50 protein-coding genes, 1 rRNA gene and 2 pseudogenes (1 of these 53 cut by a window edge) are annotated in these 56,323 nt (G+C 62.9%); 28 read left to right on the forward strand and 25 right to left on the reverse strand.

Annotation, left to right across the window (positions count from 1 at the left end; translation table 11 throughout):
* The first annotated feature begins 21 nt into the window (after positions 1–21).
* The 8 genes from rrf (at position 22) to ACWPWQ_RS19080 (ending at position 9,916) form a co-directional block, all read left to right on the forward strand.
* Positions 22–136 (forward strand): 5S ribosomal RNA (gene rrf / locus ACWPWQ_RS19045).
* Positions 137–291: 155 nt separating this feature from the next.
* Positions 292–1,257: a transcriptional regulator EbgR gene (gene ebgR / locus ACWPWQ_RS19050; protein WP_161506735.1), complete on the forward strand. Its 966-nt coding sequence runs from the start codon at positions 292–294 to the stop codon at positions 1,255–1,257.
* 310 nt (positions 1,258–1,567) lie between these two features.
* A complete protein-coding gene (gene ebgA / locus ACWPWQ_RS19055; protein ID WP_454010531.1) occupies positions 1,568–4,642 on the forward strand; it encodes a beta-galactosidase subunit alpha in 3,075 nt (1,024 codons plus the stop codon).
* Positions 4,639–5,094 (forward strand): beta-galactosidase subunit beta, encoded by a 456-nt coding sequence (locus tag ACWPWQ_RS19060; RefSeq protein WP_454010532.1) that lies wholly within the window; start codon positions 4,639–4,641, stop codon positions 5,092–5,094. The genes ebgA and ACWPWQ_RS19060 overlap by 4 nt, the downstream gene beginning before the upstream one ends.
* A 103-nt stretch (positions 5,095–5,197) precedes the next feature.
* Positions 5,198–6,643, forward strand: coding sequence for an amino acid permease (locus tag ACWPWQ_RS19065; protein ID WP_454010533.1), 1,446 nt, complete (start codon positions 5,198–5,200; stop codon positions 6,641–6,643).
* Between the two features lie 76 nt (positions 6,644–6,719).
* Complete coding sequence (locus ACWPWQ_RS19070) at positions 6,720–7,058, forward strand: tRNA-binding protein (RefSeq protein WP_454010534.1); 339 nt, start codon at positions 6,720–6,722, stop codon at positions 7,056–7,058.
* Positions 7,059–7,231: 173 nt separating this feature from the next.
* On the forward strand, positions 7,232–8,674 hold the full coding sequence (locus tag ACWPWQ_RS19075) for an amino acid permease (protein ID WP_454010535.1): 1,443 nt from the start codon (positions 7,232–7,234) through the stop codon (positions 8,672–8,674).
* A 270-nt stretch (positions 8,675–8,944) separates the two neighbouring features.
* Positions 8,945–9,916 carry a bile acid:sodium symporter family protein gene (locus tag ACWPWQ_RS19080; RefSeq protein WP_454010536.1) on the forward strand — a complete coding sequence of 324 codons (972 nt, stop codon included), beginning with the start codon at positions 8,945–8,947 and terminating at the stop codon, positions 9,914–9,916.
* A 57-nt stretch (positions 9,917–9,973) separates the two neighbouring features.
* On the opposite strand, the gene ovoA is transcribed toward ACWPWQ_RS19080, so the two are convergent.
* Positions 9,974–12,124 carry a 5-histidylcysteine sulfoxide synthase gene (gene ovoA / locus ACWPWQ_RS19085; protein ID WP_454010537.1) on the reverse strand — a complete coding sequence of 717 codons (2,151 nt, stop codon included), beginning with the start codon at positions 12,122–12,124 and terminating at the stop codon, positions 9,974–9,976.
* A gap of 340 nt (positions 12,125–12,464) precedes the next feature.
* On the opposite strand from ovoA, the gene ACWPWQ_RS19090 reads away from it, so the two are divergent.
* Positions 12,465–13,187, forward strand: a complete 723-nt coding sequence (locus tag ACWPWQ_RS19090; protein WP_404837522.1) for a head GIN domain-containing protein — start codon at positions 12,465–12,467, stop codon at positions 13,185–13,187.
* A gap of 64 nt (positions 13,188–13,251) precedes the next feature.
* On the opposite strand, the gene ACWPWQ_RS19095 is transcribed toward ACWPWQ_RS19090, so the two are convergent.
* The 3 genes from ACWPWQ_RS19095 to ACWPWQ_RS19105 form a co-directional block, all read right to left on the reverse strand.
* Complete coding sequence (locus ACWPWQ_RS19095; RefSeq protein ID WP_404837523.1) at positions 13,252–13,758, reverse strand: DinB family protein; 507 nt, start codon at positions 13,756–13,758, stop codon at positions 13,252–13,254.
* Positions 13,759–13,836: 78 nt separating this feature from the next.
* The gene (gene fghA / locus ACWPWQ_RS19100) at positions 13,837–14,691 is read right to left on the reverse strand and encodes an S-formylglutathione hydrolase (RefSeq protein ID WP_404837524.1); all 855 of its coding nucleotides are present in this window, start codon (positions 14,689–14,691) and stop codon (positions 13,837–13,839) included.
* Positions 14,692–14,742: 51 nt separating this feature from the next.
* Positions 14,743–15,870 (reverse strand): S-(hydroxymethyl)glutathione dehydrogenase/class III alcohol dehydrogenase, encoded by a 1,128-nt coding sequence (locus ACWPWQ_RS19105; protein WP_404837525.1) that lies wholly within the window; start codon positions 15,868–15,870, stop codon positions 14,743–14,745.
* A 120-nt stretch (positions 15,871–15,990) separates the two neighbouring features.
* Here ACWPWQ_RS19105 and ACWPWQ_RS19110 point away from each other — a divergent pair, with 120 nt between their 5' ends.
* Both ACWPWQ_RS19110 and ACWPWQ_RS19115 read left to right on the forward strand, forming a co-directional pair.
* Entirely contained in the window at positions 15,991–16,896 is a 906-nt protein-coding gene (locus ACWPWQ_RS19110; RefSeq protein ID WP_202047908.1) for a LysR substrate-binding domain-containing protein, read from the forward strand.
* 514 nt (positions 16,897–17,410) lie between these two features.
* The gene (locus ACWPWQ_RS19115) at positions 17,411–18,592 is read left to right on the forward strand and encodes a M28 family metallopeptidase (RefSeq protein ID WP_404837526.1); all 1,182 of its coding nucleotides are present in this window, start codon (positions 17,411–17,413) and stop codon (positions 18,590–18,592) included.
* A 77-nt stretch (positions 18,593–18,669) separates the two neighbouring features.
* On the opposite strand, the gene ACWPWQ_RS19120 is transcribed toward ACWPWQ_RS19115, so the two are convergent.
* From ACWPWQ_RS19120 to ACWPWQ_RS19135, 4 genes are all read right to left on the reverse strand, one after another.
* Positions 18,670–19,635, reverse strand: a complete 966-nt coding sequence (locus tag ACWPWQ_RS19120) for an ABC transporter permease (protein ID WP_025325295.1) — start codon at positions 19,633–19,635, stop codon at positions 18,670–18,672.
* A gap of 2 nt (positions 19,636–19,637) precedes the next feature.
* A complete protein-coding gene (locus tag ACWPWQ_RS19125; RefSeq protein ID WP_202047911.1) occupies positions 19,638–20,756 on the reverse strand; it encodes an ABC transporter permease in 1,119 nt (372 codons plus the stop codon).
* Between the two features lie 82 nt (positions 20,757–20,838).
* A complete protein-coding gene (locus tag ACWPWQ_RS19130) occupies positions 20,839–22,416 on the reverse strand; it encodes an ABC transporter ATP-binding protein (protein ID WP_454010538.1) in 1,578 nt (525 codons plus the stop codon).
* A gap of 97 nt (positions 22,417–22,513) precedes the next feature.
* Complete coding sequence (locus tag ACWPWQ_RS19135; RefSeq protein WP_005326140.1) at positions 22,514–23,512, reverse strand: BMP family lipoprotein; 999 nt, start codon at positions 23,510–23,512, stop codon at positions 22,514–22,516.
* A 409-nt stretch (positions 23,513–23,921) separates the two neighbouring features.
* Here ACWPWQ_RS19135 and uvrD point away from each other — a divergent pair, with 409 nt between their 5' ends.
* Both uvrD and ACWPWQ_RS19145 read left to right on the forward strand, forming a co-directional pair.
* Positions 23,922–26,093, forward strand: a complete 2,172-nt coding sequence (gene uvrD, locus ACWPWQ_RS19140; RefSeq protein WP_342059310.1) for a DNA helicase II — start codon at positions 23,922–23,924, stop codon at positions 26,091–26,093.
* A 558-nt stretch (positions 26,094–26,651) separates the two neighbouring features.
* Positions 26,652–26,837 (forward strand): annotated as a pseudogene (locus ACWPWQ_RS19145) (hypothetical protein); the annotation flags it as partial.
* Between the two features lie 112 nt (positions 26,838–26,949).
* Here ACWPWQ_RS19145 and ACWPWQ_RS19150 read toward each other — a convergent pair.
* From ACWPWQ_RS19150 to ACWPWQ_RS19160, 3 genes are all read right to left on the reverse strand, one after another.
* Positions 26,950–27,690, reverse strand: coding sequence for a hypothetical protein (locus tag ACWPWQ_RS19150; RefSeq protein ID WP_454010539.1), 741 nt, complete (start codon positions 27,688–27,690; stop codon positions 26,950–26,952).
* A gap of 204 nt (positions 27,691–27,894) precedes the next feature.
* Complete coding sequence (locus tag ACWPWQ_RS19155; protein ID WP_454010540.1) at positions 27,895–28,788, reverse strand: LysR family transcriptional regulator; 894 nt, start codon at positions 28,786–28,788, stop codon at positions 27,895–27,897.
* A 167-nt stretch (positions 28,789–28,955) separates the two neighbouring features.
* Positions 28,956–29,741 carry a hypothetical protein gene (locus tag ACWPWQ_RS19160; RefSeq protein ID WP_454010541.1) on the reverse strand — a complete coding sequence of 262 codons (786 nt, stop codon included), beginning with the start codon at positions 29,739–29,741 and terminating at the stop codon, positions 28,956–28,958.
* A 95-nt stretch (positions 29,742–29,836) separates the two neighbouring features.
* On the opposite strand from ACWPWQ_RS19160, the gene ACWPWQ_RS19165 reads away from it, so the two are divergent.
* Positions 29,837–30,799: a DUF4397 domain-containing protein gene (locus ACWPWQ_RS19165; protein ID WP_454010542.1), complete on the forward strand. Its 963-nt coding sequence runs from the start codon at positions 29,837–29,839 to the stop codon at positions 30,797–30,799.
* 210 nt (positions 30,800–31,009) lie between these two features.
* The gene (locus ACWPWQ_RS19170; protein ID WP_265435553.1) at positions 31,010–31,351 is read left to right on the forward strand and encodes an SH3 domain-containing protein; all 342 of its coding nucleotides are present in this window, start codon (positions 31,010–31,012) and stop codon (positions 31,349–31,351) included.
* Positions 31,352–31,461: 110 nt separating this feature from the next.
* Here the strand turns inward: ACWPWQ_RS19170 and ydfZ are convergent, their stop codons facing one another.
* The gene (ydfZ, locus tag ACWPWQ_RS19175; protein WP_043132242.1) at positions 31,462–31,659 is read right to left on the reverse strand and encodes a putative selenium delivery protein YdfZ; all 198 of its coding nucleotides are present in this window, start codon (positions 31,657–31,659) and stop codon (positions 31,462–31,464) included.
* Between the two features lie 280 nt (positions 31,660–31,939).
* Here ydfZ and ACWPWQ_RS19180 point away from each other — a divergent pair, with 280 nt between their 5' ends.
* Both ACWPWQ_RS19180 and ACWPWQ_RS19185 read left to right on the forward strand, forming a co-directional pair.
* Positions 31,940–32,440 (forward strand): DUF1993 domain-containing protein, encoded by a 501-nt coding sequence (locus ACWPWQ_RS19180; RefSeq protein ID WP_202047919.1) that lies wholly within the window; start codon positions 31,940–31,942, stop codon positions 32,438–32,440.
* A 201-nt stretch (positions 32,441–32,641) separates the two neighbouring features.
* On the forward strand, positions 32,642–33,307 hold the full coding sequence (locus ACWPWQ_RS19185; protein WP_454010556.1) for a hypothetical protein: 666 nt from the start codon (positions 32,642–32,644) through the stop codon (positions 33,305–33,307).
* Positions 33,308–33,386: 79 nt separating this feature from the next.
* On the opposite strand, the gene ACWPWQ_RS19190 is transcribed toward ACWPWQ_RS19185, so the two are convergent.
* Positions 33,387–33,836 (reverse strand): SRPBCC family protein, encoded by a 450-nt coding sequence (locus ACWPWQ_RS19190; RefSeq protein ID WP_454010543.1) that lies wholly within the window; start codon positions 33,834–33,836, stop codon positions 33,387–33,389.
* Positions 33,837–34,072: 236 nt separating this feature from the next.
* Here ACWPWQ_RS19190 and ACWPWQ_RS19195 point away from each other — a divergent pair, with 236 nt between their 5' ends.
* Entirely contained in the window at positions 34,073–34,732 is a 660-nt protein-coding gene (locus ACWPWQ_RS19195) for a chromophore lyase CpcT/CpeT (RefSeq protein ID WP_193558742.1), read from the forward strand.
* A 92-nt stretch (positions 34,733–34,824) separates the two neighbouring features.
* Here the strand turns inward: ACWPWQ_RS19195 and ACWPWQ_RS19200 are convergent, their stop codons facing one another.
* The 3 genes from ACWPWQ_RS19200 to rarD form a co-directional block, all read right to left on the reverse strand.
* A complete protein-coding gene (locus tag ACWPWQ_RS19200; protein ID WP_454010544.1) occupies positions 34,825–35,469 on the reverse strand; it encodes a LysE family translocator in 645 nt (214 codons plus the stop codon).
* An 82-nt stretch (positions 35,470–35,551) separates the two neighbouring features.
* A complete protein-coding gene (locus ACWPWQ_RS19205) occupies positions 35,552–36,355 on the reverse strand; it encodes an AraC family transcriptional regulator (RefSeq protein ID WP_265435557.1) in 804 nt (267 codons plus the stop codon).
* 56 nt (positions 36,356–36,411) lie between these two features.
* Entirely contained in the window at positions 36,412–37,308 is an 897-nt protein-coding gene (gene rarD, locus ACWPWQ_RS19210) for an EamA family transporter RarD (protein ID WP_247627688.1), read from the reverse strand.
* A 208-nt stretch (positions 37,309–37,516) separates the two neighbouring features.
* Between rarD and ACWPWQ_RS19215 the strand changes: the two genes are divergently transcribed.
* Together ACWPWQ_RS19215 and ACWPWQ_RS19220 are read left to right on the forward strand one after the other, a co-directional pair.
* A complete protein-coding gene (locus ACWPWQ_RS19215) occupies positions 37,517–38,869 on the forward strand; it encodes a type II toxin-antitoxin system HipA family toxin (RefSeq protein ID WP_454010545.1) in 1,353 nt (450 codons plus the stop codon).
* A gap of 2 nt (positions 38,870–38,871) precedes the next feature.
* Positions 38,872–39,192 carry a helix-turn-helix transcriptional regulator gene (locus ACWPWQ_RS19220; protein WP_241672803.1) on the forward strand — a complete coding sequence of 107 codons (321 nt, stop codon included), beginning with the start codon at positions 38,872–38,874 and terminating at the stop codon, positions 39,190–39,192.
* Here the strand turns inward: ACWPWQ_RS19220 and ACWPWQ_RS19225 are convergent, their stop codons facing one another.
* From ACWPWQ_RS19225 to ACWPWQ_RS19235, 3 genes are all read right to left on the reverse strand, one after another.
* Positions 39,193–39,360 carry a hypothetical protein gene (locus tag ACWPWQ_RS19225; RefSeq protein ID WP_454010546.1) on the reverse strand — a complete coding sequence of 56 codons (168 nt, stop codon included), beginning with the start codon at positions 39,358–39,360 and terminating at the stop codon, positions 39,193–39,195. It lies immediately after the preceding gene.
* Between the two features lie 125 nt (positions 39,361–39,485).
* Complete coding sequence (locus ACWPWQ_RS19230) at positions 39,486–40,982, reverse strand: aldehyde dehydrogenase (protein WP_454010547.1); 1,497 nt, start codon at positions 40,980–40,982, stop codon at positions 39,486–39,488.
* A gap of 198 nt (positions 40,983–41,180) precedes the next feature.
* Positions 41,181–41,723: a cupin domain-containing protein gene (locus ACWPWQ_RS19235; protein WP_139437613.1), complete on the reverse strand. Its 543-nt coding sequence runs from the start codon at positions 41,721–41,723 to the stop codon at positions 41,181–41,183.
* Between the two features lie 172 nt (positions 41,724–41,895).
* Here ACWPWQ_RS19235 and ACWPWQ_RS19240 point away from each other — a divergent pair, with 172 nt between their 5' ends.
* From ACWPWQ_RS19240 to ACWPWQ_RS19265, 6 genes and pseudogenes are all read left to right on the forward strand, one after another.
* A complete protein-coding gene (locus tag ACWPWQ_RS19240) occupies positions 41,896–43,227 on the forward strand; it encodes an aminotransferase class III-fold pyridoxal phosphate-dependent enzyme (protein ID WP_454010548.1) in 1,332 nt (443 codons plus the stop codon).
* A gap of 102 nt (positions 43,228–43,329) precedes the next feature.
* Positions 43,330–44,826: a CoA-acylating methylmalonate-semialdehyde dehydrogenase gene (locus ACWPWQ_RS19245; RefSeq protein ID WP_139437618.1), complete on the forward strand. Its 1,497-nt coding sequence runs from the start codon at positions 43,330–43,332 to the stop codon at positions 44,824–44,826.
* Positions 44,827–44,909: 83 nt separating this feature from the next.
* Positions 44,910–45,645 (forward strand): annotated as a pseudogene (locus ACWPWQ_RS19250) (glutamine amidotransferase-related protein).
* Positions 45,646–45,800: 155 nt separating this feature from the next.
* Positions 45,801–46,772: a LysR substrate-binding domain-containing protein gene (locus ACWPWQ_RS19255; protein ID WP_005326177.1), complete on the forward strand. Its 972-nt coding sequence runs from the start codon at positions 45,801–45,803 to the stop codon at positions 46,770–46,772.
* A 65-nt stretch (positions 46,773–46,837) separates the two neighbouring features.
* Positions 46,838–47,677, forward strand: a complete 840-nt coding sequence (locus ACWPWQ_RS19260) for a PfkB family carbohydrate kinase (RefSeq protein WP_139437620.1) — start codon at positions 46,838–46,840, stop codon at positions 47,675–47,677.
* 287 nt (positions 47,678–47,964) lie between these two features.
* Complete coding sequence (locus ACWPWQ_RS19265) at positions 47,965–48,417, forward strand: Rrf2 family transcriptional regulator (protein ID WP_005326180.1); 453 nt, start codon at positions 47,965–47,967, stop codon at positions 48,415–48,417.
* Between the two features lie 92 nt (positions 48,418–48,509).
* On the opposite strand, the gene ACWPWQ_RS19270 is transcribed toward ACWPWQ_RS19265, so the two are convergent.
* Positions 48,510–49,022, reverse strand: a complete 513-nt coding sequence (locus ACWPWQ_RS19270) for a ferredoxin-type protein NapF (protein ID WP_247627693.1) — start codon at positions 49,020–49,022, stop codon at positions 48,510–48,512.
* A gap of 137 nt (positions 49,023–49,159) precedes the next feature.
* On the opposite strand from ACWPWQ_RS19270, the gene ACWPWQ_RS19275 reads away from it, so the two are divergent.
* The gene (locus ACWPWQ_RS19275) at positions 49,160–49,375 is read left to right on the forward strand and encodes a hypothetical protein (RefSeq protein WP_139437624.1); all 216 of its coding nucleotides are present in this window, start codon (positions 49,160–49,162) and stop codon (positions 49,373–49,375) included.
* 55 nt (positions 49,376–49,430) lie between these two features.
* Positions 49,431–50,762 (forward strand): DNA recombination protein RmuC, encoded by a 1,332-nt coding sequence (gene rmuC / locus ACWPWQ_RS19280; RefSeq protein ID WP_454010549.1) that lies wholly within the window; start codon positions 49,431–49,433, stop codon positions 50,760–50,762.
* Between the two features lie 81 nt (positions 50,763–50,843).
* Here rmuC and ACWPWQ_RS19285 read toward each other — a convergent pair whose 3' ends face one another.
* The 5 genes from ACWPWQ_RS19285 to def form a co-directional block, all read right to left on the reverse strand.
* The gene (locus tag ACWPWQ_RS19285) at positions 50,844–52,286 is read right to left on the reverse strand and encodes a TrkH family potassium uptake protein (RefSeq protein WP_139437627.1); all 1,443 of its coding nucleotides are present in this window, start codon (positions 52,284–52,286) and stop codon (positions 50,844–50,846) included.
* A 93-nt stretch (positions 52,287–52,379) separates the two neighbouring features.
* The gene (gene trkA, locus ACWPWQ_RS19290; RefSeq protein WP_139437629.1) at positions 52,380–53,756 is read right to left on the reverse strand and encodes a Trk system potassium transporter TrkA; all 1,377 of its coding nucleotides are present in this window, start codon (positions 53,754–53,756) and stop codon (positions 52,380–52,382) included.
* 80 nt (positions 53,757–53,836) lie between these two features.
* Entirely contained in the window at positions 53,837–55,129 is a 1,293-nt protein-coding gene (gene rsmB, locus ACWPWQ_RS19295) for a 16S rRNA (cytosine(967)-C(5))-methyltransferase RsmB (protein ID WP_139437631.1), read from the reverse strand.
* A 60-nt stretch (positions 55,130–55,189) separates the two neighbouring features.
* Positions 55,190–56,134: a methionyl-tRNA formyltransferase gene (fmt, locus tag ACWPWQ_RS19300; RefSeq protein ID WP_454010550.1), complete on the reverse strand. Its 945-nt coding sequence runs from the start codon at positions 56,132–56,134 to the stop codon at positions 55,190–55,192.
* 12 nt (positions 56,135–56,146) lie between these two features.
* Positions 56,147–56,323: the 3' portion of a peptide deformylase gene (gene def, locus ACWPWQ_RS19305; RefSeq protein WP_025325337.1), read on the reverse strand. The gene runs 336 nt beyond the window's last position; the window shows 177 of its 513 coding nt (coding positions 337–513); its start codon lies off the right edge, out of view; it ends in the stop codon at positions 56,147–56,149.

The following is a 56,323-nucleotide window of genomic DNA, read 5'->3' on the forward strand; positions in this document are numbered from 1 at the left end:
TATTAAGTAATACAGCTTTTGCCTGACGGCAATAGCGCCGTGGAACCACCTGATCCCATGCCGAACTCAGAAGTGAAACGCGGTAGCGCCGATGGTAGTGTGGCATTCGCCATGCGAGAGTAGGACACTGTCAGGCACCTATTTAGAAGAGGCCTCCCATTCGGGAGGCCTTTTTGCTTTGGGATTTTTTCGATGCAGGTCTGCTTCTTTTAGTAAAAATGCTGGGCTGTCAGCGGCTTGCCCGTTACTCTTGGTCAGGTATTGTCGGGAGTCATCGCCAGAGGAGTATGCATGGCCACGTTGAAGGAAATTGCACAGGAGGCGGGGGTGTCCCAAGCCACTGTGTCGCGGGTGCTCAATGAAGATCCGACGCTGAGCGTCAAGGAAGAGACCAGGCAGAAGATCTTCGAGATTGCCGAGCGGCTGGAGTACAAGACCAGCAGCGCCCGCAAGGGGGTGCACAAGAGCAAGCTGCACTTTCTGGCTGTCTATGCCTACCCGCAGAGCACAGAGGTCAATGACCCCTACTATCTCGCCATTCGCTATGGCATAGAGACCCAGTGCGCCCGCTTCAACATAGAGCTGACCCATTTCTACAACGGCGCCGAGGGGCGTGAGCTCTCCGCCGTCGACGGCATCCTGGTCATCGGCCACCTGCCCGAGGAGCGCCTGGCAGCGCTCCACTCTCTCTCTGCCCAGCTGGTGTTCGTGGATTGCCGCTCCCAGGGGGAATTTGACTCCGTGGACGTGGATCTGGCGCTCATCAGCCAGCAGGTGGTGGACTTCTTTATCGCCCAGGGGCATGGCCGCATCGGCTATATAGGGGGTCAGGATGAGGCACCGGATCTCCGTGAACTGGCTTTCCTCGACTACGGTCAGCGGCTGGGGGTGGTGCAGGAGAGCGATCTCTATCGCGGGGACTTCTCCAGCGCTTCCGGCTACCGGCTGGCAAAAGAGATGCTGGCAGGGGACTGGCCCAAGGCGCTGTTCGTCGCTTCAGACTCCATCGCCATCGGCGTGCTGAGAGCCATCCACGAGAAGGGACTGGCCATTCCCCAGCAGATCGAGCTGATTAGCGTCAACGATATTCCGACCGCCAAGTTCACCTTCCCGCCACTCTCCACGGTGCGGATCCACTCCGAGTTGATGGGTTCCCAGGGGGTCAATCTGCTGGTCGAGCGGCTGCGTGACGAGCGCGATATTCCCCTTCGGGTACTGGTGCCGAGCCGCCTGACCCTGCGCGGCACCACGCGCTGATTTTAGTAAAACAAGGCCTGTTTTAGTTGCGCCATCTCGCGGTGGTGCGACTCCTTCCCTTCATAATCCATCTCCTGATAAATTCATAATGCATTGTTTTGCTGTGGTTTTTGCCATTATCTGCCTGCATTTATCAATATCCATGCCATCACTGCCTGCTTCATCCCCTTTTATCCTCCGCTTCTGATCTCGCTCACAAAACCATCCAGCCATTGTGATCAGGTTAAAACTTTACCGATCCAAAACTGATATTTAGTAAATATTTATCTAAAGTTTACCCAGTCAAAGTTGCCTTGTTCCGGGAGGACATGTGAATAACTGGGAAAACGTTCAATTCGTTGGTGAAAACAGGCTGGCCCCGCGCGCCTACTTCTTCTCTTATGCCGACCACTCGCTGGCGGCCACCATGCAGCGCGAGCTGAGCCGCCGCTTTCTCTCCTTGAGCGGCCAGTGGCAGTTCCACTACTTCGAGCACCCCCTGCAGGTGCCGGAGGCCTTCTATCACAGCCCCATGAGCGAGTGGGGCCAGATCACAGTGCCCAACATGTGGCAGATGGAAGGGCATGGCCAGCTGCAGTACACCGACGAGGGTTTTCCCTTCCCCATCGACGTGCCTTTCGTGCCGACCAACAACCCCACCGGCGCCTATCAGCGCAGCTTCACGCTGAGCCCGGCCTGGGACGGCGAGCAGGTGATCATCAAGTTTGATGGGGTGGAGACCTACTTCGAGGTCTATGTGAACAGCCACTACGTTGGCTTCAGCAAGGGCAGTCGCCTTACCGCCGAGTTCGATATCAGTGCCTATGCCAGCATCGGCGAGAACCTGCTGTCGGTGCGGGTGATGCAGTGGGCGGACTCCACCTATATCGAGGATCAGGACATGTGGTGGATGGCGGGGATCTTCCGCGACGTCTATCTGGTGGGCAAGCCGGCCGCCCATGTGCAGGACTTCTTCGTCCGCACGGAGCTGGCGGACGATAACCAGAGCGCGACCCTGAGCTGCGATATCCAGCTCGAGAACCTGGGTGCGCCTGCCCGTGATCATCGTCTGGTCTGGTCGCTGCTGGATCAGGGCTGCGAGATCGCCAGCGGCTCGCTCGATCATCTCGTTATCGACGGCAAGTGTGATTGCCGCTTCACGCTGGATCTGGCCAAGCCCCATCTGTGGAGCGCCGAAGACCCTTACCTCTATCAGCTGCAACTCTCCCTCTACAACGGCCAGGGCGAGCTGCTGGAAGTGATCCCGCAGCGGGTCGGGGTACGTGAAATCACCGTCAAGGATGGCCTCTTCCATGTCAACGGCCACTACCTCAAGCTGCACGGGGTGAACCGCCACGACAACGACCACCTCAAGGGCCGCGCGGTCGGTATGGATCGGGTGGAGCGCGACATCGTGCTGATGAAGCAGCACAACCTCAACTCGGTGCGCACCGCCCACTACCCGAACGACCCGCGCTTCTACGAGCTGTGCGACCAGTACGGTCTGTTCGTGATGGCGGAGACCGACGTGGAGACCCACGGCTTTGCCAACGTCGGCGATCTCAGCCGCATCACTGACGACCCGTTCTGGGAGCCGGTGTTCGTGGATCGCATCGAGCGCCACGTGCACGCCCAGAAGAACCACCCCTCCATCATCATCTGGTCGCTCGGCAACGAGTCCGGCTACGGCTGCAACATCAGAGCCATGTACCAGCGCTGCAAGGGGATCGACCCGACCCGGCTGGTGCACTACGAAGAGGATCGCGATGCCGAGGTGGTGGATGTGGTGAGCACCATGTACTCCCGCGTCTCCCAGATGAACTGCTTCGGCGAGTTCCCGATGGCGAAGCCGCGCATTCTCTGCGAATACGCCCACGCCATGGGCAACGGCCCGGGTGGCCTCAGCGAATACCAGCAGGTGTTCGACCGCCATCCCCACATTCAGGGTCACTACATCTGGGAGTGGTGCGATCACGGTATCCTGGATCAGGACGAGCAGGGTCGCCCCGTTTACAAGTACGGCGGCGACTACGGCGACTACCCCAACAACTACAACTTCTGCATGGATGGCCTCATCTATCCGGATCAGACCCCTGGGCCGGGCCTGCGCGAATACAAGCAGGTGATCTGCCCGGTCAAGGTGCGGGCGCTGGATCTGGCCAGCGGCAAGCTGGCAGTGGAAAACCGTTACTGGTTCTCCACTCTCGACGACATCCGCCTGCTGGTCGAAGTGAAGGCCGAGGGCGAGCTGCTGGCCAGCCAGCAAATCCGGCTGGAAGGGGTGGCTCCCGGTGCCATTACCGAGTTGCAACTCGAGCTGCCCACGCTCGATGGGCGGGAAACCTTCGTCCAGCTGCGGGTCATCAAGGCCACCGCCACCCGCTACAGCGCGGCGGAGCATGAGCTGGGCCAGTACCAGTTCCAGCTGAAGGCATCGACTCGCCAGCTGCAGCCCTTTGCCAACCCCAACGCTATCCCGTTGCAGATTGCTGACGAGCGGCTTGCGTTGACCTTGAGCGGCAGCGGCTTTGCCCTGCGCTTCTCACGCCTCGACGGCAAGCTGGTGAGCTGGCAGCAGGACGGTATCGAGCTCATCGAGCGGGCGCCACGCCTCACCTTCTTCAAGCCGATGATCGACAACCACAAGCAGGAGTACGAGAGCCTGTGGCACCCGAACCACCTGCAGATCATGCAGGAGCACTTCCGCACCTTAAGCTGGCGCCAGCTGGGTGAGGCGGTCGAGGTGACGGTCGAGAGCCTGATCGCACCGCCGGTGTTCGACTTCGGCATGCGCTGCCGCTACGTCTACACCCTGAGCCCGAACGGCCAGCTGCACGTTGCGCTCTCCGGTCAGCCCTACGGCGGCTATGACGACATCATTCCCAAGATCGGCTTCGAGCTGGGTATTCGTCAGGATCTCGACCGGGTGCACTACTTCGGCATGGGACCGGGTGAAAACTATCAGGACAGCCGCCAGAGCAACTGGATCGACAGCTTCAACAGCACAGTCAGCGAGATGTGGGAGCACTACCCCTTCCCGCAGGACAACGGCAACCGCCAGCAGGTGCGCTGGGCGACTCTGACCAACCGCCACGGCGCCGGTCTCTACGTGCGCCCCGATGCCCCCATCAACCTCAGCGTCTGGCCCTACAGCTGGGAGCATATCCACGCGGCGCAGCACATCAACGAGCTGGAGCCCTGCGGTTATCTCACCCTCAATCTGGATCACAAGGTGCTGGGGCTGGGCTCCAACTCCTGGGGCTCCGAGGTACTGGACTCCTGGCGGGTGCGCTTCGAGCCGTTCAGCTTCGGTCTGACCCTGCTGCCCATCGCCCGTGGCAACCTCAATCCGGCTGCGCTGGCCGGGCTCGATCTCACCATCAACGGCGGGAGGAACCTCGCATGATCACCCTGGACAACCTGACCCTGTTCAAAAACATCTACCGGGAGGGCAAGAAGTGGGGCCGCTGCGTGGAGGCCATCAACAACCTGGCCAACCTCAAGCCCGGTATCTGTCACTCCATCGGTGACTCCCTCACCTACCGCTTGCAGGAGGGGGCCAGCCCGGCCACCTCACTGTTCGAGGGGCAACGCCGCTACTTCGACGTTCACTACTACCTGGAAGGGGAAGAGACGGTGGAGTGGGCTGCCAAGGATGATCTGCGGGTCGAGCAGGGCTATGACGACACCACGGATCGCGAGTGGCTGGCCGGTGAGGTGCGTGAGCGCCAGAAAGTCGGCAACGGTCAGGTGGTGATCTTCGAGAACGACGAGGCTTACCGCTTCGTCGGTGACGGGCCGGTGCGCAAGCTGATCATCAAGGTCACCGTCGAAGGCGGCTACTTCAAAAACAAATAACAAGCCGCTGTTTTTGCACTGATAAAAGCCGGAAGGGCGGGGCTCACCCTACAACCCATGCCCCGCCCTTTCGCGGAAATTACTACAGGTCTGGAGATGCACCATGTCTGATTCCAAACGGAATACGATAGGCAAGTTTGGTCTGCTGTCGCTCACCTTCGCGGCGGTATTCAGCTTCAACAACGTCATCAACAACAACATCGAAATCGGTCTGGCCTCGGCCCCGATGTTCTTTCTGGCCACCATTTTTTACTTCATTCCGTTCTGTCTGATCATTGCGGAATTCGTATCACTGAACAAGAACTCCGAAGCGGGGGTGTATGCCTGGGTGAAGAGCTCCCTCGGCGGGCGCTGGGCCTTTATCTCCGCCTACACCTACTGGTTCGTGAACCTCTTCTTCTTCACCTCCTTGCTGCCGCGGGTGATCGCCTACGCCTCCTATGCCTTCCTCGGCTACGAATACATTTTCACCCCGCTGGCGACCACTTTCTTAAGCATGGTGCTGTTTGCCTTTGCCACCTATGTCTCCACCAATGGCGCCAAGCTGCTGGGCCCCATCACCTCGGTGACTTCGTCTCTGATGCTGCTGCTGACCCTCTCCTACATTCTGCTGGCAGGTGTGGCGTTAGTCGGTGGTGTACAACCGGCCGACCCCATCACGGTAGAGGCCATGGTCCCCGATTTCAGCTGGGCTTTCCTCGGTATCACCACCTGGATCTTTATGGCAGCCGGTGGCGCCGAGTCGGTGGCGGTCTACGTCAATGACGTGAAAGGCGGCTCCAAGTCCTTCGTGAAAGTGATCATCGTCGCCGGGCTCTTTATCGGCGTGCTCTACTCCATCGCCTCCCTGCTGATCAACGTGTTTGTCCATAGCGACACCCTGAAATTTACCGGTGGCTCGGTGCAGGTGTTCGAGGGACTGGCGGCCCATTTCGGTCTGCCCACCGTGCTGATGAACCGCTTCGTCGGGCTGGTCTCCTTCACCGCCATGTTCGGCTCCCTGCTGATGTGGACCGCCACTCCGGTGAAGATCTTCTTCTCCGAGATCCCGGCTGGCATCTTCGGCAAGAAGACGGTCGAGCTGAACGAGAACGGCGTGCCTGCCCGGGCAGCCTGGATCCAGTACCTCATAGTGCTGCCGCTGATGGTGATCCCGACGCTCGGCTCCAACACAGCGCAGGATCTGATGAACACCGTCATCAACATGACCGCCGCCGCCTCCATGCTGCCGCCGCTGTTCATCATGCTGGCCTACCTCAATCTGCGCCTGAAGCTGGATCACCTGCCACGGGATTTCAAGATGGGTTCGCGCACCACCGGTATCGCCGTGGTGTCAGTGCTGATCGCCATCTTCTCAGTGGGCTTCCTCGCCTCCACCTTCCCGACCGGCGCCGACATCATGACCATCGTCTTCTACAACGTGGGCGGGATAGTGATCTTCCTCGGCTTCGCCTGGTGGAAATACAACAGATACGAGGCCTCCCTCAGCGCCGAAGCGCGTGCGAAAGAGGCCCAGCCGGCGGCGCAGGTCGCCATGCAGGCGCCATAAGCACTGCATTGACTTCCCATCAAGCCGGGTGGCCGCAGGCCACCCGCAAACCCTTGAACCAGATAAGGAGAAGAGCATGAGCGAGACGATCGAGTTTGCCGAATTCAAACGGATCGAGATGAAGGTGGGCAAGGTGCTGGAGGTGGTGCGCCACCCCGGTGCCGACAAACTCTATATCGTCCAGATCGACGTGGGGGGCGAGCGGCCGCTGCAGACCGTCACCAGTCTGGTGCCCCATTACCGCGAAGAGGAGCTGATGGGCAGCGAGGTGGTGGTGCTGACCAACCTCAAGCCCACCAAAATGCGCGGCGAGCGATCCGAGTGCATGTTGCTCTGCGCCGAGACCCCGGACGAGAGCCAGAGCGTGCTGTTGCAACCCCGGGTGCCCATGGCGCCGGGCACCCCCATCGTCTGAATCACGGATTGAACGCCGGGGCAGCAGGGCTGCGCCGGTGTGTGAAGGGGCGCCATGAGCTACCCCTCTGACCATAACAAGAGAGTAAACGGCGCGGCCAGCTGGCAGGCGCCGAACACATTCAGAGTCATAGCGCCCCAGTGCGAAGGGGCGTGAATCCACCGGAGGACACCATGTCTGAATCCGTACGCGGCACCATAGGCAAGTTTGCCCTGTTGTCGATGACCTTTGCCGCCGTGTTCAACGTGCGCAACATAGTCAACAACAACATAGAGCTGGGGCTCAGCTCCGCCCCCATCTTCCTGCTGGCGACCCTCGTCTACTTCATTCCGTTCGTCTTCATCATCGCCGAGTTCGTCTCGGCCAACAAAAACTCCGAGTCGGGGATGTACGACTGGCTGAAAAAGCCGCTCGGCACCCGGATGGCCTATCTGGGCTCCTTCCTCTACTGGTTCGTGAACCTGTTCTGGTTCGTCTCATTGCTGCCCAACGTCATCGCCTACGCCTCCTACGCCATGCTGGGGTACGAGTACAGCTTCTCGCCGACCGTCACCTCGATCATCTCCATAGCGCTGTTTGCGGCGGCGACCCATATCTCCACCAAGGGGGCGAGCTGGCTCGGCAAGATTGCCGAACTGGTGGCCTACGGCGTCTTCGCCCTGTTCGCCATCTATGTGCTGGGTGCCCTGATGGCCCTCGGCGGTGACCATGTGGCGGCCCAGCCCATCACCCTGGAGGCCATGACCCCCACAGTCAACTGGGCGACGCTGGGCATCATGTGCTGGATCTTCCAGGCGGCGGGCGGTGCCGAGACCGCGGCGGCCTATCTCAACGACGTGAAAGGCGGCCAGAAGTCCTTTATCAAGGTGATCATCATCGCCGGTGTGGTCATCGGCGCCATGTATGCGCTGGGTTCCCTGCTGGTGAACGTCTTCGTACCGAGGGAGAGCCTCACCTATGCTGGCGGCATGGTGGAGATCTTCACCGGCATGGCGCAGTACTTCGGGCTTTCCGAGACGCTGGTAGGCCGCGCGGTCGGGGTGGTGCTCTTCATCGCCATGTTCGGCTCCATGATGATGTGGACCTCGGCGCCGGTGAAGATCCACTTCTCCGAGATCCCCCAGGGTGTCTACGGCGACAAGACCACTCGGCTCAACGAGCATGGCGTGCCGGTGCGCGCCGCCTGGTGGCAGTTTGCCTTCGTGTTCGTGATGCTGGTGGTCAACGGGTTCGGCTCGGAGTCGGTGCAGCAGATGATGAACACCGCCATTAACCTCACCGCAGGGACCGCCATGCTGCCGCCCATCTTCATCATGGTGGCCTACTTCGTGTTCCGCTGGAAACATGACGACACCCCCCGCGAGTTCCGCATGGGGTCGCGCACCTTCGGCATGGCGGTGGTCTCTGTGCTGATCGCCATCTTCGTGGTGAGCATGAGCGCCTCCGCCTTCCCGGCCGGGGTGGATCTGGTGCGCGCCTTCTTCATCAACGTCTTCATGACGGCGGTCTTCTCGGCGCTGGCCTACTGGTGGATCTCCCGCTTCGAGAAGCAGCAGGCCCGCAAGCTGGCCGCCGGGGGCAAGGCGGGGGGCGACGCCCTGGCCCGGCAGAGCTGAGCATCGACTGCGGTGCAGCGCGGGTGGCCTCTGGCCACTCGTTTTTTTGTCTCTGCGGCCCGCCGTGGCCCCCCTGGGTGTTCAGTTTTAAAGCGCTAAAATCCCACTCGTTTAATTTCACTGAATGCTTGGATACGCCGCTCAACTTTGCGCCACCCTGTGTTCAGGGTAAGCTGGGGTTTCGTGTCGAGGGTCGCCGTCTGAGGATGGCCCTCGAGTGCCCTGTCGTCCCCCATCCGGTGCGGGACGCGTTTTCCCTGGAGACTCCCCGTGCGTCTGGATCCCTTTACCTCTGTATTGATTCTGGTGGTGGCCCTGGCCTCCTTCTTCCCCTGCGAGGGCCAGGTGGCCGTCTGGTTCGCGCTGCTGACCAAGCTGGCGGTGGCGCTCTTGTTCTTCATGCATGGCGCCAAGCTGTCGCGCCAGAACCTGCTGGCGGGCCTCGGCCACTGGCGGCTCCACCTGGTGGTGATGGCCAGCACCTTCCTGCTGTTTCCGCTGCTGGGGCTCTTGCTCACGCCGCTGGTGCCCCAGTGGCTGAGCCCGGCCATCTACCTCGGCTTCCTCTATCTGTGCGCCCTGCCCGCGACCGTGCAATCGGCCATCGCCTTCACCTCCATGGCGGGGGGCAATGTGTCGGCGGCGGTGTGCAGCGCCTCGGCCTCCAGCATCCTCGGCATCTTCCTCTCCCCTGTGCTGGTGGGGCTGATGATCCAGGTGCAGGGGGAGGGGGTCGACACCTGGCACTCCATCCAGGCCATCATGGTACAGCTGATGCTGCCCTTCGTGGTGGGCCATCTGTCGCGGCCCCTCATCGGCCGCTGGGTCGACAGCCATCGGCCGCTCATCGGCAAGCTGGATCAGAGCTCCATCCTGCTGGTGGTCTATGTGGCCTTCAGCGAGGCCGTGGTGCAGGGGATTTGGCATCAGGTCGGCTGGTATGACTTGGCCAGCATAGTGTTGCTGAGCTGCGTGCTGCTGGCTCTGGTGCTCTGCTGGAACGTCTGGATCAGCCGCCGCCTCGGGTTTGACAGGGCGGACGAGATCACCATCGTCTTCTGCGGCTCCAAGAAGAGCCTGGCCAATGGGGTGCCCATGGCCAACGTCATGTTCCCCGCCGCCAGCGTCGGCGTCATGGTCTTGCCGCTGATGATCTTCCACCAGATCCAGCTGATGGTGTGCGCCGTGCTGGCCCGCCGCTACCGCGAGCAGGAGGCCCTGCCCCAGGCTCAGGAGGGGTAGGATGCCCGGATAAAAGAGAGGGAGGCCACTGGCCTCCCTCTCTCGTTTGCCGCTCCCTCAGCGTTTGCGCCAGACGGTGAGCTGGGCCACCGTATGCTGGTGCTTGCGGGCGGTCTCGCGGATGACGAAGGGGACGTCTCTCGGCGGGCACAGCTCCTCGAACTCCGCCGCCAGCAGCCGTTGCAGCGCCTGATGGGTGGAGAGGGCCTCGCCGTTCTCCCGGATGCCGCCGAGCCAGTTCGCCTTGGGGGTGTAGTCGGTCAGCCAGGTGTAGGGGCTGGTGAGCACCAGCAGGCCGCCGCTGCGAAGGCGCGGAGCAATGTCCCGCAGGAAGCGGGCGGGCTCCCGCAGCCGGTCGATCAGGTTGGAGGCGAGTACCAGATCGTAGTGCTCGTACCTGGGCTTGAGGTTGCAGGCATCCCCCTGGCTGAAGTGGACCCGATCGCTCTGCTCGCGGCCCAGATCATGGCGGGAGAGGCGCGCCTCGCAATACTCCACCAGATCCCCCTCCAGGGGCAGGGCATAGCGGAAGCTGTCATGGCTGGCGAGCGCCAGCGCCACGTCGATGAAGCGGGCCGAGTAGTCCACCCCGTCCACGTGCTGGAAGTGGCGGGCCAGCTCGAAGCTGGCGCGGCCGGTGGCGCAGCCGATGTCCAGCGCCCGCTCATGGCGGCTGCATAGCTCGCTGGCGAGGCTGGCCAGGGTCTGGGCGTAGTTGGCCACCCCGAAGTGGGTCGGGCCGTACTGGAAGTCGAGGTATTGCGCCACCAGGGCGTCGGTTTCATAAGGATTCACTGTGATGGCTTCCTGATAGCGTGAGACCAGATAGCGGAAGCCCGCATGCTGGAAGAAGTGGCGGCGGAAGGCGTAGCGGGAGGACCTGAGCGCCTCGTTGCCTGTGCTGATCCAGCTGCCGCCCTTGATGAGGCTGTGCTTGCCATCGAAGGTGGGGGTGGAGAAGTCGTCGTAGAGGGGGTGCACCTTGAACCCCTCGAAGCCGTCGATGGCGGTGCTGGTCCACTGCCAGACGTTGCCCACCAGATCGTAGAAGTCGCCCTGGGGGCAGGCATCCACCGGGCAGGAGGAGGCGAAGCGGGCCAGGTTGATGTTGCCGGGGGCCGCCAGCCAGTCCGGCTGATCCCCGGGCACCTGCTCGCGCAGCAGCGCCCACTCTCCCTCGCTTGGCAGCTGGATGGGCAGGCCGGTCTGATCCGCCTTCCAGCGGCAGAAGGCGGCGGCCTCCAGCTGGTTCACCTCCACCGGCCAGTCCCAGGGCAGGGGGACCTGTTCGGTCATCAGCCGCAGTTGCAGTTGCTCGGGTTCGTTGGGGTCGCCAACCCAGAAGCTGGGCATGCGAGCCCTGGCGTACTGGCACCAGCCCCAGCCCTCGTCGTCCCACCAGGCCCGGGTCTCATAGCCGCCCGCCTGCACGAAGGCCAGGTACTCGGCGTTGCTCACCAGCATGCGGCTGGCCTGGAAGGGGGCCAGCGCTATGTGGCGCTCGCCATATTCGTTGTCCCAGCCGTAGGTGGTGTCCTGCTTGCCGAGGCGCACCCGACCGCCGGCCACCGGCAGCAGGCTGTTGGCGGGCACCTGGTCGCGCCTGTGGCGGGCCTGGGTGCAGGCGGGCCAATAGGGCTGCGGCCGCACCCAGGCCAGGGGCAGCTGGCGGATCAGCACGCTGGAGGTCTCCAGGTGGATTCGCTCGTGCTCTATCCCCATCAGGATGACCCAGGCCGGGCTCTGCCAGTCGATGGGCAGGGTGAGCGGCATCCGCTCGATGAAATCACACACCAGGGCGCGCACGCGGCCACGGTATGCGCGCAGTTCGGCTACCGCAGGCCAGTCGTAGTGGGTCTCGTCCAGATCGTCCCAGCTCATCTCGTCCACCCCTATGGCCACCATGGCCTCGATGCGGGGGTCGAGGCGGCTCTCGATGAGGCGCGCCGCCAGCAGCTTGTTGACGAAGAAGGCGGCGGTGTGGCCGTAGTAGAAGATGAGGGGGTGGCGCAGGGGGATCGCCTTGTTGAACCAGGCCCGCTCGTCGGCCAGGCAGTCAAACAGGCTGTCGTAGAGGTCGAAGGTCTGACAGAAGTAGTCGAGCAGCTCGCGGCGCTTGTGCTCGGGATCGTCGCCGCCGAGCAGCGGGGTGCGGGTCGGGGCTGGCAGGCCCTCTGGGCTGGCGAATGGGTGGCTGACTTGGGTCACGCTCTGACTCCTTGTTGGCAGTGACAAATGCACGGTGGAGAGCTCTATACGCACAAGGTATCACTATTGGCTCAACAGACCGGGGCGGCAACCAAAAACTTGCTCCTCCGGCGGCGACTGGCCCTGCCGGCGGGCTGTCTCCCCCCGTTCGGGCATGGTGAGTTTGACCAACTTATGGTCTGAATGGCTCTCCAAGATGAAGGCTGTGGTGAAGATGAAATCTGATTTTCAGTTGAAAATCATAGTCTTGGTTCTATGGCATGTGGCTTGCAATCGCCCCTGCACCAGGCTGTGCGGACCTAGGGGTCGCGTTTGCCAACACACAACGAGGAGAGTGGCGATGAAATGGATGATGGGAGCCGTGCTGGCCCTGGGGCTGGGTGGTTGCAGCTGGCAGGATGACGTCAAGGTAAGCGGGGCCGGGGCCCTGGTGGAACAGCAGCACCCCCTGGGCCGGGAGGTGACCCGGGTGCTGGCCGGGGTGCCCGCCAATATCCATCTGGTGGCGGGGGAGGAGAGGAGCATCTTGATCCGCGGGCAGGGGAACCTGCTGCCCTACCTGGAGCTGACCGAGCAGGAGGACAAGCTGGAGATAGAGGTGAAGGAGGGCTACCGGCTCGATCCCCCCGAGCCCATCGAGATCACCATCACCCTGCCCGAGCTCCATGAGCTGGCGCTGGCGGGCCTGGCTCGCGGCGATCTGAGCGGTTTTTCGGGAGACGAGCTGGTACTGTCGGTGGCCGGCCTGGGGGATATAGTCGCCAGCCAGCTGGCACTGGATCGACTGGAGGGCAATATTGCCGGTGCGGGCAGCCTGGATCTGGGGCTGGGCTCGGCCAGGGAGGTCGAGCTCAACATCGCCGGTGCCGGTGGCGTGTCGGGCGCCCAGTTCAGAGGAGAGGAGGTCGAGGTCAATATTGCCGGCAGTGGCGACGTGGCAGTGAATGCCAGCGAGTTGCTGAAGGTCGGCATCGCCGGCTCCGGCTCGGTCAGCTATCTGGGCAACCCCAGGCTGGAGAGCGAGATCGCAGGGTCCGGCGCCATCTCCCGGGCAGGAAGCTGAGTATCCGGCGCGATGACAGCTAAATAACAGGCCCATGCAGGGCCTGTTTTGTTATCCATGGTTCTCACTCGAGGGGCAGCGCGAGCTCCAGATCCGCATTGAGCCGCATCAGCAGCCACTGCATGCCGGCGAGGTGCTGGTGGTCGTGGCTGACGAGCAGGCGCACCAGACCGTCCAGGGTCACCTCCCCATAGCCGCCATAGCGGGCGCGCCGTTGCCAGGCGCTGGAGGGCAGCGCCCTGAGCCACTCCACCGTCTGCAGGCGGGCGGTGCGAAAGCGGTCGAGCTGCACCGCAGGATCCTGCCGGGGGTAATCATGGTCCAGCGCCAGCTGATAGCCATCGAGGGAGGCGAGCGCCGGCAGGCTCTCTTCCAGGGTACGGCGAAAGCGCACCTGGTAGCCTTGCGTCTCGATGTCCAGCAGGTGGCAGAGGTGTCCCCGGGCGCTGAAGCGCTCTGAGGGGATCCCGGCCCAGTTGGCGGGCTCCCAGTCCAGCTGGTCGGCGGGCACCTGTGCCAGCAGTCGTGCGAACTGGTCCGGCATGGCCAGCAGCGTGGTGAAGATCGTCATCCTTGTCTCCCTGTTCCCTTGTTTATGGCCGCCCGCTGGTGAGGGGCGGGCGACCATGGGGGGCCTGTCCGGTCCTGGTCAGCCCTGGGCCGGCTCGCCGAGGTGGCTGGCGTGAAAGCGCAGGTGCTCCTCGATGAAGCTCGCCACGAAGTAGTAGCTGTGGTCATAGCCGGCATGGCGATGAAGCGCCAGGGGCCACTCCTTGGCGGTCGCGATCTCGGCCAGGGCGTCTATGCCGAGCTGCTCCGCCAGGAAGGGGTCGTCCAGGCCCACGTCCACCCGGGTCGGCAGGGGCTGGCTGTCGTGGTGGCGCAGCAGCTGGCAGGCGTCCCACTCCTGCCACAGCAAGGGGTTGTTGCCGAGGTAGGCGCCGAGGGCCTTCTGGCCCCAGGGGGCGCGGCTCGGGTGGCTGATGGGGCTGAAGGCCGACACCGAGCGGTAGCGACCGGGTTCCCGCAGGGCGGCGATCAGGGCGCCGTGGCCCCCCATGGAGTGGCCGCTGATGGCGCGCCTGGTGGAGACCGGGAAGTGGGTCTCGATGAGCTCGGGCAGCTCCCGGGTGACGTAGTCATACATCTGGTAGTGCGCTCGCCAGGGGTGCTGGGTGGCGTTGACATAGAAGCCGGCCCCCATGCCGAGATCGTAACCGGGGTCGTCCGGGATCCCCTCGCCGCGGGGGCTGGTGTCCGGTGCCACCAGGGCGATGCCGAGCTCGGCGGCGATGCGCTGGGCACCCGCCTTCTGCATGAAGTTCTCGTCGGTGCAGGTGAGGCCGGAGAGCCAGTAGAGCACGGGCACCTTCTGGCCGGTGAGGGCCTGGGGCGGCAGATAGATGGCGAAGCGCATCTCGCAATCGAGCACGGTGGAGGGGTGGCGATACTGCTTGTGCCAACCGCCGAAGCTCTTGTTGCTGCTGATGATGTCCAGATTCATGGAAGGACTCCTTGCCCCGCCCATGCATCGATGGGCGGGGCTCTCATGGGATCAGTAGTGGATGACGGTGCGGATGCTCTTGCCTTCGTGCATCAGATCGAACGCCTCGTTGATCTGCTCGAGGGGCATGGTGTGGGTGATGAAGTCATCGAGGCGGAACTCACCCTGCATGTAGCGCTGCACATAGCTCGGCAGTTCGCTGCGACCGCGCACCCCGCCGAAGGCGCTGCCGCGCCAGACCCGGCCTGTGACCAGCTGGAACGGACGGGTGCTGATCTCCTGGCCCGCGCCGGCCACGCCTATGATGACCGACTCGCCCCAGCCCTTGTGGCAGCATTCGAGCGCCGCGCGCATCACCTTGACGTTGCCGATGCACTCGAAGGAGAAGTCGACGCCGCCGTCGGTCAGCTCGACGATCACCTCTTGGATGGGCTTGTCGAACTTGTTCGGGTTGATGCAGTCGGTGGCGCCCAGCTTGCGGGCCAGCTCGAACTTGCTCTCGTTGATGTCGACGGCGATGATGCGACCGGCCTTGGCCATGCGGGCGCCTATGATGGCGGAGAGGCCTATGCCCCCCAGACCGAAGATGGCGACGCTCTCACCCTCCTTCACCTTGGCGGTGTTCATCACGGCGCCTATGCCGGTGGTGACGCCGCAACCGAGCAGGCAGACCTCTTCCAGGGGGGCGGCCGGGTCCACCTTGGCGATGGAGATCTCGGGCAGTACAGTGTATTCGCTGAAGGTGGAGGTGCCCATGTAGTGATAGATGGGCTGGCCATCCTTGGAGAAGCGGGTGGTGCCGTCCGGCATCAGCCCCTTGCCCTGGGTGGCGCGGATCTTCTGGCACAGGTTGGTCTTGCCGGATTTGCAGAACTTGCACTCGCCGCACTCGGGGGTGTAGAGCGGGATCACGTGATCCCCCACCTTGACGCTGGTGACCCCCTCGCCGACGGACTCGACAATGCCGCCCCCCTCGTGGCCCAGGATGCAGGGGAAGACCCCTTCCGGATCCTCACCAGACAGCGTGAAGGCATCGGTGTGGCAGACGCCGGTGGCGACGATCCGCACCCGCACCTCGCCGGCCTGGGGCGGCATGACCTCCACCTCTTCGATGGAGAGGGGCTGACCCGGTCCCCAGGCGATGGCGGCTTTACACTTGATGCTTTGAACCTGTGCCATGAATGACATCCTTCTTGTTGCGGTAGGTGAACAGAAATGAACTCAGGTATGCAGTGTAGTTTCCCTTCGATTTGGTGATAATAAGGCTAAATATCAAATCACTTTTACACACAGGTAATAATGTTCGGCTGGGAAGGGATCTGTGAATTTGTCAGCGTGGCGGAGCAGGGAGGCTTTACCCCGGCCGCCCGCAAGCTGGGGGTGTCGGTGGCGCAAGTCAGCCGACAGGTGGCGCAGCTGGAGGACAGGCTGCAGGCCAAGCTGCTGCTGCGCACCACCCGTCAGGTGCGGCTCACCGAGCTTGGCGAAATCTATTACCGCCACTGCCGCCAGTTGCTGGACAACCTCTATGAGGCGGAGCTGGCACTGGGACGCCATCAGGCGGTGCCGCAAGGGTCTTTGCGGATCACGGCCCCCGTCTCCTATGGCGAGAGCCGCATCGCGCCCCTGGTGAACGACTTCATGGTGCGTTTCCCCCAGCTGGAGGTGACTCTCAACCTCACCAACCAGCTGCTGGATCTGGTGCATGAAGGCTACGATCTGGCGATCCGCCTCGGCCACCTGAAGGACTCGACCCTGGTGGCCCGCAAGCTGGCCCAGCGGGTGCCCTATGTATGCGCCTCGCCGGATTATACGGGGCGTCACGGCATCCCCAACAGCCTCTCCGAGCTGACCCGCCACCGCTGTCTGGTGGGCAACGGCGACGACTGGTTCTTCACCCTGGATGGCCGCCCCCATAGCGTGCGGGTGCACGGCCTGCTGCAGTGCAACAGCGGCCACGCCCTGCTGGACGCGGCGCTCAAGGGGATAGGCATCATCCAGCTGCCGGACTACTACGTGAGCGAGCATCTGGCCCGGGGAGATCTCATCGAGCTGTTGCCGGAGCTGCGGGCGCCAGAGGAGGGGATCTGGGCCCTCTATCCCCACAACCGCCACCTCTCCCCCAAGGTGCGGCTGCTGGTGGACTACCTCGCCGAGCGGCTCAGCGATCCCGCCCAGCCGGCGCTGGTGCGCCCCATAGGCTGACGCCCGGATGACAACACGCGCCTCATAAAAAAGGTGCTGTCCTCACTGGGTATTGGAAGGCCAGTCCAGAGGCTGGCCACCGCCGTGAGGGGCGCCATCATGGATGACCCAGCCACACTGCCTTGCGCCAGCGCCCTGTTGCTCACATGAACTGGCCGCTCCCCCTTCGATGGCTTCATTGACCACCAAGTTGTCGCGATGTCGTGGCTGCCCCCTCGGCTATCTGCGCCGATATGGCACAGTTTGACTCCCTTTGTCAGCCCCCCAGCCTGGGCTGTCATCGTCCTGTCCGGCGGGCATGCCCTGTGGAACCCCCTCGCCAGCACAAAGCTCCGTCCGCCCCCCTGATACCGGCGCAGTAGACAGCAGATCCTGCAGCGGCCCCCACCGGACGGGGGGACGGCCGCGCCAGACGGGCAAATTCGCCGGTCAGCCTCCTTGGCTAGACTGGACCGGTCGTCTTATGACACCCATTTGGCACTTTTGCCCGCCACTCTATCTGGAAGGATCCGATATGAAACCCTTGTTGACCGCCCTCTTGCTCCCCCTGCTGCCCCTCGCCGCACAGGCCGCCGACCCCGTCTGGATCACGGTCGGTGCCGACAGCGGTGTCGAACTCAAGCAGGTCAAGGCCAGGCTGGCCCCCCTGTTCAGCGCCAGCGGCGCCCCCATCCAGCTGGCCCAGGTCGAGGCGAGCGAGCTCGGCACCCTCTCCCACCTGATGCACGAAGGGCACCAGCGCTGCGGCGGTTACGTGGTGCACAGCACCCTGGCCGACGCCCTGCAGAGCATGGCCCAGCCCATCAGCCAGAACCTGTTCAGCGCCCCGCCGCTGACCCAGGGGGCCAGCGTCAACCGGCTGCTGCCCCATCTGGATCAGGGCAAGATAGTCGGCACCATCAGCCAGCTCTCGAGCTGGCGCAACCGCTACTACACCACCACCACAGGGGTGCAGTCGGCGGACTGGGTGGCCGGCCAGTGGCAGAGTCTGAGCGCGACCCTGCCCTGGGCCAGCGTCAGCCGGGTCAAGCACAGCGGCTATCCGCAGCAATCCGTGGTGCTGACCCTCAAGGGCAGCCGCTACCCGGATGAAGTGGTGGTGCTCGGCGGTCACCTCGACTCCACTGCGGGCGCCGCCCCCAACAGCCGCACCCTGGCACCGGGCGCCGACGACGATGCCTCCGGCATCGCCACCCTGACCGAGGTGCTGCGGGTCATCGCCGAGCAGGGCCGCCAGCCGGAGCGCACCCTGCAGTTCATCGGCTATGCGGCGGAGGAGGTGGGGCTGCGCGGCTCCAAGGACATCGCCACCCGCTACAAGGCAGCCAACACCAAGGTGCTGGCGGCGCTGCAACTGGACATGACCAACTACCAGGGCTCGGCGGAAGAGATCGTCTTCATGACCGACTACACCGACCAGGGGCTGACCGGCTATCTGGCCCAACTGCTCGACGCCTATCTGCCCCAGATCCGCTACGGCTACGACAGCTGCGGTTACGGCTGCTCGGATCACGCCTCCTGGCACAATCAGGGCTACCCGGCCGCCATGCCGTTCGAGTCGCGCTTCAACGACTACAACCCCAAGATCCACACCGCTCAGGACACCTTGCAGAACTCGGATCCCTCGGCCGCCCACGCCCTCAAGTTCGCCCAGCTGGCCACCAGCTTCGCCATCGAGATGGGCAAGATAAACTGAGGCGCCAGGGGAGATGAACCGCGCAAAAAAAGGCCCACATTCGTGGGCCTTCTTGCATTTTTGGTATGGGCGGAGCGCTATTCCCGCTCCTTGACATAGGGGGTACCGAGGGCCTTGGGGGCCACCGCCTTGCCGATGAAGCCGGCCAGCAGGAAGACCGTCAAGATGTAGGGCAGCGCCTCTATGGCCTGCACCGGGATCGGGAAGTCGCCTATGCTGACCCCCTGCAACCGGATGGCGACCGCATCGAGGAAGCCGAACAGCAGGCAGGCCGCCATGGCGTTCCAGGGACGCCACTTGCCGAATACCAGGGCCGCCAGCGCCATGAAGCCCTTGCCCGCGCTCATGTTGGGGATGAACTGGGCGGTCTGGGCCACCGCCAGATAGGTGCCCCCGATCCCCGCCAGCAGGCCGCCGATGATGAGTGCCGTGTAGCGCATCCGCACCACGGAGATACCTGCGGTATCCACCGCCGCCGGGGCTTCGCCCACCGCCCGCAGCCGCAGGCCGAAGCGGGTGCGGAACAGCACCCACCAGGCCAGGGGCACGGCGGCGAACGCCACGTACTCCAGCAGGGAGTGACCGCTCAGCAGCTCGCTGTAGAGCTGGCCGATGACGGGCACGTCATAGAGCTCCTTGGCGAAGGGCAGGTCGATGGGGGCGAAGCGGGCATCGCCGGAGAGCGCCGGGGTCTGGCCGCCCTGATCGAACCAGTAACGGCCCAGGGTGACGGTCAGACCGGCCGCCAGTATGTTGATGGCCATGCCGCTCACCACCTGATCCCCGCGGTGGGTGATGGTGGCGAAGCCGTGCAGCAGGGCGAACAGGATGGAGACACCCACCCCGGCACCCAGCCCAATCCAGGCGGAGCCGGAGACGGCGGCCGCGGCCGCACTGGCGAAGGCCGCCGCCAGCAGCTTGCCCTCCAGGGCGATGTTGACCACCCCGGAGCGCTCGCAAAACATGCCCGCCATGGCCGCCAGAATAAGCGGCGGCGCGGTACGTATGGTCGCGTCCAGCATCAGGATCAGCATTTCGAACATGATCAGACTCCCTTCACTTGTGCGGTTGAGCGGTTGGCAAACGCCAGGTAGGCCTGCTCGATGCGCGGACGCAGCATGTGCTCAAGGGCGCCGCAGAACAGGATCACCAGACCCTGCAGCACCACCACTATGTTGCGATCCACCCCGAACTCGAAGCTGAGCTCGGCGCCACCCTGATAGAGGAAGCCGAACAGCAGGCTGGCGATGATGACGCCGACCGGGTGGTTGCGACCCATCAGGGCCACCGCTATGCCGGTGAAGCCGAAGCCTTCCACGAAGTTGAGCTTGATCTGGTGCAGCTCCCCCTGCAGCACGTTGAGGGCGAAGAAGCCCGCCAGCATGCCGGAGATCACCATGGCCAGGATCACCACCTTGGGGTAGGAGATGCCCGCATAGGCGGAGGCGCTCTGGCTGGCGCCCACCGAGCGGATCTCGTAGCCCCAGCGGGTATGCCAGATGAAGACCCACACCAGGGCCGCGCAGATCAGCGCCCAGAAGAAGCTGATGTTGAGGGGGCTGTTCGGCATCTCCACACCGAAACCGGCCGCCAGCTCGCTCATCTTCGGCAGCCAGCTCGCCACGGCGAACACCTTGCTCTCGGTGGCCATGGATCCTGGCGGCTTGAAGACGTCGACCAGCAGGTAGGCCATCAGGGAGGCGGCGATGAAGTTGAACATGATGGTGGTGATGACGATGTGGCTGCCCCGCTTGGCTTGCAGCCAGGCCGGGATGAAGGCCCAGGCCGCACCGAACAGGCCACCGGCTATGATGGCGAGCGGCAGCAGCAGGGCGAACGGCAGCACGTCCCCGAGCAGCAGACAGACCAGCCCCACACCCAGGCCGCCGATATAGGCCTGCCCCTCACCGCCGATGTTGAACAGGCCGGCGTGGAAGGCCACCGCTACCGCCAGACCGGTGAAGATGAAGCCGGTGGCGTAGTAGAGGGTGAAGCCTATCCCCTCGCCGGTGCCGAAGGCGCCGTACCACATGATCTCGGCAGCATCGATCGGGTTGATGTCGAGGTAGTAGAACAGGATGGCCGACACCAGGAAGGCCAGCAGGATATTGACCGCGGGCAGCACGCCCACGGAGATCCAGGCAGGAATACGTACTTGGCTCATCAGTGGGCCTCCTTGGCAATCTCGTCAGGCACGGGTGTGTTGACCATCATCAGACCCCATGTTTCACGGCAGGATACCTGGTTCATGATGCGGCTCCTTCGGGTTGGCTTGCCGCCACCTCGTCGGGAACTATGTTCGCCATCATCAGACCTATGGTGCGCTCATCCGCCTTGGTGCCGTCCAGCTCGCCGACGATGCGGCCGTCGGCGATGACCAGGATGCGGTCGGACAGGCTCATGATCTCGTCGAGCTCCACCGACACCAGCAGCACCGCCTTGCCCTTGTCGCGCATGGCGATGATCTGCTGGTGGATGTACTCGATGGCGCCGATGTCGACGCCCCGGGTCGGCTGGCCGACCAGCAGCACATCCGGGTCCTGCTCCACTTCCCGGGCGATCACCAGCTTCTGCTGGTTGCCGCCGGAGAAGTTCGCGGTCTTGTGCTCCGGGCTCGGCGGGCGCACGTCCCACTTCTCCATCTTGGCCTGGCAATCCTGACGGATCGCCTCCTTGTCCTGCAGCCAGCCCTTGTTGTACTGGGTGCGGCGGTGATAACCGAGGATGAAGGCCTCTTTCGCCTCGAAGCGATTGATGAGCCCCATCTTGTGGCGGTCTTCCGGAATGTGGCCGAGGCCGAAGTTGCGCACCCGCTCCGGATCGGCCGGATGGCTCAGGCTCACCTCGTGGTTCTGGGCCCCGGCGATGGTGAAGCTGCCCTTGCTGGGCTTGAGGATGCCGCCGAGCAGGCTGAGCAGTTCGGACTGGCCGTTGCCGGAGACCCCGGCGATGCCGACCACTTCCCCGGCGCGCACCGCGAAGCTGACGGACTTGACCCGCTCCACCCCGGCGTCATCGACGTAAGAGAGGCCATCGACCTTGAGCTTGGCTTCGCCGGGCTGGGCGGTGCCCTTGTCGACCTTGAGGCGCACCTTGCGGCCCACCATCAGCTCGGCGAGCTGCTCCTTGTCGGTGTCCTTGGTGGCGACGTGGGCCACCATCTCCCCCCGGCGCATGATGGAGACCTGATCCGTGATGGCCAGGATCTCCCGCAGCTTGTGGGTGATGAGGATGATGGTCGCCCCCTGATCCCGCAGCTTTTTCAGCACCTCGAACAGGTGATCCGCCTCCTGCGGGGTCAGCACCCCGGTGGGTTCGTCGAGGATCAGGATGCGGGCGCCGCGATAGAGCGCCTTGAGGATCTCGACCCGCTGTTGCAGGCCCACCGGCAGATCCTCGACTTTCTCGTGCAGCGGCACCTCGAGACCATAGTCCCGGGCCAGCTCGCCGAGCAGTTTCTCGGCCGCCGCCAGGCTCTTGCCCAGGTGCCAGCCGTTTTCCGCGCCGAGAATGACGTTCTCCAGCACGGTAAAATTGTTCACCAGCATAAAGTGCTGGTGCACCATGCCCACCCCTGCGGCAATCGCATCTTGGGAGCCATGGGGTTTGAAGGGGTTGCCGTCGATCAGCATCTCGCCTTTGTCGGCGTGGTAGAAACCGTAGATGATGCTCATCAGGGTCGACTTGCCGGCGCCATTTTCGCCGACGATGCCGTGAATGCTGCCTTTACGAACCTGAAGGTCGATCTGCTTGTTGGCGTAAACCTCGCCAAAGCGCTTATCGATACCTCTTAATTCGATGGCATAGCGATCTGTCTGGTCCATGATGCAGTCCTTGCGGGTCATGAAGTAGAGACTAAAAACCGGCCCGTGCGGGCCGGTCTGGGTTGAGAGTCGTAGCAGAGACTCGGTACTCGCAGTATCAGTACTTACAGGAGTTGTCGCTCATGTAGTCGTGCACCTTGATCTTGCCGGCGATGATGTCGGCCTTGATGCTCTCGACCTTGGCCTTCATCTCCGGGGTGATCAGCTTGGCGTTGTTTTCGTCCAGCGCCCAGTCAACACCACCTTCCGCCAGACCCAGGGTCTGGATGCCCGGCTTCCAGCTGCCTTTGGCGGCGTCATCCCAGGACTTGTAAGCGGCCAGGCCAACATCCTTGACCATGGAGGTCAGCATGGTGCCAGGTTGCAGGTGGTTCTGGTTGGAATCCACGCCGATGGCCAGCTTGCCTTCGTCCTTGGCAGCCTGATAGACACCGATACCGGTACCGCCGGCGGCGGCATAGACCACGTCGGCGCCCTTGGCGAACTGGGACTTGGCGAGCTCGGCACCCTTGGCCGGGTCAGCGAAGGCCGCCGGGGTGGAGCCGGTCATGTTCTGGTATACGTCGATCTTCGGATTGATGTACTTGGCACCCTGCTCGTAGCCGCACTGGAATTTGCGGATCAGCGGGATGTCCATGCCGCCCACGAAGCCGACCTTGCCGCTCTTGGAGGCGATGGCCGCCAGGGCACCCACCAGGAAGGAGCCTTCATGCTCCTTGAAGATGAGGGACTGTACGTTCGGCTTGTCGACCACCATGTCGATGATGGTGAACTGGGTTTTCGGGAATTCGGTGGCAACCTTCTCTACCGCGGAACCCATGTTGAAGCCGACGGCGACGATGGGGCCGTTGCCACGGCTGGCCAGACGGCGCAGACCCTGCTCACGCTGGGCTTCGTTCTGGGGTTCGAACTCCTTGACCTTGACGCCTTTGTCCTTGTTGTAGACTTCGACGCCGTTGCGGAACACGGCTTCGTTGAAGGACTTGTCGAATTTGCCAGCGGTGTCATAGATGACGGCGGGCTCGGAGGCTGCCTGGGCAGAAAGGGCAGCGAGGGTGAGGGCGGCCACGGTGGCCAGCTTGAGCACTTTAGTCACGATCGTATCCTTGATTGTTATGTGAGGGTCCACAACCTGTCTTGGCAGGTCATAAAGCACGCTGGCTAACTGTAAGTGAGCCAGCCTGTGGGTCAAGGGGATCATAGAGGAAAAACGTTTGCGTTAACGGTTTGAAATATAAGCAAATTGCTTTATAAGTGTTTGTTTTTAGGTTTGTTTGCAGAGTTAAATGCTGCGATTAATAGGCGCCAAATGACATTTGTGTTTCTATTCATGAGGTTATACGCAAGCGTTTTCCTCCGGCGATGAAAAAAGTGGTTTCCATCGGCACCAAATCCGGCGGCCAGAGCGCTTCTGTCGGCAGGGGCACGCAGGCGCCGCACCTCGACTTGGTCTCTGGCCGCTCAGGCCGTATAATCGCCGCCTGTATAAATAAACAGGAGTGGTGATGGACGTTTCAACCCTGCTCGACGGGCTCAACGACAAGCAAAGAGACGCGGTGGCGGCCCCTCGCAGCAATCTGCTGGTGCTGGCGGGCGCCGGCTCGGGCAAGACCCGGGTGCTGGTGCACCGTATCGCCTGGCTGATGCAGGTGGAGCGTTGCTCACCCTTCTCCATCATCGCCGTGACCTTTACCAACAAGGCGGCGGCCGAGATGCGCGGCCGGGTCGAGAAGGTGATAGGCGACGGGGTGCGCGGCATGTGGATAGGCACCTTCCACGGCATCGCCCACCGCCTGCTGCGGGCCCACCATCTGGATGCGGGGCTGCCGCAGGACTTCCAGATCCTCGACTCCGACGACCAGTACCGTCTCATTCGCCGGGTGCTCAAGGCGCTCAACCTCGACGAGAAGCACTGGGCCCCCCGCGCGGTGATGGGCTACATCAACGGCAAGAAGGACGAAGGCCTGCGCCCCGGCGACATCGACCTCTACGGCGACCCCGTCACCCGCACCTATCAGCAGATCTACAAGACCTATCAGGAGACCTGCGATCGCTCCGGGCTGGTGGACTTTGCCGAGCTGTTGCTGCGCGCCCACGAGCTGTGGCTGAACAAGCCCCACATCCTCGAACACTACCGCGACCGCTTCCAGAACATACTGGTGGACGAGTTCCAGGACACCAACGGCATCCAGTACGCCTGGCTGCGGATGCTGGCAGGGGAGTCCGGCAAGGTGATGATAGTCGGCGACGATGACCAGTCCATCTACGGCTGGCGCGGCGCCAAGATAGAGAACATCCAGCGCTTCCTGACCGACTATCAGGGGGCCGAGACCATCCGTCTGGAGCAGAACTACCGCTCCACCGCCAACATCCTCAAAGCCGCCAACAGCGTCATCGCCAACAACGCCGAGCGGCTCGGCAAGGAGCTGTGGACCGAGGGGGCCGAGGGGGATCCCATTTCCCTCTACGCCGCCTTCAACGAGGTGGACGAGGCCCGCTTCGTGGTCGGCCGCCTCAAGGACTGGAAGGAGAAGGGCGGCCTGCTCGCCGACTGCGCCATCCTCTATCGCTCCAACGCCCAGTCACGGGTGCTGGAAGAGGCGCTGATGCAGGACGCCATGCCCTATCGCATCTACGGCGGCCTGCGCTTCTTCGAGCGCCAGGAAATCAAGGACGCCATGGCCTACCTGCGCCTTATCAACAACAGAGGCGACGACGCCAGCTTCGAGCGGGTGGTCAACACCCCGACCCGTGGCATAGGTGATCGCACCCTGGAAATCCTGCGCAACAACGCCCGGGATCAGGGCCAGAACCTGTGGCAGTCCGCCAAGACGCTGCTGAACGACAAGGTGCTGACCGGTCGCGCCGGCAATGCGGTGCGCGGCTTTGTGGATCTCATCGACGCGCTGGAGGAGCAGGTCGGCATGCTGCCCCTGCACCAGCAGGCGGACATCGCCATCCAGAACTCCGGCCTCAAGGCCATGTATCTGGCGGAGAAAGGCGAGAAATCCCAGGCGCGGGTAGAGAACCTGGACGAACTGGTCACCGCCTGCCGCCAGTACCAGCGCCCGGACGAGCTGGAGGAGATGAGCGATCTCTCCGCCTTCCTCGCCCATGCGGCGCTGGAGTCCGGCGAGAATCAGGCGGACGAATATGCCGATGCGGTGCAACTGATGACCCTGCACAGCGCCAAGGGGCTGGAGTTCCCCCTGGTGCTGCTGGTCGGCGTGGAGGAAGGGATGTTCCCCAGCCAGCAATCCACCGAGGAGTCGGGGCGGCTCGAGGAGGAGCGGCGCCTCTGTTACGTGGGCATGACCCGCGCCATGGAGAAGCTCTACATCTGTTATGCGGAGAGCCGCCGCATCTACGGTCGCGAGATGTTCCACAAGCCGAGCCGCTTTATCCGCGAGATGCCCGCCGAGTGCCTGGAAGAGATCCGGCTGCGCACCCAGGTGAGCAGACCCACCCAGTACGGCCGCTTCAGCCAGAACGAGGTGCAGCAGAGCTTCGACGCCAGCGGCATCAAGCTCGGCCAACGGGTGCTCCATCCGAAATTCGGGGAAGGGATAGTGCTCAACTTTGAAGGGGTCGGTCAGCAGAGCCGGGTGCAGATCCAGTTTGACGACGTCGGCGCCAAGTGGCTGGTGACGGCCTATGCCAGATTGGAAGCGCTCTAATCCCCTCACCCTAGCCCTCTCCCAACGGGAGAGGGGATCATCCCCGAGATAGCCCTTGCCTCCTTCTCCCATCGCGGGAGGGGAGCTTGCTCCCGAGATCGTCTTTGAGCCCTTCCCCCCTTGTGAGAGAGGGGCCTGTTCCCGAGATAGTTTTGCCCCCTTCTCCCATGGCGGGAGAGGGGCCTGTTCCCGTGATCGTCTTTGCTCCCTTCTCCCCTTGCGGGAGAAGGGTTGGGGATGAGGGGGTTCGTAAATGGCTTTGTATCTTGGCACGGCTGGCGCCGAGCAGGATGCGAGGGCATGGCCCTCGACGGGGTTTCGCCCGCCCTTCGGGCTGGGGCGAGTGACTTTTCTTTGCGTGGCCAAAGAAAAGTCACCAAAAGAAAGGCCACCCCCGCCAATCCGCTGGCTTCGCCAGTGCCCTCGGTCCAGAGCCAACGTCGGACGGGCCGCCGCAGACGGCACATCCCTGTGCCGACTGCGGCTACGCCATCATCCCTGATGGCGTCCCTGACGTTGCCTCTGACCCTCGGCGGATTGGAGGGGGATTGTTCCTTGTTTGGCCGCTTTAGTCAGAACGATGCGCGTGAGCTGTTTGACTCCAGCGGCATCAAGTTTGGCCAGCGGGTTCTGCATCCAAAATTTAGGAAGGTGTCGTCCAGACAGTTCGATGACGTTGGCGCCAAATGGTTGGTGACGGCGTATACCAGTTTTGGAAGCGCTGTAACGTTCATTGTTTTCTGACTTCACCAACTCGGCTTTATGCCGGGTTGGTCGTTATATTTGATTACGATGGCTTTAAAATGTTGCGCTATTTTTGCCTATTTTTTAGAAGTATATGTAACAGTGTTATACGCTACCACTCAATCCATATAACAGATTGATGGCATTTATCTTCTAATGTAGATGACCAATTTTTCTGTAATTCTTTTTGAAGTTGAATCTTCTGCTTATAATCCCGCCCCGGAGCAGGCGACCTATTACTCGGTGGTGGTGGAACAACAAGACTTAAAGCCTTTATCTCTGATTTTGGTAATGCAGATGTAATCATGCTTTTGTGATCCAAAATAAAGACATAGCTCGATGTTGCGCCAATAATTGAGTTGCACTGTATTGAGTCGTTGCTTGTCTCGATATTATATCTTGCTGAAAAACCATTTTTCACTTCTTCTGCGTCAATTTTAGATGAAAAAGATAAAAGCATGGGTGAACTTAAAAAGCCAAAAAATACAAAAGTTATAATTATTATTGGCAATATCTCACGAGATTTATAGAGTTTTTCGTCTGTGGTAACGTTATTCTTTACAGTGGTTGTCAAGAAACTATAAAGAGAAATCGGAATAGCAGTCAAAGAAAATGATATCAACAATAGTTTTATTATTACTCCTTGGTGTAAAGCCATTTGATATATGTCAGACATTCCGCCGAAAATGAAAAAATCAAAACCAAAATAAGAAGTGTAAAATGTGACCATGAAGTAGCATTCTGCTGTAAAAACAATCACACTGAAAGTCGATATTGCAATGCTGTGGTTTTGATAAAAAAGCATGGTGTTTTTTATTGCTGATGCACATTTTTGTATAAAATTGACAATCATCTTATTCCCCAATAGCTCTCGACTTCATGTCCATATTAAATAGCCAAAGCCAGTTTATCCCAGAGCAATAGGTTCGAATAGGCTGTAGGTTCGATTACGCAATCGTCCGATTACGCTTCGCTAATCGAACCTACATGCCGCATAGAGGTGGGTTATCGGCGTTTCGCCCGAGAGGCACAAACCTCAGGCTCCCGCCTGCCTGGGTCACCGCAACTGAAACGCCTTGACGATAAATTCGATAAAGAGCCTCACCTTGGGGGACTGCTCCTTGTGGAAGGGGTAGACGGCGAACAGGGCGTGGGGGTCGGGTTGCCAGTCGGGGAGCAGCTTCACCAGGGTGCCGTCCGCCAGTTCGCTCGACACGAACTCTTTGGGCACCAGGATCACCCCAAGCCCCTGCACCGCCGCTTGTTTCAGGGCGATGCCGTTGTTGGCGCAGAAGCTGGCGGGCTTCAATTCCACCGCCACGCTCTCCGCCTCCCGGGTGAAGAACCACTTGCGGGGGGAGGAGGAGAGGCTGTAGCGCAGGCAGTTGTGGGTCTTGAGATCCTCAGGCCGGGCGGGCCTGCCCGCCTCCTCGAGGTAGTCGGGGGCGGCGCAGAGCACTCGCCGCACCTCGCACAGGGGCTTGGCGCGCAGGGTGGAGTCATCGAGCGTTGCAGCCCCCCGGATCACCACGTCCAGCCCCTGATCCACCAGATCCATGTAGGCGTCGCTCAGGATCACCTCGATGCTGATCGCCGGATAGCGGCGCTGGAACTCGCAGATCAGCGGGTTGAGCCGGATCAGCCCGTAGGACATGGGCACCCCGACCCTCAGCCTGCCCCTGGGGGTGAAGGAGGCGGCCATGATGGACTGGTCGGCGGCCTCCAGGCTGTCCAGCACACCGCATATCTGGCCGTAGTAGGCCATACCGGATTCGGTGACGCTCAGCCGCCGGGTGGTGCGGTTGATGAGCGCAATGCCGAGAAAGGCTTCCAGCTCGTTGATGTTCTTGCTGACCGCCGCCTGAGAGAGGTGCAGGTCGTCCGCCGCCGCCTTGAAGGTGCCCATCTCCACCACCCGGCGAAAGACGTTCAGCGCCGTGATCTTGTTCATCCTGCCCCCGTTAATTCACCACTGGTAAATGATGATGCCATCATTGCGCACTTTAATCGCGATAGTGCGAATTGCAATGAGGGCCATCGGCAGCCCGCCATCATGGAAACGCGGGGCATGACGAGGCGGCCGGGCTGCTGCCCGACCGCCTGCTCCATGGAGGAGGCTTATTGCGCCTTGCCCGGGGCGGGGGGCAGGGTGATGCCGACATCGGCCCAGGGGTTGGTGCCGAGCAGTTGGGCGTGGGGCACGTCGGCCTGGTAGCGCATGGTGAACGCCTCGGGGCCGTGGGCGAAGGCCACCAGCAGCCCCTGTCTGGCGTCCATCAGCCCGGCGTGCATGCCGAGCCCGTGATAGCTGACTCGCACGGCCTTGTCCTCCAGGCCCACCTTGTCTATCTGGAAGCGGGCAATGCTGCCGTCTTTGAGGGTAAAGCCCCAGCGGAACGGCCCGCCGCTGACCACAGTCATCACCTCGTCGATGTCGGTGCCGTCCTCTGCGGAGTTGACGTGCATGCGGCCATATTTGCCGAGCACGGCGCTGCGGGTGTGCTCGTCCAGCGCCATCAGGTCATAGACCTTGGGGTAGGGGCCGACGCCTGTCTCTTCGGTGGCGACGCCGCCCCCTTGCACCGCGGGCTCGCGCCCTGCGAGCCTGGCCTGCTCCAGCAGCTCGGCCTGACTCAGGTTGAAGGCCGCAATCAGGGCGCCGTGCTCAGCCTTGGTCAGGGCGCGGCGGTGGGAGGCTTCGAGCAGCGGCCTGGCCGCGTCGGGAATGTCGACGGTGACCACGTTGACGCCTATGGGGTTGAGCACCCCGTTGACCGCCTCGACCCCGCTGACGGCGGGGCGGCCATCGCTGAACTGCACCGAGACAAGGTCACCGGCGAAGGTGTTGAAAGAGAGGGCCGAGGCGATGGCGCCGGCCAGCAAAGCGACTTGGGGGAATTTCATATCAGACTCCTCGTTAAGGTTCGAGAAGCAGTCTAGGGCGCTGCAGTGTTCACTGAAATGGCACTCGGTTGATGAAAATTCACTAGAAGTAATGAATGGCAGAGGGGAGGGGGCGGGAGCTGCCGGCATGTGAGCGAGGCGCTCTCTGCCGGCTGGGGGAAGGCCGCCCTGACCAGTCCGACGCTGGCCAGCATTCCGTTCGTGGACGCAGCGACCCCCTCACCCTGCCAGCAGGCGAATACCAGATCAGGCTGACCCTGCCGGGGACAGTGGATGTGGTTTATGACTCAGGCCCACTGCCACTCAATGCCGGGGCTGATCTGCTGATCGCGGCGATCGACAACCTGGGGGCGGGGCCAAGCCCGGTGCAGCTGCTCGCCATAGACGGTGCTGGCGCCACCCCCCTGCTGTCTGCCGATGAGCAGGCTCAGTTGAGGGTGGTCCATGTGGTTGCCGACGCCCCGGCCGTGGACATCCGGGTCAATGGTGTGGCGCCGACCGCAGCCCCGCTGCAGGGGTTGGCGTTCAAGGGGAATACCGGCTATCTGGAGCTGGCCGCCGCCGATTATGACTTTGTGGTCACGCCAACCGGGGCCGCTACGCCGGAAGTCATCAATGCCGGCGACGTGCCGCTCAAGGCGGGGGTGCGCTACTCCCTGTTTGCCGTGGGCCAGTTGCTGGATCCCGCCGGTGAAACCATAGAGCCCTTGCTGCTGACCGACAGCGGTCGCGCGGTGGCGACGGAGGCACAACTTCGCGTGCTCCATGCCGCCCCCACGGCACCGGCGGTGGACGTCTATCTGACGACGGGGTCGGACATCAGCAGCGCCACCCCAGTACTCGAGGCCGTGCCCTTCAAGGGGGGCAGCGGCTATCTTGCGGTTGCCGCCGGGGATTACCAGGTCACCGTCACCGCCTCGGGTGACAAGAGCCCGGTCATCGGCCCCCTGCCAGTCACCCTGGCCAATGGTCAGGTGCTGACAGCCGCGGCTCTGTCTGACAGCGTCGGTGGCGTGGATCCCGAGTTGCTGATCCTGGACGATGTCAGCAGCAAGTGATGCTCCTCTGCGAGTCAGCCGACTCGCAATCTGACCCGGACTGAGCCCTTCAGTCTGGGTCTTTTTATGGCCTGTCGACATCCCGGCGGAGCTGGAACCCTGGCTATCCGGGGTCGCGATCCAAAAGATGCTGCCAGCATCGAGCCGCAAGGCCCGGGTTGTGGTATGACTCGGGGCGTCACCAAACAGAACCTGTCGGAGGAAGAGACAATGCTGGCGTTGATCACCCTGGCTCACCAAACCTGTTATCCCAATCCCATCGCCTTTCGGGCCGGGGAGCGGGTGCGCACCGGCCACGAGGATGACGAATTTCCGGGCTGGGTGCGCACCTTTACCGCAGATGGCAACGAAGGGTGGGCGCCCCTGTCGCTGCTGACCCCGACCGGCGCGGGGGAGGCGCTGGCGCGCCAGGACTATAGCGCCCGGGAGCTGGATGTGGCGGTGGGGGAGCGGGTGAGGGTGGAGCGGGAGCTGGCAGGCTGGCTCTGGGTTCACAACGAAACGGGGGGCTCAGGCTGGATACCGGCAAGCTGCATCGCCTCGCCCTCATAAGGTGGTGGCTAGGGCAAAGAGTGGAGCAAGGAGAGAGGAGGGAGAAACCCGGCCACCGGAGGGTGCGGCGGCCGGGTGAATTGTAAAGAGTAGGGTGACGGAAAGCGGGATCAGCCTAGTCTAATCAACTCGATGGGGGCGTAACGCTCCTGGCTGTTCGCCAGCAGCACGCACTTCTCGTGCTCCGCCTCATAGGGGGTCAGGTTGTCGGTGTGCGCCTCCTTCAGGGTATCGACCGCGCCGGTGGCGGCAATCATCACCCGTTGGCCCAGGGTCAGCACATTGCGGTTTCTGTCGTAGATCTTCATGGCATTCTCCTTGTGGGATGGGCGCCCCGGCCCGTGCCGGGGCAACGGGCCCCAGACTACGCCCCTCGAAAAACGGGATGCCTGTCACAGATCAAGAAAAGGGGAAAGAGGGACTCGAAGCGGCGCTGGCGCGCTGGCAAGGGGGTCGCCAAGGCCGCCACTGCCTGTCGCAGGGCGGGGAGGGCGCCCCCGCTTTTCATCCCCCCGGCTCGAACTGCAAGGGGGATGCGCTATAGTGGAGCCGCTCGTTTTACTGCCTTCAACCAACCGAGAGTGCATTATGAATCGTGAAATTGCCGCCCAGTTCATCAAGATGCTGACCAACCTGGACCAGTGCCTGGCCAAGGCCGAGGCCCATGCCGAGGCGAAGAAATTCAATGTGGAGAACTTCTTCAATGAGCGCCTCATCGTCGACATGCTGCCGCTGAGCAAGCAGGTGCTGATCTGCTGTGACAGCGCCCGCGCCCTGGTGGCCACCGCCAGCCTGAGCGAGCCGCCGGTGCTGGGGGATGATCCCAAGACCATGGCGGATCTGCGCGCCCACGTGGCCAAGACCCTCGCCTATCTGCAGAGCAAGCTGGACGCCGACTTCAGCCAGTATGCGAGCGGCCACTACTACCCCTACTGGGCCGGTGGCAAGGGGATGGACGGCCACAGCTGCGTGCACGAGTACGGCATCCCTAACTTCTACTTCCACCTGACCATGACCTATGCCCTGCTGCGCCAGGCCGGGGTGGATCTGGGCAAGCGGGATTACCTGGGTGGCCTGAACCTGCAATAAGGTCATAACGCCGGGAATAGAGAGAGCCTGCCATCCGGCAGGCTCTTTTATCCGCGAACGGGAGCGCTCGGGTGTCGAGCCAGAGCCCTCTGCCTGACCGCTGGAGACGGCTCAGGGCATAAAGGCGTGGTCTTCGGCCCTCCCGCGGTTACAATCCGGCGTAAAAGTGGAAAGGGTAATAAAAACATGAAGATTCGAGTAATGATGCTGGCAGCCTTGCTGTGCCATGGCGCCGTACAGGCGCAGGAAAGCGTCGCCGCAAGCTGGCCTGACACGCCCGTCACCCGTCTCAAGGCGCAGGCGCTGCTGCAGACCCTCAATGCCACCCTGCTCAGCAACCCGAGCGCCACCGTCACCCTGCAAAACTGGTGCGCCGACCACCGGATGGCTGGTGAGCCGCGCATCCGCGCCCTGCGTGATCAGCGCACCCGCAAACCGGCCGATGCCACCGTTCGTGAGCAGCTCAAGATCGCGGCCGATGAGCCCGTCGGCTATCGCCGGGTACAGCTCGCCTGCGGTGATCATGTCTTCTCCGAAGCGGACAACTGGTACGTGCAAAGCCGCCTCACACCCGAGATGAACCGGCTCCTCGATACCAGCGATACCCCGTTTGGCCTGGCCGTCAAGGCGCTGAACTTCAGCCGCCGGACCCTCTCTTCCACCCTGCTCTGGGCGCCCCTGCCGGCCGGTTGGGAGATGCAGATGCCCACCCTCACCAGCGGTGAGCAGCCGCTGGCGATCCCCGAGCGGGTGCTGCAGCATAGCGCCCTCCTCTCGCGGGGTGATGGTGTGCCGTTCAGCCTGGTGGTCGAGACCTATCGCCGCGATCTCTTCGCCTTCCCGCTGGACAACGCACTCGGCCACTGATCCCGGATGGCGGCTGGGTGCACCGAGGTCGCCATCAATAAAAAGCCTGCCAGATGGCAGGCTTTTTCGTGGGCGCCACTCAGCCCGGCGGGAGCTCCGGCTCCACCAGGGCGGCGAGCTGGGTCAGGGACTCCTGCCAGCCGAGGTAGCACATCTCGACCGGGATGGCCGCCGGGATCCCCGCCTGTTCGATGGCGAGATCGGTGCCGCACAGCACCTGGGTGAGGGTGATGGTGACGTGCATCTCCCCCGGCAGATTGGGGTCGTCGAAGCGGTCCGTGTAGCGGATGCGCTTGCCCGGCTCCAGCTCGAGATACTCGCCGCCGAAGGCATGGCTGTGGCCGGTGGCGAAATTCGAGAACGCCATGCGAAAGCTGCCGCCGACGCTGGCCTCCAGCTGCGCCACCTTGCAGGTGAAGCCATGGGGCGGCAGCCATTTGGCCAGGGCGTCCGCCTCGATAAAGGCTCTGTATACCCGCATCGGCGGGGCCTTGAGTACGCGGTGCAGTGTCACGGTTCCAGTCGTCATGAGGGATGCCTCCTCGGTGGGTCCGCAGCAAGAATAGTCGCCCACGCCGGAGTTGGCCGCTGGCCGGGTGCTGGGCCGGGTGGGCGAGGATGCCTGGCCCCGCCGCTCTCCTGCGTCGTACTTCTTCGCTAACACAGTGATTTTTCAGCGGATTGGCGAGGAGTTGATCAAGGTAGAGGTTATTGCCGCCGTTCGCTCATATAATCGCCGCCATGCAAGCGACTCGGAAGGATTCGATGACAAAGCTGATGGTGGCCCTGCTGGGGTTGTTTTACGGCTGCCTGGTGTGGGCCAACCCCGTTCCCTTCGTGGCCAGTCCGTCACCGGTGCAGGGGAAGATGGAGCCGCTGCTCTCCTGGTTCACCGGCGAGTTCTCCAGCCAGGAGCAGGCCGGTTACGACCCGCGTTTCACCAGCGCCGAGCTGCGCCTGGTGGAGATCTGGCCCGGAGAAGGCCCCTTTCGCTGGGTCTATGCCGAGCAGTTCCTGACCGAGCGGGCGGTGCGCCCGTTCCGTCAGCGCATCTACCGTTTCTCCCCGCTGCCCGATGGCCGCATCCTGATGGCCGAGCTGACCATGCCGAGGGCCACGGATTTCGCCGGGGCCTGGCGTCAGCCCGAGCTGCTCGACTCCCTCACCCCGCAGCAGCTCTCCCTGCGCCAGGGCTGCGAGATCTGGCTGACCCGCCAGGCCAGCGGAGAGTACGCGGGCCACAGCAAGGTCGGCAGCTGCGCCACCGACTTTGGCGGCGCCACTACCCTGGTGCAGTACCTCTGGATAGGTCCCAACAGCGTCAGGCTGCTGGACAGGGCCTATGACAACGGCGCCCGCCAGCGCTGGGGCAGCCCGGGGGAGGGGTATCTCTACCTGCGCAAGGTGAAGCAACGGGGGGAGTGACCCTGGCGGCGCCGCATCACGTTGGCATCTCCCGCTTCTGGCGGTGCTCGCTGAGGTCGGCGCTTCGCAGCCGCTCGCCCGCCCAGTCCCGTTTATGTCGCGAGCCCAGGCCAGTGCGCCTGGAGATCGATGAGGATGGAGAGGCTGACCGCCCCGAACAGCAGCCCTGTGACCAGGTTCAGGGGCCGTTGCACCCGGCCGATCAGCCGCTGGGCCCGGGCGGTGGAGAGACTCCAGGCCAGCAGCCCGAACCAGGCCAGGGAGAGCAGGAAGAGCTCCAGGATCAGCAGGCCCCGGGTCAGGCCATCCACCTGGGGTGTCACCATGGCCGCCAGCAATCCCATGAAGAACAGCAGCGCCTTGGGGTTGAGCAGGTTGGTGGCGATCCCTGCTCTCAGCCCCCGATTCCAGCCCTGCAACTCCCCGCCAGCCCGCAGTGCCTGGGTGGCGGCGCTGCAGCGCGCCGCCTTGATGGCCCCCCAGCCTAGCCAGCCCAGATAGAGGGCGCCCACCACCTTCACCGCCAGGAACAGCCAGGGCTGGCTCGCGATCAGCAGGCTGATGCCGGTGAGGCTGAGGGTGGCGTGTAGCAGGATGGCGATGGCGATGCCAAGCGCGGCCCCGAGCGCCGTGGGCCTGTGCAGGCTGGTGCGCAGGATCAGCGCGAAATCCGGGCCCGGGCTCGCCAGGGCGATCAGGTGGATGAGACCTATGGTCAGAAACAGGCTGGTGAACATGGCATACCTCGCTACAAAGATGAGGCAGCAGCATGGGGGATGGAGGCAGGGGCTGGCTTGTAAAAGATTGCAGCGGGATCGGTCAGCCGGGGAGCATCTGCTGACGGTAGTCCGCCGGGGTCAGCCCGAAGGCCTGGCGGAAGCCGTGGTGGAAGTGGCTCTGATCGAAGAAACCGACCGTCAGCGCCACCTCGCTCACCGGCAGGCCGCGGGCGAGCAGGTGCTTGCCGCGCTCGAGACGCAGCCGCTTGAGCCAGGCGTAGGGGGTCATGCCGGTCTTCTTCTTGAACTGGCGCAGGAAGGCGAAGCGATCCAGCCCGAACAGGGCGGCCAGATCCTCCAGGCTGTGGTGCCCGTCCAGCTGGCCGAGCAGGTAGTCGCGCAGGAACCGGATCTGGGGATCCGCCAGGGCATGGCGCTCCGGTGCCAGGTGCAGCAGCTCGCCGAGCAGGGCCAGGAGCTGGCTCTCCGCCAGCAGGGCGTCGGGCTCGGGCTGATCCAGATACATGTGCAACCGGGCGAAGCCCTGATAGAGGTCGGGGCGACTCTGCAGCCCCTTGTCGAAGAAGGGTTCCGGCTTGTCTGGCAGCCAGCGGGCCAGCTGCTCGGGGGCGATGGCGAACACCCGCACCTCGTACCCTTCCGGCAGCAGGCTGAGGCCGTCGTGCATCTCGTCCGGGTTGACGGTGGAGAGCTGGCCGCGCACCAGGTTGTGGCTGCTGCCCTTGTGGATGAACTTCTGGCCGCCCTGCTGCACCAGACCAATGTGGTAGTCCAGGTGCACGTGGCGGCCATAGCTGAACTCCCTGTGATGGGAGTGGGAGAGTTCAACCCCCGGCAGCAGCCGGGATTGCCAGTAGTGGATGCGGGATTGGGGGGCGTTCATCCCCTATTGATAACCCGAAAGCCGCCCCTTGGCTTGTAGATTATTGCGCCGGCGTCTCAGCCAGCCTCCTGGCGCCGCTTGCCGCTGCGCAACCCGTCCAGGCTGAACAGCACCAGGGCGCTCCAGATGCAGCCGAAGGTGATCATCTTGTCCAGCGCCAGCGCCTCCCCGTAGAGGGTGACCGCCAGGATGAACATCAGGCTGGGGCCTATGTACTGGAAGAAGCCCAGGGTGGAGAGCTTGAGCCGGGTGGCGGCGGCGGTGAAGCAGAGCAGGGGCGCCGTGGTCACGACCCCGGCGGCGATCAGCAGCAGGTTCAGGTGCCAGTCGTTTTGCGTGAGGTGGCTGGTGGGACTGTCGGCGAATCCCCACAGATAGAGGGCCGCCGGCGGCAGCATGATCATGGTCTCGATCAGCAGGCCGGTGAGGGCATCCAGGGCCAGCTTCTTGCGGATCAGGCCATAGATGGCGAAGCTCGAGGCCAGCACCAGGGCTATCCAGGGCAGGGAGCCGAAGGCGATGAGCTGGACGGCAACCCCTATCACCGCCAGTCCCACCGCCCACCACTGCAGGCGGCGCAGCTTCTCGCTCAGAAACACCATGCCGAGCAGCACGTTGAACAGGGGGTTGATGTAGTAGCCGAGGCTGGCATCCAGCATGTGACCGTTGTTGATGGCCCAGATGAACAGTAGCCAGTTGCCACCGACGGTGACCGAGGTGAAGGCCAGGGTGAGCAGCACTTTTGGCTGGCGCAACACCGCCTGCACCTTGTGCCACTGGCGGCCGATCAGGGTCAGCACCATCAGCAGGGCGCAAGACCAGATCATGCGGTGGGTCAGGATCTCGGCGGCCGGGACGGCGGAAATGGTCTTGAAGTAGATGGGCGCCAGGCCCCAAAGGGTATAGGCGCACAGGGCATAGATGATGCCCTGGCGCTGGATCTGTTGCTGCATGCGTGAATGTTGCCTTATGGCTTGTTGTGGGTGTTGGAGCTCACGGGGTAATGAGTGTAACGAGTACCGTAGCGGGAACAAAGAACCATGTTTTGATGTGAATTATTTTGCTCAAAATTTACTGAAGGATCTATTTTTGAGTAATATAATTCTCAAAATATGAAGGACGTCATAATTTTGAGCAAAATAACTCACATGGTGAGGTGTGATGGAACTGACTATCCAGATTTATGGTGAAAAGGGGTGGTGTGATGCAGCCCGTTTGCGGCTGAATGAGGGAGGGAAGCGCTCGGCCCGGCTCGCCTATGAGTTTGATTATGCCCTTGAACATCTGCATCAAACACAGGGATGGCACGCCTGTGCCTTGAGGTACCCCATTGAGCTGATGATCCCTCATGATGGTGGCTGGTTTCGTTTTCTCGATGACATTATGCCAGCGGGCAGTGCGCGCCGTTACTGGGTCAGGCAGCTCGACATCGGACATTTGGGTGAAGAGGGACAAGACCGTACCCTTCTGGCTCTCGGCACTATTGCTCCGATCGGAAACTTGCGCATCAAGGAGGCTGTAGAGAGAGTCGCGACTCAGATACCCGAGCAGAGCCGGGTCACACAACTGCGCTTCCCTGTGGCTATGGTATTGGAACGTGATACCGACTTTCTGGAATATGCCCAGCAGATGGGGGCCGCCAGCGGTGGTGCGACCGGGGCCGGTGGAGAGGCCCCCAAGCTGTTGTTGCGGCAAAATCGCAATCAGGAGGTGTGGATAGACACTTTTCAGGATGACCCCTACTGCCTGGATGAGTTCTATCTGGTCAAGTTCCCGCGTAACAATCGCAGCGCCATTGACCAGGATATCCTCAGAGCTGAGTATCACTATTATCAAGAACTTAATGCCTTGGGGATCGATACGATACCGATTCATGGCATGCGTCTTGACGAAGGGAGCAAATACCCTTCGTTGTGGCTTCCCCGCTTTGATGTAGCGGTGCAGGAGCAAAAATTGGTTCGCTTCGGAGTGGAATCTGTCTATAGCGTGATGGACGCAGCCCCAGGCTCGGACCTTAACCATCTGGATATCCTCGATACCTTGCTGCCCATGCTGGAGAGGGAGGCCCGACAGCGTAACGCTCGTTTCAACAGCGCTGCATTTGTGATCGAGTGGGTCAGACGCGACTTGCTCAACGTGGTCTTTGGAAATTCGGACAACCATGGCCGCAATACGGCATTGCTCAAGAGCGACGAGGGGATCTGGCTCGCGCCAGTCTACGACTTTGCCCCCATGAAAGCCGATCCAGAGGGGATCCGTCGCACGACACAGTGGGGGTTGGGGCTCGAAGAGGGAGGGCAGTTTGATTGGGTGGCCATTGCGCAACGCCTGTCACACAGGGTTGAGCCTGACATCTTGTTGGCATCGTTGACCGAGCTGGCACTAAGGCTCAAGGGGTTACCGGAACGCTTGGCTCGACGTGGAGTGCCCGTTTCCATCCTGAATATGCCGACATTCAATTTCAATACGCTCGATGAAAGACTGACGGTCTGGATTGAGCAGTGGGGGGCATGAGGATGAAGAAACTATCTATAGAGGAGCGTGAGGAGCTGCTGCGTGAACTGTTGGTCAAGTTGCATCGTGGCGTCATCCACGAAGGCGACCTGCTACGCAAGTTGCGCAAAGAGATGCTAGGGATGGATCAGGAGGGCTATGCCAGTCTCATTGGAATCAGTCGACGCACCTTGTCAGCAATCGAACGCAATACTGCCACTCCTTCAATGAAGACGGTCGATCAGGTATTCCGGCCATTTGGATTGAAGATGAGGCTGACACCATTGAACTTGGGTTTGCAAAAACAGATTGCCGATCAACTGGTTGATGATGAGTGGGAATGATCAACGACCACGGCGGATCTTCTCTACATCCATGAGCAGCCACAGCATGAGTACGATGGCGGAGATCCAGGGACCCCAGGTCACATAGGCCTCACCCTGGCCCAGCATGAAGAAAAGCAGCGGCAGACCCACCACCAGAAACAGTACACTTCCCAGAAAAAACAGCATTTTTATCTTTATATTTAAGGGCTTGTCTATTTGATGATTATATCGATTGAGGCCGTTGAGGAAAGGGTAAAAATGAAAAAGGGGGATTTCTCCCCCTTTGTTGTCTGATCTCGTCATATTCGACGCTAATCGAGCTGGATCCAGGTGCTTTTCAGCTCGGTGTACTTCTCCAGGGCGTGCAGTGACTTGTCGCGGCCGTTGCCGGACTGCTTGAAGCCGCCGAACGGCATCGTCATGTCGCCCCCATCCCAGTTGTTGACGAAGACGGTGCCAGCGCGCAGGGCGCGGGAGCCCTTGACCGCCTTGTTGAGATCCGCCGTCCAGATCGCCGCCGCCAGGCCGTAGTCGGTGTCGTTGCCAAGGGCGATGGCCTCTTCGAGGGTGTCGAAGCCGGTCACCGCCAGCACAGGGCCGAAGATCTCCTCGCGGAAGATGCGCATTTGCGGCGTCACATCGTCAAAGATGGTGGGCTCGATATAGAAGCCGCCGCTCTCGGCATGGGTGCGCTTGCCTCCCAGCAGCAGCCTGGCGCCCTCCTGCTGGCCGATGGCGATGTAGTTCAGTACCTGCTCCATCTGGATGCCGTCCACCATGGCGCCGATGCGGGTGGCGGGATCCAGCGGGTTGGCGGCGATCCACTCGCGGGCATGGGCCAGCAGGCGCTCCATGAACTGCGGCTTGATGCTGTTTTGCACCAGCAGGCGGGAGGCGGCGGTGCACACTTCGCCCTGGTTGTAGAAGATGGCGCCCACGGCGCTCCTGGCGGTGGCGTCCAGATCCGGCGCATCCGCCAGCACTATGTTGGGGCTCTTGCCGCCACACTCCATAAAGGCGCGTTTCAGATTGGACTTGCCGGAGCACTGCACCAGATGCTTGCCGATCTTGGTGGAGCCGGTGAAGGTGATGCAGTCCACGTCCATGTGCATGGCCAGCGCCTCGCCCACGGTATGGCCAAAGCCCGGCAGCACGTTGAAGACGCCGTCAGGGATGCCCGCCTCTTTCGCAAGGCCGGCGATGCGCAGGGCGGTGAGGGGGGATTTTTCGGACGGCTTGAGGATGACGGAGTTGCCGGTGGCCAGCGCCGGGCCCAGCTTCCAGCAGGCCATCACCAGCGGGAAGTTCCAGGGGACGATGGCGGCCACCACCCCGAGCGCCTCCCGGGTCACCAGGGCCAGGGCGGACTCTTCCACCGGGGCGACCTGATCGTAGATCTTGTCGATGGCCTCGGCGTTCCAGGCGATGCAGTTGGCGGCGGCCGGGGCGTCATAGCCCATGGCATCGCCGATGGGCTTGCCCATGTCCAGGGACTCCATCAGGGCCAGCTCCACCTGGTTGAGGCGCATCAGTTCGGCGAAGCGCTGCATGACGAGCTTGCGCTGTTTCGGGGAGAGCCCGCTCCAGCGCTTGTCGTCGAAGGCGGCGCGGGCGGCCTGCACCGCCAGTTCGGCGTCGGCGGCGTCGCAGGAGGCCACCTTGGTCAGCAGCTGGCCGTTGGCCGGGTTGATGCAATCGAAGGTGGCGCCGTTGACGGCATCCCGGTAGCTGCCGTCGATAAAGGCTTGCGAGGGCAGGGTCAGATGGGCGGCCTTGTGTTGCCACTGGGCCAGGGTCAGGTCACTCATGTTCACTCCTTGAACCGGCAAAAAACGTCTTCGCGTATCAATATGCTAAACATCCTGCCGCTTGTAAATCCATCTTGTAACAATTCATTAAACACTTGCCGCTCGGTGCCCGAGGAAAGGCCCCGATCTGCGGCGGACCTTACCCAGGCAGCAGGGCCGTTTCGTGGAGGGGCGAGCGGCCCTGGCCACCCATGGGGATCAGAAGCTGGCCGGAGTGTTGGCCGAGATCAGCATGCACTCCTGCTCCCCCACGTTGCGGAAGCGGTGCGGGGTGCGGCTGTCGAAGTAGTAGCCATCCCCGGGGGCCAGCAGGTGTACCTGCTCGCCGACGGTGACCTCCACCTGTCCCCTGATGACGATGCCGCACTCTTCCCCCTCGTGACTCAGCATGTCGTCGCCGGTGTCGGCCCCCGGGGGCAGTACCTCCTGCATCATGCCGATGGCGCGGTTGGCCCGGCTGTGGCCCACCAGTCGATAGCTGATGGGGTGGGTGCCGAGATCCGGCATGTCGTCCGCGCGGAAGATCACCTCGGAATCCATCTCCGTCTCATCGGTGAAGAAGCTGGCCAGCGACATGGGGATGCCTTCCAGCACCTTGCGCAGCGACGCGACCGAGGGGCTCACCTGATTTTTCTCGATCTGGGAGATAAAACCGTTGGTCACACCGGAGCGCTTGGCCAGCTCGCGCTGGGAGAGGGCCGCCTTGGTGCGAACCGCCTTGAGGCGGTGACCGATATCCATCGATAGACACTCCTTGACTGTTTACTATTATTAAAATTGTGTTAAATATCTTATACCACCCCTGGGGGGTGACACCAAGCAGGGCGATGAAAGGCCCTTTTTTATGGATTCAGGTGTTTAATTTAATAGGCATAAGCCAAGTGTTACTAAACGCCTTAAGGATGAGGTGACCATGAAACCGATTAGCGACATCAATACCCCTTCCGACATGTCCGCCTTCTGGATGCCCTTCACCGCCAACCAGCAGTTCAAGGCGGCGCCGCGCATCCTGAAGTCGGCAGAGGGGATGTATTATCACTCAGAGGATGGCCGCAAGATACTGGATGGCACCGCCGGGCTCTGGTGTTGCAACGCGGGCCATGGTCGGCGCGAGATTGCCGAGGCGGTCTCCCAGCAGATCTCCCACCTCGATTTCGCCCCCACGTTCCAGATGGGCCACCCTCTGCCGTTCGAGCTGGCCAACCGGCTGGTGGAGATAGCCCCCAAGGGCTTCGGCCACGTCTTCTTTACCAACTCCGGCTCCGAATCTGTCGACACTGCGCTCAAGATAGCGCTGGCCTGGCAGCGGGCCCGCGGTCAGGGCACCCGCACCCGGCTCATCGGTCGCGAGCGCGGCTACCACGGGGTCGGCTTCGGCGGCATCTCGGTGGGGGGCATTCCCGGCAACCGCAAGTGGTTCGGCTCCCTGCTTGGGGGGGTGGATCACCTGCCCCACACCCTCAACATTGGGAAAAATGCCTTCACCAGGGGTTTGCCGGAGGAAGATCTCACCCTGGCCGACGAGCTGGAGAAGATCGTCTTCCTCCATGATGCCAGCAACATAGCGGCCGTCATCGTCGAGCCCATCGCCGGCAGCACCGGCGTCATCATGCCCCCCAAGGGCTACCTCAAGCGGCTGAGGGAGATCTGCACCAAACACGGCATCCTGCTGATCTTCGACGAGGTGATCACCGGCTTCGGTCGCCTGGGCTCCGCCTTTGCCGCCCAGGAGTTCGACGTCATCCCCGACCTCATCACCTGCGCCAAGGGGCTCACCAACGGCGCCATCCCCATGGGGGCGGTGCTGGTCCAGAACCACATCTATGACGACATGATGGCCGCCGGCAAGGGCGCCATCGAGCTGTTCCACGGCTACACCTACTCGGGTCACCCTGTGGCCGCCGCCGCGGGTCTGGCGACCCTCGAGATCTACCGCAGCGAGAACCTGCTCCATCGCGCCGCCGATCTGGCGGGCTACTGGGAAGAGGCGGCCCATTCGTTGAAGGGCTGCAAGCATGTGAAGGATGTGCGCAACTACGGCCTGGTGGCAGGCATAGAGCTTGAGTCCATGCCGGATGCGCCGGGCAAGCGCGCCTACGAGGTGTTCGTGCGCTGCTTCGAGAAGGGGGCGCTGATCCGGGTGACCGGCGACATCATAGCCCTGTCGCCCCCCCTCATCATCGAGCGCAGCGAGATCGATGACCTCTTCACCCTGCTGCAGGACGTGTTGCAGACCCAGGAATAACGTTTCACCCGATTACATGGCGTCCGCCGGGCGCCCTTTTCCTGTGCCTGATGCCCACGGCCGCGCGCAGGGATGACGCGAATGACCCATCACGGAGGATTTATGAGTTACAGGATCGACAACTTCATCGACGGCGAAACCACAGAGAGTCGCAGCGAGCGTTTCGGCGCCATCTTCGATCCGGCCACCGGCCAGCAGCAGGGCACTGTGGCCCTCTCCACCGCCGCCGAGTGCCTCGATGCCATCGCCAGCGCCGAGCGCGCCTTCGCCGACTGGTCCCAGACCCCGCCGCTGGTGCGGGCGCGGGTGATGTTCCGCTTCAAGGAGCTGATGGAGCTGCACAGGGACGAGCTGGCCCGCCTCATCAGCCGCGAGCACGGCAAGGTGTTCTCCGACGCCCAGGGGGAGCTGACCCGGGGACTGGAGGTGGTGGAGTTTGCCTGCGGCATTCCCCATCTGCTCAAGGGGGAGCACTCCCTCAACGTGGGCCGCGGGGTGGACAGCCACTCCATGATGCAGCCGGTGGGGGTCTGCGCCGGCATCACGCCGTTCAACTTCCCGGCCATGGTGCCGCTCTGGATGTTCCCGGTGGCGCTGGCCTGCGGCAACAGCTTCATCCTCAAGCCGTCCGAGAAGGATCCCTCGCTGGCCCTGCGCATGGCCGAGCTGCTCAAGCAGGCGGGTCTGCCGGACGGGGTGCTGAACGTGGTCAACGGCGACAAGGAGGTGGTGGACGTGCTGCTGACCGATCCGCGGGTACAGGCGGTCTCCTTCGTCGGCTCCACTCCCATCGCCCAGTACATCTATGCCACCGCCTCGGCCCACGGCAAGCGGGTGCAGGCTCTGGGCGGCGCCAAGAACCACATGCTGGTGATGCCGGATGCGGATCTCGATCAAGCGGTCTCCGCCCTGATGGGGGCGGCCTACGGCGCGGCCGGCGAACGCTGCATGGCGATCTCGGTGGCCCTGGTGGTCGGCGATGCCACCGCCGATGCTCTGGTCGCGAAACTCTCGCCCCTGGTGGCGGCGCTGCGGGTCGGACCCGGCCTCGGCCAGAGCCCGGAGAATGAGATGGGCCCCCTCATCAGTCGCGAGCACCTGGCCAAGGTGCGCGGCTACGTGGATCAGGGGGTGGCAGAGGGGGCCGAACTGGTGGTCGATGGTCGCGGTGTCAGCCACGGTGAGGGCTACTTTATCGGCGGCAGCCTGTTCGACCGGGTCGGCCCCGAGATGCGCATCTACCGGGAGGAGATCTTCGGCCCCGTGCTCGCCATAGTGCGGGCGCCGGACTACGAGACGGCGCTGCGCCTCATCAACGAACACGAGTACGGCAACGGCACCGCCATCTTTACCTGCGACGGGGATACCGCAAGGGACTTCACCACAAGGGTTCAGGTCGGTATGGTAGGGGTGAACGTACCCATCCCTGTGCCCATGGCGTTTCACAGCTTCGGTGGCTGGAAGCGATCCATCTTCGGGCCGCTCAACATGCACGGGCCGGACGGGGTGCGCTTCTATACCCGGATGAAGACGGTGACTGCACGCTGGCCCCAGAGCCTGCGGGCCGGCGCCGAGTTCTCCATGCCGACCATGAAATGATCAACATGCAGCAGCTAGCCCTGGCATGGCCCGGCGGAAGGAGTCCGCCGGCGTGTCCCGCTATCCCTGTGAAGGAGTGACAGATGCGACTGGGAATTCTCGATTGTGACCGGCTGGACCCCGACTTGGTTGGGAGTTTCGGCCCCGTTTACTCCGAGATGTTTATCAAGGGATTCCGGGCGCTGGCCCCGGCGTTGGAATACAGGGTCTGGTCGGCGCTCGACGGCGAGCTGCCGAGCGACTTGAACGAGTGCGATGCCTGGCTCATCACAGGCTCGCGCCACGATGCCTACAGCGACATCCCCTGGATCCTGGCGCTGCGCGACTGGATCCGGCGGGCCCACGATGCCAACGTCAAGCTGGCCATCTGCTCGGTCATCAGGTGATCGCCCAGGCGCTGGGGGAGAGGTGGTGAAGTCCACCAAGGGTTAGGCTGGGGTCTCGGTTCCTACACTACCCTTTTCGCCGCCAGCGTCGGTGGTGAAAAAGAAACAGCCGGGGCCTCAAGCCCATCCGGTTCCTGCCCGTTCACCAGGATCAGGTGAGGCAGTGGCCCCGGGGGCGACCCTGCTGGCGGGCAACGACTTCTGCCCGAACTTCATGTTCCTGCAGGGGGATCACATAGTCGCCATCCAGGGTCATCCGGAGTTTTCGGTGGAGTACAATCGGGCACTGATCGAGCGTCGGCGGGATCGGTTGCCCGACGAACACTACCAGAGCAGCCTCTCCTCCCTGGAGGGAGAAGTGGACTCGGCCACCATGATGCAGTGGCTGCTGCAGTTCCTCGGCATGCTGCCGGTCGGGCCTGCCGTGCGCTGAGCGTCCGTTTGTCATATCCACCCTGCAGATGCTAGATTTTGTAGCAAAATGAAGGATCAAGCGGTGATATGCCGAGCTCGGATGGTACACTGGCCGCCATTTGTGGCGGCCTTGTCCATCTGACGACAGCCGCGCCAGCCTGTGAGGGTGCAACCTTGAAACTACAGCAGTTGAAGTATCTGATCGCGGTGCGGGACCACAATCTCAACGTCTCCGTCGCTTCCGATGCGCTCTATACCAGCCAGCCTGGGGTGAGCAAGCAGATCGGCTTGCTGGAGAGCGAGCTGGGGGTGCGCATCTTCGAGCGTCGCGGCAAGCACCTGCACAGGATCACCCCTGTGGGGGAGGAGATCATCAAGTGCGCCGAGGCCATGCTCAACATAGAGAGCAAGATCAAGGCCATCTCCCGGGAGTATCTGGACCCGACGGTGGGCACCCTCAACATCCACACTACCCACACCATAGCCCGCTACCTGCTGCCGAAAAGCGTCACCTATTTCACCAAGAAGTACCCCAAGATCTCGTTCCACCTGCACCCCGTGATGTCGGCTACCAAGGAGCAGATCAGCAAGGGTTACTCGGATTTTTCCATCGTGGCCCACGAGATAGGCTTCGACAAGGAGCTGATCGCGCTGCCCGCCTATCTCTGGACCCTGTCGCTGGTGGTGCCCCAGGATCACCCCCTGGCCAAGGTGAAGAAACCGACCCTGGAGCAGCTCTGCCAGTACCCCATCCTCAGCTACGAGAGTGGCGCCACCGGGCGTCAGGTGCAGGACAGGGTGTTCCAGGCGGCCGGCCTCAGCCCCAACTACTACATGACGGTGATGGATGCGGGGGTCATCAAGCGCTACGTGGAGCTGGGCTTTGGCATCGGCATCATCTCGTCGCTGGTGGCCAACGACACCGATGCCCCCGGCCTGGTGGCCATCAATCTGGAGCACCTGTTCGAGCCCTGCCCGGCCCAGCTCTGCTTCAGCAAGAGCATCCTCTTGCAGAACTACATGTATGACTTCATCAGCTCCTTCTCCCCCCATCTCACCAAGGAGATGATCCAGAACGTGATGCAGCAGCCGACCCAGGCGCGCATCGACGAACTGCTGGTCGGGGTGGAGCTGCCCGTCTACTGAGTCGTCTTCCGTGACAGATCCGGTGCCGCTGGGTGCCGGATCCTGGCCGCCCTGTCGAGGTCCCCATGTCCCGCATCCTGCTGCTTGCCAATCTCAACTGTGATCATGTGCTCTCCCTGGCCGAACCTCTGGTGGCGGGGGCGCGCCTGCAATACGTGGATCAGGGGCGCAGGCTCGGCGGCGGCGCCGCCAACACCGGCATAGGGCTGGTGTGGGCGGGGCACGAGGTCATCATCGCCTCCCGCATCGGGCTGGACGAGACCGGCGACTGGCTGCTGGAGCAGGCGGCGGGCCATGGGCTGGACTGTTCCCACGTGGAGCGCTTCGGCGGCGAGACGGGGGAGCTGCTGGTGCTGGTGGACTCCACCGGGGAGCGCACCATTCTGAGGCGGCCGCGTCGCCCGGATCTGCCCGGCGACCTGCCGCTGGAGGGGGTGGACTGCCTCTATGTGAACTACCCCGGCACCGCCATCATCGGCTACATGCGCCAGATGCTGGGCAAGAGTTTCGTGGTGGCCCAGTATCCCAAGGGCGGGCAGGCTCGCCGCCCCTGCCACGTGCTGGTGGCCTCCCGCGCCGATCTCGCCGAGGTGGGCGACCCCTGGCAGCATGCCCGCCAACTCGCAGGAGATCAGCTCGAATGGCTGGTGCTGACCGAGGGCAAGGCGGGGGCCGTGGCCATCCACGGCGAGGAGCAGGTGCGGGTGGCGGCGCGGCCTGTGTCCGTGGTCGACACCACGGGGGCGGGGGATGCCTTCGCCGGCGGCCTTATCCACGGTCTGGCCCGCGGCATGGCGATGAGGGATGCCCTGCAGTGTGCGGTGGACTGGGGCGCCTTCGCGGTCGCCTCCGAGAGTTCCATCCCCTCCCAGGCCCTGAAAACCTGGCTGAAGCATCCCCACTGACAGCCGCGAACCGGCCCGCTCGCCGGCCTGCGGTCCTGTGCCTGGCGATGGAATTTAGCCGCCGGAAATGGCCAAAACCCCGCCTCGAGCCGGCAAGTTTGCGATCAATCAAAGAAAGTGTCGATTTATGTACATCTTCGTCGACACCCGCCAGAGCTGCTCTTAACCTTGTCACTCCACGACCCGGCTGAAGACGCGACACCTGTGCGGGCGCACGTGCAGTCTCACCTCTCTGGCCACTGGCTGTCGTCCTGATTTCTGGCTTGTAGTAAGAGGCAAGTGCGACCATGCAACTCACACGATTTACCGACTATGCCCTGCGTACCCTGACCTTTCTGGCCATCCAGCCCGGTGATCGCCTGTCGACCATCACGGAAGTGGCCGATACCTTCGCCATCTCCCGCAACCACGTGGTCAAGATAGTGCATCAGCTCGGCATCAAGGGGTACATCGAAACGGTACGTGGCAAGCATGGCGGCATCCGTCTCGGCCGCTCCGCCGTCTCCATCAACCTGCGCGACGTGGTGATGGACATGGAACACGTGCTCTGCCCGGTGGACTGCAAGCGCGAGAACTGCCGCCTCTCCGGCGGCTGCCGTATCCAGGGCATACTGCGCCGCGCCATGAACGCCTTCCTCGAGGTGCTGGGGGAGTACACGCTGGCGGATGCGGTGCGGGATCCGACCCGGCTGTGCCACCTGCTGGGGATAGAGCAGGACAATATCCTGACCATGGCCTGAGGGTCATGACTGTGAAAGGGCCCCGAGGGCCCTTTTTGCTGTCTGGCATGCATGCTGGGGACGGATCTGGGGGCGTCGGAATGCCGGAGCCGTCAGAGCTGGGGGATCAGGGTGATGGCGCCGTGCAGGCAGGCGAGGCCGCAGGCACCGCAACCGTCGCAGGCCGCCATGTTGACGCTCACCCCCTCGCTGCTGGCCTTGATCGCCTGCTGGGGACAGGCATCCTCGCACAGCAGGCAGTAGAAGCCCTGACGGGCCTGACAGCTCGCCTCTATCCTGACCCGGGTCTGTACCTGACGGCCGAGCCTCAGATCCAGCGCCCCGGTGGGACAGGCTCTGGCGCAGCTGCCACAGTAGCTGCACTGGCCGCAGGCGAGATCCAGCACTGGGGTGCCGGCGATGGGGGTGCCGACATATTCGGGCTGGTCGGCGGGTTTGAGCAGACCGTTGGGGCAGGCCTTGAAGCAGTCGCCGCAGCGGCGGCACAGGGCGAGGAATTGCGACTCTTCGATGGCCCAGGGCGGGCGCGCCTCGTGGCAAACCATGTCCGGTTTGCGGGTGCCCCCCAGTGCGTGCGTCAGCCAGCGACAGAAAAAATGAGTCATGCCCACCCCTATACCTATTAGGGGTTAATTTTATCCAGTTTTCCGCCGGCAAGCCAGAGAATAGCGCCGGCCAGGATCGCAAGCCGGGTTGCCCTTGTGTAAGCTAGGCGGGTCTTTTTGCGGGATCTGATGAACTCATGTGGTTATTTCTGTGGCGTGCTTCTCTGCTGTATATCTTCCCCCTGCTGATGTGGGCCTACTGCCACATCAAGGAGATCGAGTTCACTGAGCTCGACACCGGGGTCAACAGTCACAAGTGGGTGGTGCTGGCCGCCTACCTCATCTATGTCCTGTTCTGGTTGCTGCTCAACCGTTATCTCGAACTCTTCCTGCGCCAGCGGAGCCGCCGATGACAGGGTTGTCTGCACGAGTTGATCTCCAGCGCTTCCTGCGTCGGCGGAGTCGGCGATGATCCCGATGACGACCTGGCTGCCTGCCTTGCTGGCCGGTCTGCTGGCCCTGCTCCTCGGCTGGCTGGCGGGGCGTCGCACGGCCCGTGAGGAGACACTGCTCATTGAGGAGCGCCATCAGGCGCTGCAGGACAGGTTCGACGAGCTGCAGGACGAGAAGATGCTGGGCCAGCAGAAGCTGGAGCAGCAGCAGGCCCTGTTGCTCAAGCTCACCGCCCGCCTCAAGGATGCCGAAGCCACCCTGCGCAGCGAGCGCATCGCCAGCGCCGAGAAGCTGCAGCTGCAACAGCAGGCGGAGGCTCGCCTCAGCCAGCAGCTCGAAAACCTCGCCAACCGTATCTTCGAGCAAAACTCCGGTAACTTCCGCGAACTGAACCAGAACAGCCTGGATCTGCTGCTGACACCCCTGAAGGAGCAGCTCGAGGGCTTTCGTCGCCAGGTGGGGGAGACCCACGCCCAGGAGACGGCCCAGCGCCACAGCCTCAGGTTCGAGCTGGAGCGCCTGGCCGAGCTCAATGCCCGCATGACCGAAGAGGCCGCGGCCCTGACCCGGGCCCTCAAGGGAGACAGCAAGCAGCAGGGCAACTGGGGGGAGGTGGTGCTGGCGCGGATCCTCTCCGAGTGCGGTCTGCGGGAAGGCCACGAGTATCACACCCAGGTCAATATCGAGGTGGACAAGGGCAAGCGCTATCAGCCCGACGTCATCGTCCACCTGCCCCAGGACAAGGACATCATCATAGACGCCAAGGTGTCTCTGACCGCCTACGAACGCTGGTACAACGCGGGGGACGAACTGGAGAGGGCGGTGGCGCTCAAGGAGCATGTCGCCTCGGTGCGCAACCACATCCGCGAGCTGGGCCGCAAGGATTACCAGCAACTGCCCGGGGTGCGCACCCTGGACTATGTGCTGATGTTCGTGGCGGTGGAGCCTGCCTTCCTCACCGCCCTGGAGGCCGACCCCTCCCTGGTGCGTTACGGGCTGGATCACAACATTCTGCTGGTGAGCCCCACCAACCTGATGGTGGCACTGCGCACCATAGAGAACCTGTGGCGCTACGAGCGGCAGAACCAGAACTCGCGCCAGATAGCGGAGCGGGCCGGTCGCCTCTACGAGAAGCTGCGGCTGTTCGTGGAGGAGATGCAGCAGATGGGGGGCAGCCTGCACAAGGCACAGGAGAGCTACGACAAGGCGATGGGGCGACTGGTCAACGGCCGTGGCAACCTGATCGCCCAGGCCGAGCGTTTTCGCGAGCTGGGGGTCGAGGTCACCAAGCCCCTGCCGGAGCCCCTGGTCAACCGCGCGCTGGAGCAGGAAGACTCCGCAGACTGACGCAACGGCGACGGTCGAACTCAGACAAAAAGGGCAGCCCGCGGGCTGCCCTTTTTATCATGGTGATCCGCGACGCCGGCCTCATTGCCGCCAGAACGAGGGGAAGCAGATCACCGCCACCGTCAGGATCTCGAGCCGCCCCAGCAGCATGCCGAACGACAGTATCCACTTGGCCGAGTCAGGCAGGCTGGCGAAGTTGGTGCTGGGCCCGATGACGGGGCCCATGCCCGGGCCCACGTTGGCCACCGCTGTGATGGAGCCCGAGATGGCTGTCAGGGGATCCAGGCCGATGGCGGCGAGCAGGGCGGCGATCAGCAATATGACGGCGAAGTAGACCAGCACGAAGGAGATCAGGGAGCGGATGATGGCGTCGTTCACCGGGCGGCCGTTGTACTTCTGGGGGAAGACACCGGAGGGGTGCATCAGCTGGCGCATCTGCTTCTTGAACAGGGCGAAGGCCACCTGCACCCGGAAGATCTTGAGGCCGCCCGAGGTGGAGCCGGAGCAGGCGCCGAGCGCCAGCAGGATCATGAAGATGATGCTGGTGAGCGGGCCCCAGGTACCGAAGTCGCCGAGGCCATAGCCTGTGGTGGTAACCACCGAGACAATATTGAAACTACTGATGCGCAGGGCATCCATAAAGCCGTAGATGTCCCTGAACCACAGATAGAAGGTGACGATGAGGGTCACCCAGACCACCAGCCAGAAGAAGCCCTGTACCTGGGCATCCTTGAGCAGGCTGTTGTCACGGCGGGAGAGGGCCTGCACATAGAGCAGGAAGGGCAGGCCGCCGAGGAACATGAAGAGGGTGCCGATCCAGTGCGCCTCGTTGGAGAAGTGGGACATGGATTGGTCCGAAGTGGAGTAGCCCCCGGTGCTGAGGGTCGTCATGGCGTGGTTGACCGCCTCGAACAGCGTCATGCCGCTCACCCAGTAGGCGAGGAAGCAGAGCATGGAGAGCACCAGATAGACCACCACTATGTTGTTGGCCACCGTCTTGGCGCGGGGCGCGCTCTTGTCCGACCAATCCGAACTCTCGGTCTGGAACAGCTTCATGCCGCCGACGTTGAGGTAGGGCAGCACGGCCACCGCCATGACGATGAAGCCCACGCCCCCGAGCCACTGCAGGATGGAGCGCCACAGCAAGATGCTGTGGGCCATGCCGTCGAGCCCCGACAGCACGGTGGATCCCGTGGTGGTGACCCCTGACATTGTCTCGAAGTAGGCGTCGGCAAAGCCGATATGGGTGATGAAGACGAAGGGCAGGGCGCCGAAGATGCAGGCCACCACCCAGACCGAGGTGGTGAGCAGGAACATCTCCCGTACCCCGAGGTGAAACTCGGCCTTGCGCCCGTAGTGCAGGCAGAGCAGGGCGGCGCCGTGGGTGATGAGCACGGACTTGAGAAACTCGACGAAACCCTCGGAGCCGGTGAGCAGCGCCAGCAGGGTGGGCAGCCACATGAAGAGGGCCAGCTTGGAGAGCACCAGCCCGAGGGTGAAGACGATGGGACGCAGCTTGATCATGCAAGATAACCTGGTCGTTGATTGAAAAAAGACCCGGACCTTCCCTCTGGGCAGTGTCCGGGTCTGAATGTCGCAGCCTGTTGCATGGGGTGCTTACAGGAAGAAAGGGCTGGGCTGGAACAGGCGTTCCACTTCCGGGATGTACTTCTTGTCCACCAGGAACATCACCACATGGTCATCCTGCTGGATCTGGGTGCGATCGTGGGCGATCAGCACCTCATCCCCCCGGACCACTGCGCCGATCGTGGTGCCCGGCGGCAGCTTGAGCTCGCCCACCGTCTTGCCCACCACCTTGGAGGTGTTCTCGTCACCGTGGGCGATGGCCTCGATGGCTTCGGCGGCGCCGCGGCGCAGGCTGTAGACGTTGGCGATGTCGGCACGGCGCACATGGGTCAGCAGGGCCGAGATGGTGGCCTGCTGGGGCGAGATGGCGATGTCGATGGAGCCGCCTTGCACCAGATCCACGTAGGCGCCGCGCTGGATCAGCACCATTGTCTTCTTGGCGCCCATCTTCTTGGCGAGCAGGGCCGACATGATGTTGGCCTCGTCCTCGTTGGTCACCGCGATGAAAACGTCGATCTGATCGATGTGCTCCTCCGCCAGCAGCTCCTGATCCGCCGCGTCGCCACAGAAGACTATGGTGTGTTCCAGGTTCTCCGAGAGCTGCTCCGCCCGCTTCTGGTTGCGCTCGATGAGCTTGACGCTGTAGCGCTTCTCCAGCTGGCGGGCGAGGCCAGCACCTATGTTGCCGCCCCCGACTATCATGATGCGGCGATAGGGGCTCTCGAGCCGCTGAAGCTCCGACATCACGGCCCGGATGTGGCCGGCGGCGGCGACGAAGAACACCTCGTCATCCGCCTCTATGATGGTGGTGCCTTGCGGGCGGATGGAGCGACCCTGGCGGAAGATGGCGGCTACCCGGGTCTCGATGTTCGGCATGTGATCCCGCAGGGTGGAGAGGGCATTGCCCACAAGGGGGCCGCCGTAGTAGGCCTTGACCGCCACCAGACCCACCTTGCCACCTGCAAAATCAACCACCTGCAGTGCACCCGGATACTCGATGAGACGACGCACATAGTCGGTCACCAGCTGTTCGGGGGCGATCAGGTGATCCACAGGCACGGATTCCGGCAGGAACAGGCGATCCCGCTCCACCAGATAGGCGGGGGAGCGGATCCGCGCCACCTTGTTCGGGGTGTTGAACAGGGAGTAGGCCACCTGACAGGCGATCATGTTGGTCTCGTCACTGTTGGTGACCGCGACCAGCATGTCCGCATCCTGGGCCCCCGCCTCCCGCAGCACCCTGGGGTGGGCGCCGTGGCCGTTCACCACCCGCAGGTCGAACTTGTCCTGCAGCTCCCGCAGGCGGTCGCTGTCGGTGTCGACTATGGTGATGTCGTTGTTCTCGCCGGCGAGGTTTTCCGCCAGGGTGCCACCCACCTGACCCGCACCCAGAATGATGATTTTCATATGGACATCTTACTCAAGATTGTTGCTTCGAAACGAGGCAAGCCTGCCTGTCGCCCGGACTCGGCATCCGGCTGCACGGCCTACAGCTTGATCAGCTTGGCATAATAGAAGCCGTCCATCTCCGCCTCGCCGGGCAGGAACTGGCGACCCGGGCAATCCGGGTTGTCCTGCTGGTGCAGCGGCACCAGACGGGCATCCTTGGTGTCAGCCAGGAAGGCGCGGATCTGGTCGCGGTTCTCTTCCGGCAGCACCGAGCAGGTGGCATAGAGCAGGGTGCCGCCGCTCTTCAGCTTCGCCCAGAGGGCGTTCAGAATACGGCGTTGCAGCTCGGCCAGCTCGCGGATGTCCTGATCCCGGCGCAGCCACTTGATGTCCGGATGGCGGCGGATGACGCCGGTGGCTGAGCAGGGGGCATCCAGCAGGATGCGGTCGAACTGGCCCTCTGGCCACCACAGATCCGGCGTACTGGCATCCCCGTGGATCACCCGGGCGGTGAGGCCGATGCGATCCAGGTTCTCCTGCACCCGGGTGAGGCGGTTCTCGTCGGCATCCACGGCCACCACACCGGCGAGGGCGGGCTGCAGCTCCAGCAGGTGGGCGGTCTTGCCGCCGGGGGCGGCGCAGGCGTCCAGCACCCAGTCACCCGGCTGGGGATCGAGCAGGCGTGCGGCCTGCTGGGCGGCACCGTCCTGCACCGAGCAGTCACCGGTTTCGAAGCCGGGCAGCTTGGTCACGTCGCAAGGGCGCTCCAGCAGGATGCAATCCTCACCCTCTTCGCCGGCCACCGCATTGATGCCCACTTCGGCCATGCGGGCCAGCATCTGTTCGCGGCTCTGGCGCTGGCTGTTGTTGCGGATCCACATGGGGGGGCGCTGGTTGTTGGCCTCCATGATGAACTCCCAATCTTCGGGATAGGCCTGACGCAGACGCTTGGTGAGCCACTCGGGGTGGCCGAGGCGGATGCTGGGCACCCGGTCGATGCGCAGCAGTATGACTTCGGCGCTGCGCTGGAAGTTGCGCAGCACGCCGTTGATGAGGCCGCGCAGTGAGGTGCCCTTGAGCAGCTTGACGGCATTGACGGTCTCGGCCACGGCGGCATGCGCCGGAATGCGGGTGTAGATGAGCTGATAGAGACCGACCAGGATCAGATAGTGGAAGATGCGGCTCTTGTTCTTGAGCGGCTTGTCCATCATCTCGCTCACCGCTGCGTCGAGACGGGGCAGCCAGCGCAGGGTGCCGTAGCAGAGTTCTTGCAGGAGGGCGCGATCGCGAGGCGCCACCTTCTCCTGGGCAGCAGGCAGAACAGCGGAGAGGGATTGGCCCTGATCCAGCACCTGTTGAATAACGAGAGCGGCCTGTGCACGTGTTTTCATAGAGTTACCTTAGATGCGCAAGTCGGGGCCTGGGCCCCGCTTGTGTCAATTCAATCCAGTTCAATGCACTTGCGTGCCGGGTTCAAACCAGTCGCGGCGAGAGTTGAGCAGATCCGGGACGGACATGGCCTTCTTGCCGGGCGGTTGCAGGGTCAGCAGACGCAGCACTCCCTTGCCGGTGGCGACGTCGATCCCCTGCTTGTCGGCCTTGAGCAGGGTGCCGGCGCTCTGGCCATGGTCGCTGTCGATGACCTCGGCCTGCCACACCTTGATGGTCTGCTCCGCGACCTCGAACCAGCTGATGGGCCAGGGATTGAAGGCACGGATGCAGCGCTCGATGGCGACGGCCTCCATGGACCAGTCGATGCGCGCCTCTTCCTTGGAGAGCTTCTGGGCATAGTTGGCCAGCGCATCGTCCTGCGCCTCGGCAGCTGTGTCACCGGCGGCCATGGCATCTAGGGTATCGACCAGCGCCAGTGGGCCCAGCTCGGCCAGCTTGTCGTAGAGGCTGGCGGAGGTCTCATCACTGGCGATAGGGCAGCTCACCTTGCGGATCATGGCGCCGGTATCCAGCCCCACATCCATCTGCATGATGGTGACGCCGGTTTCGCTATCGCCGGCCCAGATGGCGCGTTGGATGGGGGCGGCACCGCGCCAGCGTGGCAGCAGGGAGCCGTGCACGTTGAGGCAGCCCAGCCGCGGAGTGTCGAGCACCGCCTTGGGCAGGATCAGGCCGTAGGCCACCACCACCATGAGATCGGCGCCAAGGGCGGCCAGCTCGGCCTGCGCCTCTTCATTGCGCAGGGACGCCGGCTGGTAGACAGGCAGTTCGTGGGCCAGGGCCAGCTCCTTGACCGGGCTGGCGGTCAGTTTCTGACCACGGCCCGCGGGCTTGTCGGGCTGGGTGTAAACGGCGACGACCTCATGGTCGGAAGACAACAACGCCGCCAGGTGACGGGCGGCGAAGTCGGGGGTACCGGCAAAAATCAGTTTCAGCTTGTTCAATGGGGCAGATCCTCAGAGGACTTTGCGATCTTCACGGGCCATCTTTTCCAGCTTCTGACGGATGCGCTGGCGCTTGAGCGGGGACAAGTAATCCACAAACAGCTTGCCGACCAGATGATCCATCTCATGCTGTATGCAGATAGCGAGCAGATCGTCCGCTTCCAGCTCGAATGGCTTGCCGTGGCGATC

It is taken from the genome of Aeromonas sp. Marseille-Q7275 (assembly GCF_965119515.1).

What these genes read in the sequence shown, in the direction of transcription:
- ACWPWQ_RS19285 (WP_139437627.1), bottom strand. Translation starts at nt 52,286, where the DNA reads ATGATCAAGCTGCGTCCCATCGTCTTCACCCTCGGGCTGGTGCTCTCC.
- ACWPWQ_RS19245 (WP_139437618.1), top strand. Translation starts at nt 43,330, where the DNA reads ATGAGTTACAGGATCGACAACTTCATCGACGGCGAAACCACAGAGAGT.
- ACWPWQ_RS19150 (WP_454010539.1), bottom strand. Translation starts at nt 27,690, where the DNA reads ATGATTGTCAATTTTATACAAAAATGTGCATCAGCAATAAAAAACACC.
- ACWPWQ_RS19090 (WP_404837522.1), top strand. Translation starts at nt 12,465, where the DNA reads ATGAAATGGATGATGGGAGCCGTGCTGGCCCTGGGGCTGGGTGGTTGC.
- ACWPWQ_RS19260 (WP_139437620.1), top strand. Translation starts at nt 46,838, where the DNA reads ATGTCCCGCATCCTGCTGCTTGCCAATCTCAACTGTGATCATGTGCTC.
- ACWPWQ_RS19125 (WP_202047911.1), bottom strand. Translation starts at nt 20,756, where the DNA reads ATGAGCCAAGTACGTATTCCTGCCTGGATCTCCGTGGGCGTGCTGCCC.
- ACWPWQ_RS19270 (WP_247627693.1), bottom strand. Translation starts at nt 49,022, where the DNA reads ATGACTCATTTTTTCTGTCGCTGGCTGACGCACGCACTGGGGGGCACC.
- ACWPWQ_RS19235 (WP_139437613.1), bottom strand. Translation starts at nt 41,723, where the DNA reads ATGGATATCGGTCACCGCCTCAAGGCGGTTCGCACCAAGGCGGCCCTC.
- ACWPWQ_RS19075 (WP_454010535.1), top strand. Translation starts at nt 7,232, where the DNA reads ATGTCTGAATCCGTACGCGGCACCATAGGCAAGTTTGCCCTGTTGTCG.
- ACWPWQ_RS19225 (WP_454010546.1), bottom strand. Translation starts at nt 39,360, where the DNA reads ATGCTGTTTTTTCTGGGAAGTGTACTGTTTCTGGTGGTGGGTCTGCCG.
- ACWPWQ_RS19105 (WP_404837525.1), bottom strand. Translation starts at nt 15,870, where the DNA reads ATGGCACAGGTTCAAAGCATCAAGTGTAAAGCCGCCATCGCCTGGGGA.
- rsmB (WP_139437631.1), bottom strand. Translation starts at nt 55,129, where the DNA reads ATGAAAACACGTGCACAGGCCGCTCTCGTTATTCAACAGGTGCTGGAT.
- ydfZ (WP_043132242.1), bottom strand. Translation starts at nt 31,659, where the DNA reads ATGAAGATCTACGACAGAAACCGCAATGTGCTGACCCTGGGCCAACGG.
- rarD (WP_247627688.1), bottom strand. Translation starts at nt 37,308, where the DNA reads ATGCAGCAACAGATCCAGCGCCAGGGCATCATCTATGCCCTGTGCGCC.
- ACWPWQ_RS19200 (WP_454010544.1), bottom strand. Translation starts at nt 35,469, where the DNA reads ATGTTCACCAGCCTGTTTCTGACCATAGGTCTCATCCACCTGATCGCC.
- ACWPWQ_RS19070 (WP_454010534.1), top strand. Translation starts at nt 6,720, where the DNA reads ATGAGCGAGACGATCGAGTTTGCCGAATTCAAACGGATCGAGATGAAG.
- rmuC (WP_454010549.1), top strand. Translation starts at nt 49,431, where the DNA reads ATGATCCCGATGACGACCTGGCTGCCTGCCTTGCTGGCCGGTCTGCTG.
- ACWPWQ_RS19110 (WP_202047908.1), top strand. Translation starts at nt 15,991, where the DNA reads ATGTTCGGCTGGGAAGGGATCTGTGAATTTGTCAGCGTGGCGGAGCAG.
- ACWPWQ_RS19120 (WP_025325295.1), bottom strand. Translation starts at nt 19,635, where the DNA reads ATGTTCGAAATGCTGATCCTGATGCTGGACGCGACCATACGTACCGCG.
- ACWPWQ_RS19155 (WP_454010540.1), bottom strand. Translation starts at nt 28,788, where the DNA reads ATGAACAAGATCACGGCGCTGAACGTCTTTCGCCGGGTGGTGGAGATG.
- ACWPWQ_RS19230 (WP_454010547.1), bottom strand. Translation starts at nt 40,982, where the DNA reads ATGAGTGACCTGACCCTGGCCCAGTGGCAACACAAGGCCGCCCATCTG.
- trkA (WP_139437629.1), bottom strand. Translation starts at nt 53,756, where the DNA reads ATGAAAATCATCATTCTGGGTGCGGGTCAGGTGGGTGGCACCCTGGCG.
- ACWPWQ_RS19190 (WP_454010543.1), bottom strand. Translation starts at nt 33,836, where the DNA reads ATGACGACTGGAACCGTGACACTGCACCGCGTACTCAAGGCCCCGCCG.
- ACWPWQ_RS19065 (WP_454010533.1), top strand. Translation starts at nt 5,198, where the DNA reads ATGTCTGATTCCAAACGGAATACGATAGGCAAGTTTGGTCTGCTGTCG.
- ACWPWQ_RS19130 (WP_454010538.1), bottom strand. Translation starts at nt 22,416, where the DNA reads ATGGACCAGACAGATCGCTATGCCATCGAATTAAGAGGTATCGATAAG.
- ebgR (WP_161506735.1), top strand. Translation starts at nt 292, where the DNA reads ATGGCCACGTTGAAGGAAATTGCACAGGAGGCGGGGGTGTCCCAAGCC.
- ACWPWQ_RS19180 (WP_202047919.1), top strand. Translation starts at nt 31,940, where the DNA reads ATGAATCGTGAAATTGCCGCCCAGTTCATCAAGATGCTGACCAACCTG.
- ACWPWQ_RS19275 (WP_139437624.1), top strand. Translation starts at nt 49,160, where the DNA reads ATGTGGTTATTTCTGTGGCGTGCTTCTCTGCTGTATATCTTCCCCCTG.
- ACWPWQ_RS19170 (WP_265435553.1), top strand. Translation starts at nt 31,010, where the DNA reads ATGCTGGCGTTGATCACCCTGGCTCACCAAACCTGTTATCCCAATCCC.
- fghA (WP_404837524.1), bottom strand. Translation starts at nt 14,691, where the DNA reads ATGAATCTGGACATCATCAGCAGCAACAAGAGCTTCGGCGGTTGGCAC.
- ACWPWQ_RS19060 (WP_454010532.1), top strand. Translation starts at nt 4,639, where the DNA reads ATGATCACCCTGGACAACCTGACCCTGTTCAAAAACATCTACCGGGAG.
- ACWPWQ_RS19115 (WP_404837526.1), top strand. Translation starts at nt 17,411, where the DNA reads ATGAAACCCTTGTTGACCGCCCTCTTGCTCCCCCTGCTGCCCCTCGCC.
- ACWPWQ_RS19185 (WP_454010556.1), top strand. Translation starts at nt 32,642, where the DNA reads ATGATGCTGGCAGCCTTGCTGTGCCATGGCGCCGTACAGGCGCAGGAA.
- ACWPWQ_RS19205 (WP_265435557.1), bottom strand. Translation starts at nt 36,355, where the DNA reads ATGAACGCCCCCCAATCCCGCATCCACTACTGGCAATCCCGGCTGCTG.
- ACWPWQ_RS19220 (WP_241672803.1), top strand. Translation starts at nt 38,872, where the DNA reads ATGAAGAAACTATCTATAGAGGAGCGTGAGGAGCTGCTGCGTGAACTG.
- ACWPWQ_RS19095 (WP_404837523.1), bottom strand. Translation starts at nt 13,758, where the DNA reads ATGACGATCTTCACCACGCTGCTGGCCATGCCGGACCAGTTCGCACGA.
- ACWPWQ_RS19195 (WP_193558742.1), top strand. Translation starts at nt 34,073, where the DNA reads ATGACAAAGCTGATGGTGGCCCTGCTGGGGTTGTTTTACGGCTGCCTG.
- ACWPWQ_RS19165 (WP_454010542.1), top strand. Translation starts at nt 29,837, where the DNA reads ATGGCAGAGGGGAGGGGGCGGGAGCTGCCGGCATGTGAGCGAGGCGCT.
- ACWPWQ_RS19215 (WP_454010545.1), top strand. Translation starts at nt 37,517, where the DNA reads ATGGAACTGACTATCCAGATTTATGGTGAAAAGGGGTGGTGTGATGCA.
- ACWPWQ_RS19240 (WP_454010548.1), top strand. Translation starts at nt 41,896, where the DNA reads ATGAAACCGATTAGCGACATCAATACCCCTTCCGACATGTCCGCCTTC.
- uvrD (WP_342059310.1), top strand. Translation starts at nt 23,922, where the DNA reads ATGGACGTTTCAACCCTGCTCGACGGGCTCAACGACAAGCAAAGAGAC.
- ACWPWQ_RS19265 (WP_005326180.1), top strand. Translation starts at nt 47,965, where the DNA reads ATGCAACTCACACGATTTACCGACTATGCCCTGCGTACCCTGACCTTT.
- ACWPWQ_RS19160 (WP_454010541.1), bottom strand. Translation starts at nt 29,741, where the DNA reads ATGAAATTCCCCCAAGTCGCTTTGCTGGCCGGCGCCATCGCCTCGGCC.